This is a genomic window from Marinobacter sp. AC-23 (genome assembly GCF_001858325.1).
In the GTDB taxonomy this organism is placed as follows: domain Bacteria; phylum Pseudomonadota; class Gammaproteobacteria; order Pseudomonadales; family Oleiphilaceae; genus Marinobacter.
This window is the reverse complement of the sequence record NZ_MBPP01000006.1, coordinates 57,672-115,342: the sequence shown is the minus strand read 5'-3', so window position 1 is coordinate 115,342 and position 57,671 is coordinate 57,672. Positions and strand designations below refer to the sequence as shown.

The window sequence follows — 57,671 nt, the reverse complement described above, 5'->3', positions numbered from 1 at the left end:
TTGGCCCCAAAACCCGGGGAACTAATCCAATGGTCTACTGGATCACTGCCTCAAAGCGCCTAAAGTTGGGATAACTAACAACAGAATAACATCAGGCACTACGAGGCAGAAGGTATGGACTACAACTCAGAGTTCCGGAGATCAATAGACAAACCGGAAGAGTTCTGGCGCGAGAAGGCAGGCAGCATTGACTGGATCCAGCCGCCCGAGACCATCTGGCAGGCAACCGATAATGGACATGGCCGATGGTTTCCTGATGCGACGCTCAATACGTCTGACGTAGCCCTGGACGCCAACGTACGAGCCGGACGCGGAGATCAAAAAGCCCTCATCTACGACTCGCCGGTTACAGGTACAAAGTGTAGCTATACCTACACAGAACTAACCGACGAAGTTGCACGCTTCGCCGGCGCCTTGAAAGCACAGGGAATCAGCAAAGGTGACGTGGTCATCATCTACATGCCCATGATTCCGGAAGCGGTCATCGCAATGCTGGGCTGCGCTCGCATTGGTGCAGTTCACTCAGTGGTTTTCGGCGGTTTTGCAGCCCACGAGCTCGCAGTAAGAATCGACGATGCTCAACCCAAAGCCGTCATCACAGCATCCTGCGGTATAGAGGTTGCGAAAGTGATCGAATACAAACCCTTGGTGGACAAAGCCATTGAGCAAGCTTCCCACAAGCCTGATTTCTGCCTGGTTTATCAACGGCCTCAAGTAAAAGCTCAAATGCACAGTGGCCGCGACCACGACTGGGTCGATCTGGTGGCCAATGCCGAGCCGGCTGATCCAGTTCCAGTTAAAGCCACCGACCCGCTTTATGTGCTTTACACCTCAGGCACCACCGGTAAGCCAAAAGGTGTGGTAAGAGACAACGGTGGCCATGCGGTGGCCCTTAAATACAGCATGAAGCTGGTTTATGATGCCCGCCCAGGCGACGTGTTCTGGGCAGCCTCCGACGTGGGTTGGGTCGTAGGCCATAGCTATATTGTGTACGCCCCTTTATTTGCTGGCTGCACAACCATTCTTTATGAAGGCAAACCCGTAAAAACGCCCGACGCTGGCGCCTTTTGGCGAGTTGTTCAGGAACACAGTGTGAACCTGCTGTTTACTGCACCCACAGCCTTCCGCGCGGTGCGCAAGGAAGATCCAGAAGCCGATCAACTCTCACGCTACGATATCAGCTCGCTAAGATGCATCTTTCTTGCGGGTGAGCGCCTGGACCCACCTACTTATGAGTGGCTCAGTGAGCACACCCAGCTCCCCATTATGGATCACTGGTGGCAAACGGAAACTGGCTGGGCCATATGCTGCAATCCGGTTGGCATCGAGACCTTGCCTATCAAGCCTGGGTCGGCAACCGTTCCAGCACCTGGCTATAACGTACAGGTTGTGGATCCACGCGGCAGTCAAATGCCAGCGGGAGAACAAGGCCAGATTGCAGTCAAGCTGCCACTCCCCCCCGGGTGCCTGGTAACAGTCTGGGGTGATGATCAGCGCTTCCAAGACAGTTACCTCACTCTCATACCAGGTTTTTACAGCTCGGGTGATGGCGGTTTTATTGATGAAGATGGCTATGTTTTTGTTATGGGCCGCACAGATGATGTCATTAACGTTGCCGGCCACCGCCTCTCCACCGGTGAGATGGAAGAAGTGGTTGCAGCGCATCCGGCCATTGCCGAGTGCTGCGTGGTAGGTGCTCACGACGACATGAAAGGCCAGGTTCCGCTCGGCCTGGTACTTATAAAAGACGGCGCCACCATTGATCATGACGAGCTCGAAGAAGAGCTGGTTGAAATGGTGCGAGACAAGATTGGCGCCATCGCCTGCTTTCGCCGAGCGCTAGTGGTAGAACGCCTACCCAAGACCCGGTCCGGCAAGATCCTGCGGCGGGTTATCCGTCAAATCGCTGATGGGGAAGAATACGCGGTGCCAAGCACCATTGATGACCCGGCTATCCTTGAAGAAATCAGCGAACAGTTCCACCGCTGAAAGAAGCCGTTCAGACAACGTTGACGACCCCCAAAGTCGGTCTATACTAAATTTGCTGTGGAAAATCTTCAGCGCCCCGTGAGGGGGAATCTCAGAAATACAGGAAAGATCAATGTCAGATACAAAAACAGGCAGCGTAAAGTGGTTTAACGAATCCAAAGGGTTCGGCTTCATTGCTCAGGACGGCGGCGATGACGTCTTTGTGCACTACAGTGCCATCAACTCTGGCGGGTTCCGTACCCTGACCGAAGGTCAGCAAGTACAGTTCACCGTCACACAGGGCCCAAAAGGCCCACAGGCGGAAAACGTAACACCCGTTTAACCTTTGCCCCTCACGGGCATGGAAGAATGCAACAAGCCGGCACCTGTGCCGGCTTGTTGCATTTTGAGCGAAATAAACGAGTAATGGGCTCGCCTTATCAGGCGCTTACCGCACCTTCCTGGCTGCCAACCTTGCCCTCAAACTCACCCGCTGCTTGGGCGACTGCGGAAAACAATGCCTGCAGAGTTGCGGAGGTTGTATCTTCGGCCAAGGCTGCCGCACTGCAATGCTTGCCTCCGGCGGTCAAACGGATACAGGCCAGCGCATTGGCCTGGGTGCCCTCTCCCAACGCAAACTCATCATAGGCTTCTACCGCTATAGCAAACCCAAAGCGCTTCTCCAGCGCAGCAGAAACTGCCTCCACCGCACCAAGGCCATGTCCTTCGAGCCTCGCCGGGGCCGATTCACAACCAAAGGTCACCTCAGCGTAAACGCCATTCTCATCTCTGTGCAGATCATAGCCACGCAGCGCCCAGTCGTCATGAACCTTCAGGTAACGTTGCTCAAACAAGCTATGAATGGCCATTGAATCAATCTCGCCACCATTCGTTTCTGCGGCCTGTTGAACCACCTTGCTGAACTCGATCTGCAGCCAGCGCGGCAAGCTGATGTTGTAGTCTCGCTCGAGGATATAGGCCACCCCGCCTTTACCAGATTGGCTGTTGATACGCACAACCTCTTCGTACCGACGACCCAAATCAAATGGATCTATAGGCAAATACGCGACATTCCATGCATCCCCATCTTTTCTACGCGCCAGGCATTTACGAATGGCGTCCTGATGGCTACCCGAGAACGCGGTGAACACCAGCTCGCCAGCGTACGGATGGCGAGGATGGGTAGAGATTTCAGTACAGGCCTCAACAACCTCCGTAATCTCCGCCATGCCAGACAAATCCAGCGTGGGGTCAATACCCTGGGAATACAGGTTCATAGCCATGGTTACCAAATCCATGTTGCCCGTGCGCTCACCGTTGCCCATCAGCGTACCTTCAACGCGATCTGCCCCGGCCATAACCGCCAACTCCGCCGCTGCCACACCACAGCCCCGGTCATTGTGGGTGTGCACACTGATGCTTATGTAGTCCCGGCGGCGAATGTTGTCACACACCCATTCGATCTGATCTGCGAACACGTTCGGCGTGGACATTTCCACAGTTGCAGGCAAGTTAATAATAACCGGCTGCCCTTCATCTGGGCGCCATACGTCCGATACCGCATCAATAACTTCAACGGCAAAATCCAATTCTGTGCCTGTAAAGCTCTCCGGCGAGTACTGAAAAGTCCACTCCGTTTCTGGATGCTGAGCAGCCAAATCCTTGACCACTTGAGCGCCCCTTACCGCGATGTCCCGGATTCCCGCCCGATCCAGCCCAAACACCTGCTCACGCTGTACCGTCGACGTAGAGTTATAAACGTGAACAATGGCGCGACGGGCACCTTTCAAGGCCTCATAGGTGCGTTCAATCAACGCTGGCCGTGCCTGGGTAAGCACCTGGATTTTCACATCCTCAGGAATTCGGTTTTCTTCAATCAGCTTGCGGCAAAAATCAAAATCCGGCTGGCTAGCTGCGGGAAAGCCGATTTCGATCTCCTTGAACCCCAGTTTTACGAGCAAATCGAACATGCGCTGTTTCTGGGCAACATTCATAGGCTTTACCAGAGCCTGGTTGCCATCGCGAAGATCCACCGCACACCAAGTGGGTGCCTTTTGGATAACCTTGTCTGGCCAGCGGCGATCAGTTTTGGCCACCGGCCGAAAAGCTGCGTATTTGCGATGATCAAAAGCCATGCTTGTGGTTCTCCGTAGCGGTTCGGGGGTTCTATGTTCAGGAATCAAGTTTAACGCCTTTCTGGCGACAGGTGATTGCGAAATAGCTCCTTAAAGCGTACTTTATTGGCTATTCCTGCCATTAACTCAAACGATAAAGCAATTTTATGCTGCCAAATAACGACATTCTCATACAAATAGACAAAATAGACCGGAAGATTCTGGCCCAGATCCAAAAAGACGCGTCCCTGACCAACCAGCAGCTTGCAGAAAAAGTGGGGTTATCCCCCTCCCCCTGCCTGAGACGAGTACGCGCCCTTGAAGATGCGGGCATTATTGTGCGCACGGTAACGGTGCTTGATCACAAAAAGCTCGGCCTCTCACTGACTGCTATCATTCTGATAGGGATGGACCGGCACACACCTGAGCGCTTTGCAGCGTTTGAAGAACAGGTGAGTGAATACCCTGAAGTGCTGGAGTGCTATCTGGTCACAGGGCACGATGCAGATTACATGCTGAAAGTGGTGGTGCCCGATATGGATCAATACCATCACTTTCTGCTCAACCGAATAACCCGGATTCAGGGCGTCAGCGGCGTTCACTCAAGCTTTGTTTTAAAGCGTGTTATTGATAGCACGGCCCTGCCTCTGGGGTATTTGTCGTAACTTCTCGCCCACTGGCCGGATAAAGCTTTCGCCGTCTGTACCTTGTGCGGAAGCTCCGTACAATAAACGCCACTTTATTCTATGAAACACCACTGAACGGAAACCACAATGCGAGCAAGCCGTTATCTGATTGCAACCCAGAAAGAGACGCCTTCTGACGCCGAGGTTATCAGCCACCAGCTGATGTTGCGTGCAGGCATGATCCGGAAACTGGCGGCCGGCCTTTACACATGGCTGCCCATGGGCTTGCGGACCTTGCGCAAGGTAGAGCGGATTGTTCGTGAAGAAATGGATAAAAGCGGCGCGCAGGAATTGCTGATGCCGGCGATTCAACCAGCAGAGCTCTGGGAAGAGTCCGGGCGCTGGACGCAATATGGTGGTGAGCTACTAAGAATGAATGACCGCCACGGCCGTGAGTTCTGTTTTGGCCCCACCCACGAAGAAGTCATTACCGACCTGGTCCGCAATGAGCTGAAAAGCTACAAGGAACTGCCGGCCAGCTTCTATCAGATCCAGACCAAGTTCCGCGACGAGCGTCGTCCCCGCTTCGGGTGATGCGCGCCCGGGAGTTCATCATGAAGGACGCCTACTCCTTTCACGTGAATGCCGAATCCCTGGATGAAACCTATCAGGTTATGCACCGCACCTACTGCGCCATCTTTGACCGCCTGGGCCTGGATTACCGGCCGGTACAAGCCGATTCAGGTGCCATTGGCGGCAGTGCGTCCCATGAATTCCATGTGCTCGCCTCCTCAGGCGAAGACGACATTGTATTCAGCACTGACAGCGATTACGCCGCCAACATCGAAAAGGCCGAAGCCGTTGCCCCATCTGGCGAGCGCGCAGCACCGGCTGAAGAGTTGAAAGAGATTGCAACGCCGGATCAGCGCACCATTGAGGCTATTTCGCAATTTCTGAACATTGATGCCACCCGCACGGTTAAAACTTTGCTGGTTAAAGCAGAAGCGGATGAGGCGAGTGAAGGAAATGAAAAGAACAAGGCCGGCTTGGTTGCCTTGATCTTGCGTGGCGACCATACGTTAAACGAAATTAAAGCAGAAAATTTAGCAGGCGTTGCAGAGCCATTGACCATGGCAACCGATGAAGAAATCGAATCAACCATTGGCTGCAAGCCCGGATCCATTGGCCCGGTAAATCTGAACGTTACCGTTATTGTGGATCGCAGCGCGGCCCACCTTGCCGATTTCGTGTGCGGTGCCAACAAGGAAGGCTACCACCTGACAGGCGTAAACTGGGAACGAGACTTGCCGTTGGGCCGCACTGAAGACATTCGCGATGTTGTAGAAGGCGATGCCAGCCCGGATGGCAAGGGTACGCTGGAAATACGCAGAGGCATTGAAGTTGGCCACATCTTCAAGCTGGGCAACAAATACAGCACCGCCATGAACGCCACGGTACTCGACGAGAACGGTAAAACCGTAATCATGGATATGGGCTGCTACGGAATCGGCGTGTCCCGCATTGTGGCGGCCTCAATTGAGCAGAATCACGATGACAAAGGCATTACCTGGCCGGATGCCATTGCCCCCTTTCAGGTGGCTATTGTTACGCTGAATGCCCACAAAACGCCCGTAGTAGCGGAAGCCGGCGAGAAACTTTACGAGCGGTTAAAGCAGGCGGGCTACGATGTGTTGCTGGACGACCGTAAAGAGCGCCCCGGCGTAAAATTTGCGGATATGGAATTGATCGGAATCCCCCACCGCTTTGTCATTTCAGATCGCGGGCTTGCTGCCGGCACACTGGAGTACAAGGGGCGCAGGGATGCAGACAAGCAGGACATTGCCATCGAAGAGGCTTTGCCGCTTCTGATCAAGGCATCGCCTCGCAAGAGTTTATAAAAGCACTTATTAAGAGATCTGATCCAAGGCCTGTCGCAAGGCCTTGGATCATCGGCCAAGCGGTTAGATGCTCAGTTGTGGCGCTGTGCCGCCTACGATGCCCGGCTCCATCTCCAGCTTTACACCAAAGCGCTCCTTTACCGACTGGCAGATTTCCGAAGCCAGCGCCAAGACATCACGCCCTGTTCCACCAGAATGATTAATCAGCACCAATGCTTGACGGTTATGAACGCCTACGCGGGCATTTCGGTAGCCCTTCCATCCGCTTTGGTCAATCAGCCAAGCTGCAGCAAGCTTTACCTTGCCATTGTATGGATAGCCAACAACGTGTGGGTGCGCAGCCTGAAGTTCACTAAACTGTTCCACAGGCACTACCGGGTTTTTGAAAAAACTACCGGCGTTGGGAATTATCTCCGGATCCGGCAGCTTTCGGCGACGTATCGCCATCACAGCCTCGGCTACTGCTAAAGCATCCAGGTCCTGAGAGACGGCGCTGCCAAGGTAATCTTCAAGATCCCTGTAGCCAAGCTGCAAAGGCTGTGTGCGGGACAACCTGAGCCTTATCTGGGTAATGATGTAGCGGCCGGGCGAGCGCTTGAACAAACTGTCTCTGTAGGCAAAGCCACAATCTGCGTTATCAAGGCAAACAAGCTGGCTGGAATCGCGATCCAGCGCCGTTACGGAGACCAAAGTATCGCCAAGCTCAACGCCGTATGCGCCTATATTCTGAACCGGCGCAGCACCGGCTGTGCCTGGAATAAGCGCCAGATTCTCAATACCCCGGTAACCGGCTCCGGCGGCATAAAGCACTGCTTCGTGCCAGTTTTCGCCAGCCCCCAAAACCAGTGTGGCGCCTGAGTCGTCAACCTTCTCCCAGTATCGCGCTGCTATTCGCATGCGAATCACAAGGCCATCAAAGTCACCCGCAAAAACAAGGTTGCTGCCGCTGCCAAGCACCAATGTTTTTTGCCCGCTCTCTTGCGCCCACGCCAGTGCGCCATGCAAGTCATCCAGGCCTGCAACGTCCATGTAGTGCTTTGCTGTTGCGGATACACTCAGAGTGTTGAGCCTTGATAGCCCAACGTTCTCCTGAAGTTTTGCCTGCAGGCTCACGCCATAACTTCCTGAATACTCCGAAGCAGGCCTGCGCCAGCCTCTTCGATCAAATCAAGCACGTGCTCAAACCCGTCCTCACCTCCGTAATAGGGGTCGGGAACTTCTGCGAATTCAGAGCTGCCATACTCAAGAAACAGTGTGGGTTTCGTGCCACCATTCTGGTGCCAGATGTCTTTTACATCGGCCAAATTCTGGCGATCCATCACCACCACATAGTCGAAGGTGTCCAGGTCTTTCTCGGTAAACTGACGCGCCTTATGCCCGCTGATATCTACCCCTCGCTTCCCTGCAGCTTCCAATGATCGAGAATCAGGCCCTTTACCTATGTGCCAATTGCTGGTTCCACACGAATCGATGTGAATTTGCTCCTGCAACCCAGCCTGTTCTACCAGTTTGCGAAATACACCCTCTGCGGTTGGCGAACGACAAATATTGCCAAGACACACAAAAAGCACACTGGCGTGGTTACTCATGCCCCGTTTTCTCCTGTTTCAATGGATTTGGCCATCCAGGCCCTAACCCGCTGCAAATCCGCTTCCGTGTCAACGCCTGCCGGTGGCGTTCCGGCTGCTACTTCAACATGGATACGAGCACCGTTATACAAAGCTCTAAGCTGTTCCAGGGATTCCGCCTGTTCGGTTGGCGCCGGGGGCCAGGATACAAACTGGGCAAGTACACTAGCGCGGTACCCGTAAATACCAATGTGGCGAAAGTACCCTGAGCCATCCTTAAGAGCAGCCCCCGCATTGGGCGCCGTCAGGTTATCTTTGCCAATATCACTCCAGTAATCCCGTGCCCACGGAATGGGTGCACGACTGAAGTAATGAGCCATACCCTCTACATCAAACACAACCTTCACCACATTGGGGTTGAACACCTGTTCCAGATCATGCAGGCGCTCGCAGAGTGTCGCGATTGCAGCCTCCGGATAACGCTCCAGATTGCCCGCAACCTGGTCGATCAGCTCTGCTGGAATTAAAGGCTCATCACCCTGCACATTCACAACACGGTGATCCGAATCAAGCCCAAGCTTGCGCACAACCTCCTCAAGGCGATCGGTGCCGCTAACATGGTTAGGCGAGGTCATGACAACTTCAGCACCAAATGCCTCACAAGCGGCCTGAATACGTGAATCATCCGTGGCTACAACAATGCGGCTGGCCTGACTTTCTGATGCGCGCTCGCAAACATGCTGAATCATGGGCTTGCCCGCAATATCCAGCAGAGGTTTACCCGGCAAACGGGTAGAGGCATAACGAGCCGGAATCACAACCGTAAAAGACATGGGGTTTCGATCCTGCAGAGAATGTGTTCAGTTTTTGTGAAGGCGCTCGTCGGTGGTAAGCGTGCGGGCCTCAGTAGCCAGCATCACGGGAATACCCTCGCGAATAGGGAAAGCCATGCCATCCTGAAAGCATGTCAGTTCGGTTTTTGCTTCATTCAACTTCAGCTCACCCTTACAAACAGGGCAAGCAAGCATGGCCACGAGTTTTTTATCCATAGTGCAATCTCACTGACAGTTAGGAAGTAGGCGCCTCGGAAATCGCCCGCAATTTTTCAAGAACAGATTCTGACAACGCCCTTGGCAAGGTTGCTTCAACAAAAAGCACCCACGCGTTATCCGGCGCAAAACTGCTGCATTTCACCCCATCTTTGGCAGTCATCACCAGCATGTGACCGGGTTCAGAACCGAGATCTTCAGGGCGAAAACGATGGTGATCCGGGAAAGGTACAGCGATCAATTTTGCACCTAGCTCTTTGAGCGTATCAAAAAAGCGCGTCGGGTTACCTATGCCAGCTATCGCACGAATCTTCTGCCCCTGAAGGCTTTCGGGCGACCGGGTTTCACCGGTTTTCAGGTTAACCAAACGCGTAGGCTGAAGATTCATGGCATACATATGTGAGTGCTTGATGCCCGATAGCGCTTCGGGTGGTACCCGGCCAGCATCGTTGGTAGTGGCTGCCCCGTTAACAATCACATAATCAACCGTGTCTAGCCTGTTGGCGGGCTCTCGCAGAGGCCCAACAGGAATCAACGCACCATTACCTACTCCCCGGGCGCCATCAAACACTGAAAACTCAATATCCCGCGGCAGCCTGTAGTGCTGAAGCCCGTCGTCGCTGATCAGAACATCTCCCAGCGCATGTTCGAGAGCAAACGCTGCCCCACGGCACCTATCCGGATCAACAACCACGGGTGTGCCAGTTGCCTGCGCCAACATAACCGGTTCGTCGCCTGCCAGAGACGGCAATGTATCTTTGGTCACCAATAGTGGGTAATCAGATGCGTTGCCACCATAGCCGCGGCTGAGCACTACGGGGCGCCAGCCGGCAGCTTTTAAGGTATCCACAAGCCAGGCGGTTAAAGGGGATTTGCCGGTGCCTCCGGCTGTGATGTTACCTACAACTACAACCGGCACCGGTAGCTTTTGGGTATGCGTCTTGATCGCTTTGCGTCGCCGTGCTTCAGCAACCGTGCGGTAAAGCCATGAAAGCGGTGTTAACAGAAGCAATGGCCGGCCTTTGCCGTACCAAAGGCGATCTATCAAGGAAATCATGCGTGTTCACTGAACTGCATTTGATGTAACTGAGCATAAGCGCCATTCTTGGCGAGAAGCTCTTCATGGTGCCCGGATTCAACAATGCGGCCATCGTCCATGACCAAAATCCTGTCGGCGCTCTCTATGGTCGAAAGTCTGTGGGCAATAACCAGAGTCGTTCGGCCTTGAATAACGGTTTCCAGGCTTCCTGAATATGCCGTTCAGACTCAGTATCCAACGCCGAGGTAGCCTCATCCAGAATCAGTATGGGGGCATCTTTGAGCAAGGCCCTGGCAATCGCCAGGCGCTGCCGCTGCCCGCCTGAAAGCATGACACCGTTATCACCAATCATGGTGTCCAATCCCTCAGGCATGCGGTCGATAAACTCCAGTGCGTGCGCTTTGCCTGCTGCCTCACGTATTTCTTCCCGGCTGTACTCCCGAAGCGCACCGTAGGCGATATTGGCCGCAATCGAATCGTTAAACAGCACAACGCTTTGAGTAACCAGTGCAATCTGGGCTCGCAACGCTTTTAGCGAAAAGTCCTTGAGTGAGTGTCCATCAATCCGGATATCGCCACCCGTGTACTCGTAAAATCTAGGTAACAAGCTCACCATGGTTGACTTACCACTGCCTGAACGCCCTACCAAGGCCACGCTCTGGCCTGCGGGAATATCAACGGTGATGCCTTCCAATACATTGTCGAGCTGGTCGCGGTAGCGAAACGATACCTGATCAAATTCAATGTTGCCTTCTACACGCTCAGGTGTATAGGATCCGGGATCTTGCTCTGGGGGCTCGTCTATGGTTTTGAATACATCGTGCGCGGCCGCTACACCCTTCTGGATCTTGGCGTGAACCGATGTCACCTGGCGAATCGGCTTGGCCATGGTGGTAGCGGCAGTAATAAACGCAACCAGCTGACCCGTGGTCATACCGCCTCGTATCTCCGGCGCCAGCATGGTCCAAACGAGCGCTGCGATAGCAATCGCAACCAGAGTCTGAATGACGGGAACACTAATGGCTTGAGTAGAGGCCATTTTCAGACTTTGCTTTAAGTTTCTATCATTAACCTTTTGAAAACGCTTCTTTTCGTATTCTTCACCACCAAACGTCCGTACAACCCGATACCCAATAATTGCCTCGGAAGCCACATGAGTTATGTCGCCCATTGAGCCTTGTATACGCTGGCTAATCTTGCGGAACCGCTTGCTGGCGTAGCTCACAACTGCTCCGATCAACGGCCCAACAGCCAGAAAGATCAGAGTCAGCTTCCAGTTGGTGTACAACATAAAACCAAGCAAGCCAACAATCGTAAGGCCTTCCCTGAGGGTAATTGTTACAGCGTTCGTGGTCGCTTCCGCGACCTGTTCAACGTTAAAAGTCAGTTTGGAGACCAGCCTACCGGCTGCGTTTTCATCAAAGTAGCGGGACGGGAGTGCCATCAATCGGTTGAACACATCGTTGCGGAGCGAGTTAATAACCTGTCGTCCAACATAGCTAATGAAGTACTGGCTCAGAAATGTTCCTATACCACGGAACGTGAACATACCTACAATTAACGCAGTCAGCAGTATCCGGTTTTGCTGGGTGGGGTTTTCAATGGCCGCTATCACATATTCCATGGCTGCGGCCATTCCCGTGGACGCTGCCGCATAAATAACGTTACCTAAAACCGCAAGAGAAAACGCCAGCCAAAAAGGTTTTACATAGGCCAGAAGGCGCTTGTATGTCTCCCAGCTTTCGCCCGGCTGAACCTGTTTGATGTCTGGTTTCGGCCCTGCTTGACTCACTGGCTTTCGCCCTCACGTTCTGTAGTAATGCTTAGCCCGGAAAAGCCCAGACGTCCTGCAACATCCATAGCCCGAACCACGTACTCATGGGGTGTGCGAGCGTCTGCAGTGATAACGAACGGTAGGGTCTTGTCACCCTCGGCAAGCTCGCCTACACCACGCTCAAGCGTCTCACGGCGATTATTCACGAGAGCTTTGCCGTTCAATATGTACTGACCCTCAGCGCTGATCACAACATCGACCTGCTTCACCTCAGAGGCAGACGCTGGCTCGCCACTGGCTTCTGGCAGCTCCACTTGCAAATGACTTTCTCGGGTAAACGTCGTTGAGACCATAAAGAAAATCAGCAACAGGAAAACCACATCGATCAGCGGCGTTAGGTCTACCCCAACTTCCTGACTTCTCTGGCGTGTGAACTTCACAGCGTTCAGGCCCCTTCCACGTCGATTTCGCGGTCACCGTGTACAACTTCAACCAGCTTGATGGCTTCCTGTTCCATGCCCACAACCAGCTCGTCGACCCGGCGAATAAAATACCGGTGACAAATCAGCGCCGGGATAGCAACACTCAGGCCTGAAGCGGTGGTAATCAATGCCTCGGAGATGCCCCCGGCAAGGTTGGCTGCATCGCCCACGCCTGCAAGCTGGATTTCGGCAAATACCTTGATCATGCCAATCACGGTACCCAAAAGTCCCAGCAACGGCGTTATGGTCGCGATGGTACCCAACGGATTCAAAAAGCGCTCGAGTTCGTGAATGGCCTGGCTAGCCTCGTGTTCAATGCTCTCCTTCATAATCTCACGGCCATGTTTGGCATTCATGAGACCGCCAGCAAGTACGCGGCCCAACGGCGATGAGCTCTGTAATGCCTTGAGCTTGCGGGCGTTAAGTTCTTTTTTCTTGATCCAACGCCAAAGCTCATTAATAGTCTGAGGTGGAGCAACACGTGACGCTCGAAGAGTCCAAAAACGTTCCAGAACAATTGCAAGCGCCAGAATGGAACATGCAACAATTGGCACCATCAGAATGCCACCAGCTTTCAACAGCTCAAACACGCTTGATCTCCCTGATTGTTAACAAGCCGCGCTACTTTAGCATAGCTGCAGGTCGAGGCCACACCCGCATTGTCACGGTATTTTACACTGATCTCTGGCCAGCCCCGGGCCGTTGATCCAGAAGGGCGCGCTATCACGTGCCTCTTGGATTTCCAGGGCGTCAGCCGTCAACGCCATAATCAAGGCGCCCGAACAGGCGGTATTGCGTGCTTCAGCACCAGCGCGCTGGTAGCGCCCGGTTACATCTTTGTGAGGATGGCCATACCTGTGCCGGTATCCCGCGGTGTAGATCACCAAATCCGGGCTAAGCCCGCTAACCCAGGCTTCAGAGGATGAGGTTTTACTGCCATGGTGCGGTGCCACAATAACGCGTTTACGAGGCTTGTTTTCCGGCAACCGGCTCCCGGCATGCTTTAAGTAACGGGCTTCAATGGGGGTACTGATGTCACCAGGTAATATCCACTCTACCCCGCTACCTTCCTGCCAGGCCGTAAGAACACAGGATGCATCATTGCCTTCAAAATCCCCTGCCGCCTTCCAGTAAGACAGCAACACCTCACCACCCAGCGTTTCGTCGCCTGCGCAGCCAAGAATATTCACCTGGCTACCCGGCGCCAGCCTGGCACGGATAACAGCCGGCTCGCCCGTAACAATTCGACCTACATCAAATTCAGCAAGAAGCAGATCAATCCCGCCGGAGTGGTCACTGTCGGCATGACTTATAACCAGTGTGTCGATACGTTTGACGCCTAATGCACGGAGATTAGGCAGCAGAACCGATTCGGCCGAGGAAAAAACACCTTTCACTTCTGGCCCGGAGTCGTAGAGCACTACCTCCTTGCCGGCCCGCAACAAGACCGAGAGCCCTTGGCCAACATCCCACACCCGGACTTCTGGTTGAACAGTTCTCGGATTTTCTGCCGCGCCCGGAAAGCTCGCGGCCGCGGCCCAAACCAGCACAAGTGCAACTCCGGCAATGCGAAACGTCCGGATGGGTACCGTCGCAATCAGCAGTGTCAACACGGCAAACCCCACAATCTCTGCTGCGTTTCCATCAAGGCCAGGCCAGCTTATCTCGGCTACCCACACAAGAAAGCTCCACAAACACCCAAGCACCGCATCAAGCAACGGGACAATCGCCACTGACAATACCGGAAACAAAGCAACCAGAAGCCCGCCGACAATAAGAGCCGGCATCACAACCAGCGAAACCCAAGGGATAGCAAAAAGATTGGCAAGCAGGCCCGCAACGGGCTGACCTTGCCCAGCTAACTCAAGAATCGGCCAAAGCCCCGCAAATACAGTTCCCTGGGCGAGAACCAGGCCGGCCAACCAGCCCGTGCCTCGCAAACGACCGGCAAACACAAAAATCAGCACGGAAACCGCACCAAACGACAGCCAGAAACCCTGATCCAGTGGCGCAAAGGGATCAAGCAAGAGAACCAGCCCAAGAGCAATCGCAAGAGAATGCCAAATAGGCATTTGCCAAGCTTTCAAGACAAACCAGCTGCCGACAGCAACCATAATCAGCGCTCTTCGGGTCGGCACCGTAAATCCCGCTGCGAGTGCGTAGAGCAGGCAACACAGCAGCACCACAAGAAAAACCGCCAAACGCACGGAGCGTTCACTCATACGATAGGAAGATACCGCCAGCAAAAGCCGACGCGCAATAACCCCCGCCCCCAGAGCGACCAAGCCCAAATGAAGACCCGAGATAGCCACCAGGTGAATGGTCCCTGTTGCTTTAAAAACATCCCAATGCTCCGCAGACAGGTGTCCGCGGTTGCCAATCAGCAAAGAAGCAATCAAGGGGTGATGGCGGGCACCGGCGAACTGCTTGTCAACCCACCTTGCAAGTCGGGCGTGCATACGGTGGTACTGGCACGCTAGAGCACAGAACACGGATGTATCCGCAATTGCACTGCGAACGCTACCTGTTGCGCGATAACCTTTGCGGAATAGCCAGTCCTCGTAGCGAAAGCCTTCAGGGTTCAGGGTGCCATGAGGCCTTTTTAGCACCACTTCGAGGCGCAACCGATGGCCCGGGAGGTCTCCCTCGGGCTGGCCATACCAAGCTAGTCGTAGTTTTTCTGGCAGAGTATTGTCAGCTTTAGATGTGAGGGAATTCCCGTACCAGCGGGTTACACAAAAGCTGAATCGGATACTGGCAAAACTACCAGCCACCGGAAGGTTACAGACGTACCCGGAAACCTGAACGTTTTGGCCCTCAAGGTCGGCGGGGAGCTTCTGATCAAGGCGTTCATGGGCCCAAAACCCCGCCCAAGCCATGCCCGATGCAAAACCGATTGTAATAAACCAAAAGGACTTGGGTAGCCTTTGGCGTATCGGAAAAAACCACAATAAAACAGGAAGTGTGGCGCCGAGCAGCCACACTGGAGGTGGCAACACCGCCAGCCTATAAAGTAAGATGACGCCGCAGGCAAAAGCAAAGATGCCAAGCACTGCGCGAAACACTGCAGAAAATCCTGCAGGGGCCCGCCAACTATGTCGGTCGGTGCCATTGAAAGAGTTTTCGGACAATCCTTGTCCTCCCGATGATTTCATCCCTCGGCGACTTCCTTTGCGCCGGAGTTTTAGTCTACTTGAAGGTAGAGCTTCCTAATGCCAAAGAAGTTCATAAAACGCTATCTGCCATCACCTGAGAAGGTGCAAGCGATGCAATCGCTTGGATTTCTTGGCGATATCTTGAATGAACCCAACCTATGGCACATCAATCGTCACAGTGTCGCTCGGGCATTTCTGATCGGTGTATTTTTTTGCTTCATACCCATGCCGTTCCAGATGCTGGCCGCAGGCTTTTTTGCCATCTGGTTTAACGCCAACCTGCCATTATCTGCAGTACTGGTCTGGATCAGCAACCCGATCACCATGCCTCCCATTTTTTATTTCAATTACAAGGTCGGCGCCTGGGCACTTAACCGACCGGTACTGAGCTTCGACCTGCAACTCTCGTGGTCGTGGCTCAGCGAGCGCTTGCTGGATATCGGCATTCCGTTGTATCTGGGCTCGCTAATTGTCGCCACAATTTCCGCGTGCATAGCCTACCTGGCAATACAATTCATCTGGCGTCGGAAAATCCGCACGGAATGGCAACTGCGCCGCAAGGCCCGCAAGGACCTGCGGCGCTCCCGCGATCAGGCTTCCTGAACCAGGCGGCCCTGCTCTAGCCTCAAAACCCGCCCCAAGCTTCGCGCCATCTTCATATCATGGGTAACCATAACAAACGCGATCCCTAACTGGTCCCGCAAAGACTCAATAAGTGCCCGAACGCCCTCCCCCGTATGTTCATCCAGGTTTCCCGTGGGCTCGTCCATCAACACGCAGTCCGGTTCGTTAACCAGTGCTCGGGCGATGGCAACACGCTGGCGCTCGCCACCGGACAACTCGCCGGGCTTGTGCTCCAGGCGCTCCGCAAGCCCCACCCGTTGCAATATTGATTGCGCTCGCGAGCGCGCATCTTTAACCGCCATACCACCGAGGGCACAAGGCATCATGACATTCTCAAGTGCGGTAAATTCTGGCAACAGGTGGTGAAACTGGTACACAAAGCCCAGATGACGATTGCGGAAGCGCGCACGCCCCGCCTCGGATAAACGATGTATGTCCTTTCCACATATTGAAATCTGCCCGGTTGACGGCTTGTCCAGCCCACCAAGAAGGTTCAGCAGTGTTGTTTTACCCGCGCCACTGCTCCCCACAATAGCTACCGTTTCACCCGCCGTAACCTCCAGCGAAATATCGGAGAAGATCGTCAGTGTTTCCGGTCCCTGGGTGTAGGTTCGGGTAACCTGTCGACAGTCGATTACCAGAGGAACATCCTTCATGACACCACTTTCCTTATTCATAACGAAGAGCCTCCGCGGGATCCACTCGCGACGCTCTCCACGCCGGGTAAATAGTCGCCAGCAAACTCATGGCAAGGCCTGCGCCGCTTATTATGGCTACATCTTGCCATTGCAGCTGGGAGGGTAAGTAGCTGATGAAATATACATCTGCACTCAAAAACTTTTGCCCAAGCGCGCCCTCTAGCCATGAAATAAATGCACTGATATTGAGCGCACCCAGAACACCAAGGGTGGTGCCAATAAGCGTTCCGAAAACGCCGATAACCGCACCCTGAACGATGAAAATTCTCATAATGCGTGCAGGCGTTGCGCCCATGGTACGCAGAATCGCGATATCCGCTGTTTTATCCGTCACTACCATTACCAACGTGGACACAATATTGAAGGCGGCGACCGCCACAATAAACATCAGAAGCAGGCCGATCATGGTTTTTTCCATTCGGATTGCCTGAAACAAATTACCGTGAGTACGGGTCCAGTCCGAAATATAGTAGCGACCTGGCAAGCCCTTGGCGGCCTCCTCTGCGACCTTGGGCGCCGCAAACAAGTCATCTACCAGCAGGCGCACGCCCTCGGCTTTCCCACCCGTGCGCATGAGCTTGGACGCATCATCCATGTGAATGAGGGTGTAATTACCATCCAGCTCCGCGCCTACACTGAAAATGCCTTTTACTGTAAAACGTTTCAGGCGAGGCAACACGCCGGCGGGCGTCACAGAAGCCTCCGGCAGCACCACGGTTACCTTATCGCCTAACTGTAAACGCAAGCTGGCGGCCATGGTACGGCCCACGATGATGCCAAACTCCCCCGAGACCAAGTCGTCCAGCTTGCCTTCAATCATGTGATTTTCGATGATTGAAACCGAACGCTCTTCCTCAGGCAGTATTCCATTGAGCATAACGCCGCGCACCTCACCGCCACCGGTGACCATGCCTTGCCCCTGAATAAACGGAGCGGCGGCCAACACCCTGGGGTGTTTCTGCACTTGAGCATCAACGGACTCCCAGTCATCCAGCGGTCCGCTGCCCTGGATAATGGCGTGGGGTACCATGCCCAGGATTCTCTGTTTGAGCTCACGGTCAAAGCCGTTCATTACGGACAACACGATAATCAGCACGGCAACGCCAAGCATTAACCCGATCATGGACGTGAGAGAAATAAACGAAATAAAATGGTTACGCCTTTTGGCTGCGGTATAACGCAAGCCGATATAAAACGATAAGGGTCTGAACATGGAGGGGTGCCTGTCGCTACCTTCAGGTCGGTCGTGGTCTGGAATTCCCGCCAGCGCTTTCAGCGCAACGGGAAACTGCTAAACTTTAACTACTGGCTAACATCTTTAATTAGCGGAGCCCTGAATGCACACCCAAGACACACCGCCCGAAGCTGCAGACTATCTGTCTGAACGTCGGGAGTTTTTCCGCATCGAAGACCGGATTGGCCTGGATATCCGTAAGCTTCCGCCGTTTGGCGAGCTCGACGACAATCCCTTTAAAGACGATCACCTGGAGACCCTGAAAGCTGAATTCAGGCGACTCGATCAAGACATCAAATCTCAGCTCGCCAGCCTTGCGGATCAGGACCGCCTACTTACAGGCGTGGTAAAGTCCTTAAACGGCAAGCTGGACTCGCTTGCGCGCATTATGGCCTTTCAGCAAAATCCCTTGCAACCGGGCGACTGGCAAGACGTTACCCTTAGTGAAGGCGGCTTGGCCTTTTCCACAAGCCTGCAAGCATGGCAGACTGGCGACCGGCTTGCTATTCGTATGACCCTGCCACCAGAACTTTTCCAACCCCGGGCCGTTGCACAGGTGCTAGACGTGCAGGCTGACGCAACAGGCGGTGCAAGGGTTCATACCGGTTTTATTCGGATACATGATGGCGACCGCCAGCAAATCGCCCGACATGTGATGCGGTGGCAGATTCGCCAACGGCAAAACGAGTAGACTGGCGAAAACATGTGACTTTTGCCTGTAATTCTCGGATATTACGTTTTATCCATGTCTTCGGAGTAGATACCGAAGCCCCGCATTAATGGAGATCCATCAATGACAATGAAGCGAGCCCTGACTGGCACACTGGCAGCGGCAGTATTTTTCACCCTGGCTCCCGCTTCGGGTGTGTTTGCCGAGGATCTTCGTGTACCGGTAGGGAGCCAGGCAGACAGAAGCCAACAAAACATGCCCCGGACGGGAATGACACAAGCGTCCGTACGGGCCGCATGGGGTCAGCCGAATTCAATCGATTCTGCGGTTGGGCAGCCTCCCATCAGCCAATGGCACTATGGCAAGTTTGTGGTCTATTTCGAACAAGATCGGGTTATCCACTCGGTACTGACACACCAGCGCTGAGACCATCAAATCAGACATTCTCTGCCCGGCCGTTCCGGGTACACAACCTGACGACACGCCGCCCTTTGGTTAGAATGGCGGCTTTTGCACTTTTAAGGTGATTGTAAAGTGACATTCCGACGCATGTTGCCAGCTGAGTGGGCACCCCAAAGCGCCGTTGTGCTTACCTGGCCACACCCAGGTACCGACTGGGCAGGGATAATTGACGAGGTAGAGCCGGTATTTCTTGAAATTGCCCGCTCGGTTCTCCGTTTTGAACATCTGGTTGTAAGCTGTGAACACGTGATTCGCTTGCAGGATCTTGAGCGCGAGCTTAATGCCTGGGCCGACCAGAAGGGCCTGCCAGGGCGCGTGCACGCGGTACCCGCACCGGCAAACGATACCTGGGCCCGCGACCACGGCCCGATTACCGTATTTACCGATGAAGAGCCCACGCTACTGGATTTTCGTTTTAACGCCTGGGGCGGCAAATTCCCCTGGGAAAAAGACGATGCCCTCAACCGTCATCTTGCCAATTTCGGAGTATTTGGAACCACGCCCATGCAGGCAGTGGACTTTGTACTGGAAGGCGGCTCCATTGAATCCGACGGCGAAGGTACGTTGCTTGCGACCAGCGAGTGTCTGCTAACCCCCACACGCAATGCGTCTATGGATCGCGGTGCCATCGAGCAGTTGCTGTCTGAAATGCTCGGCACAGACCGCATCCTCTGGCTTAACCACGGATATTTAGCAGGTGATGACACCGACAGCCACATTGACACGCTGGCTCGGTTTTGTGCCCCGGATCATATTTGCTACGTATCCTGCCCAGATGTGGCAGATGAGCACTACAGTGCCCTGGCCGCCATGGAAGAAGACCTTAAGGAGTTCCGTCAGCGTGATGGCTCACCCTACAAGCTGACCCCACTGCCCTGGCCAGACTCAATATTTGGCGATGACGGCGAACGACTCCCCGCCACCTACGCCAACTTTTTGATCATCAATAGTGCTGTACTGATGCCCGTTTATGGTGTGCGTCAGGATGAACAGGCCATTGGTGTGATCAGTGAGATTTTCCCCGATCGGGAAATTATCCCTATCAACTGCCGGTCGCTGGTGACGCAACATGGCAGCCTGCACTGCGTTACCATGCAGATTCCGGAGGGAGTCGTTTCCATATGAGCCAAAACTCAGACCAGCTTACAGTCGCAGCCATCCAACAAGCCTGCAGTCAAGATAAGGCTGCCAGCCTGGCAACCACTGAAATGCTGGTTCGTGAAGCCAACGCGGGCGGGGCGCAGCTGATTATCCTTCAGGAGCTCCACGCTACCCAATACTTCTGCCAGACCGAGGACACCAGCGTCTTCGATTTGGCCGAGCCCATCCCCGGCCCTACCAGCGAACGGCTTTCTGATTTGGCCCGGGAGCTGGGCGTGGTTATTGTTGGCTCCATTTTTGAGCGACGTATGAACGGTGTTTATCACAATACCGCCGTGGTCTTCGAAAGCGACGGCTCCATTGCGGGCCTGTACCGAAAAATGCACATTCCGGACGACCCAGGCTTTTATGAAAAGTTCTATTTCACGCCCGGTGATGCGCAGTTCAACGATGGCCGAAATGGGTTCTCACCCATCGAACCTCGGTTGGTAAGCTGGGAGTCCTCGTATGCTGGGATCAATGGTACCCGGAAGCCGCGCGTCTGATGGCACTGGCCGGCGCTGAAATACTGATATACCCCACCGCCATCGGCTGGGACACTACCGATGACCCGGCCGAACAAGCTCGCCAACTGGAAGCCTGGGTAACGGTTCAGCGTGGCCACGCCGTGGCCAACAACCTACCAGTAGTGGCGCCCAACCGGGTGGGCACTGAGCCAGACCCCTCTGGGCAATCAAGCGGCATTCATTTCTGGGGCAATAGTTTTATCTGCGGCCCCCAAGGTGAATTTCTGGCTCGGGCAGACGACACCACCGAGTGCATCCTGAGCGTGACCATTGATCGCCGTCGCAGTGAATCGATTCGTCGCATCTGGCCATATTTCAGAGACCGACGCATCGACGCCTATGGCGATATTCTAAAAAGAGTGAGGGACTAATCCCAGCATGAAAAAACTGGTGGATACCGTTGTTACCGAGCTCAACCAAATCCTCCTTGGCAAGGAGCATCAGGTTCGTCTGGCCCTTTGCGGCCTGCTCGCCAAAGGCCACCTGCTGATCGAAGACATCCCCGGCATGGGCAAAACCACCTTATCTCACGCCTTAGCCAAATCCATGGGTCTTAGTTACCAGCGCATTCAGTTCACCAACGATCTGTTGCCCGCCGACGTATTGGGTTATTCCATGTACGACAAACAGGCAGGTAGCCTGGTGTTCCACCCGGGGCCAATATTTGCTCAGGTTGTGCTGGCAGATGAGATAAACCGAGCGTCACCAAGAACCCAAAGCGCCTTGCTTGAAGCTATGGAAGAGCGCCAAGTGTCTATTGAAGGCGAGACACGCCCGTTACCGCATCCCTTCTTCGTGATCGCCACACAGAACCCAACCGAACAGGGTGGCACCTACCCGCTACCAGAATCCCAGCTCGATCGGTTTCTAATGCGTATACGGCTTGGCTACCCAGACCCCAGAGCGGAGCGTGAACTGCTGGAAGGCGAAGACCGCCGTGCAATGACAGATCGGCTAGGCACACTGCTTTCCGAGGCTGATCTGGAAACACTGCAAGATGAAGTCGCTCGTGTAAGCGCCAGCTCTGCACTGCTGGATTACATTCAACGCTTGCTGGAACAAAGCCGCCGCATGCCCGGACTGCTTTACGGATTATCCCCCAGGGCCGGCATTGGCTTGCTCAGAGCCACAAAAGCCTGGGCTCTGATGCAAGGTCGCCGACACGCTCTACCCGACGATGTCCAGGCAGTCTTTCCAGCCATTGCTGAACACCGACTTGAGCAGGGCGAATCCGGGAAAAGTACAGAGCGCGTGCGGCAGCTGCTAACCACCGTTTCAGTGTTGGAATAGACGAACCAGATAGAAAAGCTTAATCAGTGGAATTGGGCAAAACAACTGGCAGCCCGCTGCATTCGTGGTAGCCTTTCCACCTTCCTCGCATTGCTGGCTCTGAAAGAGCCTGACACGTACCGTTTTAGTGAGAGACACTCATGAGCGAAAGCAAACATTCCCGGTTGATCATCCTTGGCTCTGGCCCCGCGGGGTACACGGCGGCTGTCTACGCAGCCAGGGCAAACCTGAACCCAACACTGATCACCGGCATTGAGGTCGGTGGACAGCTCACCACTACCACCGACGTGGACAACTGGCCCGGCGACAACGACGGCGTTCAGGGCCCGGAGCTCATGCAACGCATGCTCAAGCACGCCGAGCGGTTTGAGACCAGCATCGTGTACGACACGATCAACGAAGCCGACCTGCAGAGCCGCCCTTTTCGCCTCAAAGGCGACGGTGGTGAATACACTTGCGACGCCTGATCATCGCTACTGGCGCATCTGCCATGTATCTGGGCCTGGAATCCGAAGAGCGCTTTAAAGGCCAGGGCGTATCGGCCTGCGCAACCTGCGACGGCTTCTTCTACAAAAAACAGAAAGTTGCCGTGATCGGTGGCGGAAACACCGCCGTTGAAGAAGCCCTGTACCTCTCCAACATAGCCGCAGAAGTCACCCTGGTTCACCGTCGTGACAGCTTGCGTGCAGAGAAGATCCTGCAGGATAAGCTCTTCGAAAAAGCCAAAAACGGCAACGTTAAAATCGTCTGGGATCACACCCTCGACGAAGTATTGGGCGATGGCACCGGCGTAACCGGCATGCGCATCAAAAGCATGAAAGACGAATCCACACAGGATTTTGACCTGGCAGGCGTCTTCATCGCTATCGGTCACAAGCCCAATACCGACCTCTTCGACGGCCAGCTGAACATGGAAAACGGCTACATCAAGATTCAGTCTGGCTTGGAAGGCATGGCAACCCAAGCCAGTATTCCAGGCGTATTCGCCGCCGGCGACGTAGCCGACCACGTTTACCGCCAAGCCGTGACATCAGCGGGCTTTGGTTGCATGGCTGCATTGGATGCTGAGAAGTTTCTGGATCAACAGGATTAATACAGACACAAAGCAGGCAGGATGACCTCACTACCCTGGCTAGACCCTGACGAACTCTGGTTCCCCCCAGCCGAAGAAGCCCTCGACGACCCCGATGGCCTTCTCGCGCTGGGCGGCGACCTCTCCACCGAACGCCTGATCCTCGCGTATCGCAGCGGAATATTCCCCTGGTACAGCGACGACCAACCCATACTCTGGTGGTCGCCAGACCCTAGATGCGTGCTCTTTCCCGAAGACATCCACATATCCCGAAGCCTGCGCAAAACACTCAACCAGCGCCGCTTCAACGTAACCACCGACCAACCTTCGGCCGAATCATTCGCCTGTGCGCCTCCACCCGCAGTGAAGGCACCTGGATAACCGACGACATGATCGCCAGTTACTCCGCATTGCACCGCCAGGGCGTTGCTCATTCCATCGAAGTGTGGAACCAAAACGGCGAACTGGCAGGCGGCATGTATGGGCTCGCCATAGGGCAGTGTTTTTTCGGCGAATCCATGTTTTCCCTGGAAACCAACGCATCCAAAGTGCTGATGGTTCATCTGGCCCGTCAATTACAAGACTGGGGCTACCAAATAATGGACTGCCAGGTAGAGAGCGACCATCTTTTAAGCATGGGCGCACACACCCTGGCCAGACGCGAATTTTTATCTATAATCGATACATACGCAGACCGAAAACCGAATCAGCCAGACTGGACACTCCACTGGCAATGGCACGGGCCGGAGGCATGAATGAGTAGTCTCAGAACCCTGGTGTTTTTCGCAACACCTGCCCACGACTGCAGCTACCTCCCTGATCGCGAAGCGACAACCATGTTTGTCGACCCGCGAGCCAACATCGACAAAAAGCTGTACAGCCAACTCACATCACTAGGCTTTCGCCGCAGTGGGTCGCATTATTATCGACCCCATTGCGAAGCCTGTAACGCCTGCATTCCCGTACGGCTAAACGTAAATAGCTTTCGCCCGGATCGCAGTCAGCGCCGGGTCATGAAGAAGAACAGCGACCTTGAATGTGTGCTGGTTCCCGCAGCCTTCAGTGAACGCTATTACCAGCTTTACGCCAACTACGTAGAGCTAAGACACAAAGATGGCGACATGTACCCGCCCTCACGGGAACAGTTCACGTCGTTTCTCGTAGAGGGCGCGACAGACTCGTTGTTTCTGGAAATTCATGAACATGGAGAATTGGTGGCACTGGCCGCTGTAGATGCTTTGGAGGATGGGCTGTCAGCCATATACACAGTGTTTGACCCTGCCCTGGAACACAGAAGCCTGGGCACCTTCGCTGTTCTTTGGCAAATCCAGGAAGCCCGCCGACGCAAACTTCCATACCTCTATCTAGGCTACTGGATAAAGCAGTGCCAAAAAATGAATTACAAAACCCGCTTCAAGCCCATAGAAGCATTGCAGGACGGCCAGTGGCGAGTACTGGAAGCTCCCTAGTGCCTTTTTCAGCCCAATACACAGCAACCAGGCGCTTTTTAATGAGTGTTTGCATACACACTTTGCCAAACGCCGAAAAATCAGGCAGAATTGCGCAATTTAAAATTACGGAAAGCATTCCCAATAGAGGTTTTTACTGAATGGCGAAGACAGATGCTATTGAAATGGAAGGCGTTATTCTTGATACCCTTCCAAACACCATGTTCCGGGTTGAGCTGAGCAACGGCCACGTTGTTACTGCTCACATCTCCGGCAAGATGCGTAAAAACTATATCCGCATCCTGACAGGTGACAAGGTCAAGGTTGAGTTAACGCCTTACGATCTGAGCAAAGGCCGGATTGTGTACCGCGCCCGCTAAAGCAACGGCGACATCGAAGAAGCATAAAAAAACCGCTGCATCACTGCAGCGGTTTTTTTGTTGGTGACTACTTCCAGCCTGCCAGCCGCTTTAAACGGCTTCTGCAGGCTCATCTTCATAGTCGAACACCAACTCATCATCCTTGAGATGGATGAACACATCGCCGCCTTTCTCAGACAAGCTGCCGAACAGGATCTGCTCAGCGAGAGGACGCTTGATTTTATCCTGAATCAGGCGTGACATTGGGCGTGCACCCATGGTCACATCATAGCCCTTGTCCGCGAGCCAGGATTTAACCTCGTCGTCCACATGCAACACCACATGCTTCTCATCCAGTTGCGCCTGCAACTCGGTCAGGAACTTGTCCACCACAAAGGTGATGGTTTCCTTCTTCAGATCACCGAACTGGATAATGCTGTCCAGACGGTTCCGGAACTCAGGCGTAAACGTTTTACTGATGATTTCCATACCATCACTGCTGTGATCCTGCTCACTGAAGCCAATCGAGCGACGGGCCATGCTTTCAGCGCCCGCGTTCGTGGTCATGACCAGGATCACATGGCGGAAGTCAGCCTTGCGCCCGTTGTTATCAGTCAAGGTGCCGTGGTCCATCACCTGCAGAAGCAAGTTGAAGACTTCCGGATGCGCCTTTTCGATCTCATCGAGCAACAGCACGCAATGTGGGTGCTTGTTAACAGATTCTGTTAACAGACCACCCTGGTCGTAACCCACATAACCCGGGGGCGCGCCAATGAGGCGGGAGACCGTATGGCGCTCCATGTACTCCGACATATCGAACCGAACCAGCTCAACACCGAGCGCCTTAGCCAACTGCTTGGTTACCTCTGTTTTACCAACACCCGTAGGCCCAGCAAACAAGAAGGAACCTTCTGGCTTTTCTGGCGCTTTCAGGCCAGCACGAGCCAGCTTGATTGCCGTAGATAAAGACTCAATTGCGGGATCCTGCCCAAACACCACCATCTTGAGATCACGCTCCAGATTACGCAGCAGATCTTTGTCGCTGGTGGACACGTTCTTGGGTGGAATGCGGGCAATTTTGGCAACCACATCTTCGATTTCTGGCACACCAACCGTGTCCAGGCGCTTGCCCTCCGGCATCAAGCGCTGCCGCGCACCAGCTTCATCGATCACGTCGATGGCCTTGTCCGGAAGATGGCGATCGGTAATGTATCGATCTGCCAACTCCGCAGCAACACGCAGCGCCTGATCGGTATATTTCAGATCGTGGTGCTTTTCAAAGTTCGGCTTCAGGCCTTTGAGTATCTGATAGGTGTCCTCGACACTCGGCTCATTCACGTCAATCTTCTGGAAGCGTCGGGCCAACGCACTGTCCTTCTCAAAGATACCCCGGAACTCCTGATACGTGGTTGAGCCAATGCAACGGATCTCACCAGAGCCCAGCATGGGCTTTAGCAGATTCGAGGCATCCATCACGCCACCAGAGGCAGACCCTGCACCAATGATGGTGTGAATCTCATCAATGAACAGAATCGCGTGCTTTTCTTTTTTCAGGTCTGAAAGCAGCCCCTTAAGACGCTTTTCGAAATCACCACGGTACTTGGTTCCGGCGAGCAGCGCGCCAAGATCCAGTGAATACACCACGCCGTCGGAAATGATATCTGGCACCTGGCCATCAACAATGCGTTTGGCCAGCCCCTCTGCAATGGCGGTCTTGCCGACACCAGCCTCGCCCACCAACAACGGGTTATTCTTGCGCCGGCGCACCAGGATCTGTACCACCCGCTCAACCTCATGTTCGCGGCCGATTAGCGGGTCAATGCGTCCTTGGCGAGCCTGCTCATTCAAATTGGTTGCGTAAGTTTCCAGCGGCTTGGACTGCCCGCCCTCTTCGCCAGCCTCCTCGTGCGAGGTCTGATCGCTGCCGTCCTGATCTTCTGCGCCTTGAACACGGGAAATCCCATGAGACACAAAGTTGACGACATCAATGCGTGCAACGCTCTGTTTCTTGAGCACATACACAGCCTGGCTTTCCTGCTCACTGAAAATAGCAACCAGCACATTGGCTCCGGTTACTTCTTTCTTTCCAGAGGATTGCACATGAAACACAGCGCGCTGCAACACTCTCTGAAATCCAAGTGTTGGTTGGGTTTCGCGCTCATCATCGCTACCAGGAATCAATGGAGTTGTAGAGTCCACAAATTCAACCAGCTCATCATGAAGCTGCTTGAGATCTGCACCACAGGCCTTGAGAACCCCCACTGCAGACTCATTTTCCAGCAGAGCCAGCAATAAATGCTCTACGGTCATGAATTCATGGCGCTTGTCGCGGGCACTTTTGAAGGCCGTATTCAGCGTAATTTCAAGATCTTTGCTCAGCATGGGCCACCCCAACATGTATCAGTCCGCACATTCAATCTCGCAAAGGAGCGGATGGTCGCATTCCGAGGAATACTGGTTCACCTGTGCCGCCTTTGTTTCCGCGATGTCCCGGGTATAAACCCCGCATACCGCCTTACCTTGGGTATGGACGAGCAGCATCACCTGTGTCGCCTTTTCTTCATTCATTCCGAAAAATGTCATTAACACTTCCACAACAAAATCCATGGGCGTGTAATCATCATTCAACAACATAACCCGAAATTGCGACGGGCGTTTCAGGGCAGGTTTTTCGGGAGCAACGCTGAGGTCGTCGTGACGCCCCGGTTGTTCATCCTCCCCCTGATTTAATACTAGTAGAGAATTTTCGATAGTCCGCATCATTCTTTACCGCTTATCGGCGCCTTTCATTAATGTGGTTGTCTGGCCCCGGGTTTTCAAGTCCGACTACGTCCCGGGGATGAGATAATTACTAATACGATCATGATACCGCTTCCAGACTGCGTTCAACCACACATTACCGTAATAGAAGCTATTGACTCGACTCCGGGTTTCGCCGAAAGTTAACCTGCCATGTTAAATAATGTAAATACATGAGCAATCTTTGTAACCGAGACCGGCAAAATGCAGCTTCAAAGCCGATCAGTGAAGTAAACAATAACAAGTGACAGCAAAAGAACAGGGGAGTTCATCATGCCAAGGGGTAAGGTAAAGTGGTTCAACAATGCCAAGGGGTACGGCTTCATCATAGAAGATGGCTGTAGTGACGATCTGTTTGCCCACTTTTCGTCAATTCATATGGACGGCTACAAAACGTTGAAAGCGGGCCAGGCAGTTAATTTTGATAAAAAACCCAGCGATAAAGGCGTGCATGCCGTCAATATCGTGCCCGAGGAGCAGGCTGGCGGGCAGGCCGAAACTCAAACGGGTGCGTCAGAAACCTCGGAAGACACGACCGAAAACGCAGAAGAGGATCGCGGAGGCTATCCTCCCCGCGCTGCGAACGCCTGAGACACCGCCCAGGCAGGCCGTCCACAAGCTAAGCCCTCCTGCCGGATTCATCCGGCAGGCTTCAGCCTGTGCATCCTTGCACGGGAGCGGGGCTATTTTTTGCTTTCAAACGCTATTTTTTCTACGTACCCTTCGCTGACCTTACTTCTCCTACTCTGGAGCCGCCTCCATGGCTGAACTCATCCTGTTTAATAAGCCTTTTCAAGTCCTCAGCCAGTTTACGGATGAATCCACAACCGCCGGACAGGCACCCCGTTCAACATTGGCTGAGTGGATTCCTATTCCTGATGCCTACCCTGCCGGGCGACTGGATTACGATTCCGAAGGCCTTCTTTTGCTCACCAGCGACGGCCCTTTGCAGCATCGCATTGCATCGCCTGCCCTGAAAATGGCCAAAACCTATTGGGTTCAAGTTGAAGGCGACGTGTCTGCGGGCGCCATAGAGGCGCTTGGTGCCGGCGTAACCCTCAAGGATGGCCGCACCCGCCCAGCAAAAGTCCGCCGGATGAAAGAGCCTAAACTGTGGCCCAGAGTTCCAGCGGTGCGCCGGCGCGATACAGTGCCCACTAGCTGGATTGAACTGACTATCACTGAAGGTCGAAACAGACAAGTGCGGCGGATGACGGCTGCCGTTGGGTTTCCAACACTGCGATTGATCCGCTATCGTATTGGTGACTGGACGCTAGACGGCCTTGAGCCGGGCAAATACCGGAAATTCGTCATCAATTTACCTAAAACCACCCAACCCGGTAAGCGACCGACGCGAGCCCAGCCCGCCAAGGCGCCACGGAGAACCCAAGGATCATGACCTGGACACCCCATGCCACGGTAGCTGTGGTGGTTGAAGATGCACACGGCCGATTCCTGATGGTTGAGGAGCGCAGCAGCGGAAGAATTGTGTTCAACCAACCTGCAGGACACGTTGAAGAAGACGAGGCCATTCTAGACGCCGTAAGGCGCGAGGCACTGGAAGAAACCGGATGGGATGTCGAGCCGGAGCACTTTTTGGGGCTGTACACCTATAAGGCACCCGCGAACGGCGTAACCTATTATCGTTTTTGCTTCATAGGAAAGGCCCGCCATCGCATAACCGACAAGCTAGATACCGGCATTATTGCAGCACACTGGTTATCGCTGGAAGATATCCGTCAGCTGGGCGACAAACTCCGCAGCCCGCTGGTTGTAAAAAGCATAGAGGATTACCGAAGTGGCCGCTGTTATCCACTGGATGTAATTGCAGACTCGCAGACGTAACCGGCACAAAATGGTAGACTCCCGCGTTTTGCACCGGTGCTCAGAGCTGTCATGACAAATCCATCGCCTACTGCCCCCACTTTAGAAAACACACGCGTGATCGTTGGCATGTCCGGCGGTGTCGACTCTTCAGTTGCTGCCTGGCTACTCAAGGATCAGGGATATCAGGTCGAAGGCCTGTTCATGAAGAACTGGGATGAAGATGACGGCACCGAATACTGCACCGCCATGACCGATCTGGCTGATGCTCAGGATGTTGCGGATGCCATCGGCATCAAGCTCCATACCGCCAGCTTCGCCGCTGAGTATTGGGATCGCGTCTTTGAGCATTTCCTTTCTGAATACCAGGCTGGGCGTACTCCCAACCCGGACATTCTGTGCAACAAAGAGGTCAAATTCCGCGCCTTTCTCGACTATGCCATTACATTGGGCGCTGATTACATCGCCACCGGGCATTACACCCGCCAACGCCCGCTTGCGGATGGTTCGGGCAAAGCCCTTTTATTGAAAGGCCTGGATGGGAATAAAGACCAGAGCTACTTTTTGCACGCCGTGTCAGGTGATCGCATAGCCCGCACTTTGTTCCCCGTAGGTGAACTGGAAAAGCCAGAAGTACGCCGGATTGCCGAGGAACAGGGGTTTGTTACCCACGACAAAAAAGACTCCACCGGCATCTGCTTTATTGGTGAACGCAAATTCAGCGACTTCCTGAAACAGTATCTACCGGCCCAGCCGGGCGATATACAAACCCCGGAAGGCCAAACAATCGGCCGGCACCAGGGATTGATGTATCACACCATCGGCCAACGCCAAGGCTTGGGGATTGGCGGGCTCACCAACTTTGGGGACGACCCCTGGTACGTGGCCGAAAAAGATTTGACGCGTAACGTGCTGACAGCCGTTCAGGGCAAGCATCACCCACTGCTTTTCTCTCGCGGCCTGTTGTCCGACCCGGTGGACTGGGTGGCGGGCGAACCGCCGGCACAATCTTTTCGCTGTAAAGCTAAAACCCGCTACCGCCAGCCGGATCAGGATTGCGAAGTGTCTGTTATCGAGGGCGGCGTGAAAGTGGTTTTTGATGACGCCCAAAGGGCCGTGACACCTGGGCAATCTGTGGTTTTTTATGACAAGGACATTTGCCTGGGAGGCGGCGTGATCACTGAAACCTGGCGTGACAACGAAGCACTTCCCGATCGCCTTGCCAGAGCTGGCGCACCGGAGGCACCCCTGTGAGTAAATCACTCCACGACCAGACACTGGCGCTGGCGGGCGTCTTCCAGGCAGCCAATCTTGTGCAACAAATCGCCAACAATGGCAGCTGCAACGAATCCAGCCTGGAAACCTGCTTGCGCTCATTGTTCGCCAGCGACCCTGCCAGCACGCTGGACGTTTATGGCGGCGAACTTGCCGACATTCGTGAGGGCCTGATAACACTCTCTACGGTTATGAGCGAACAAAAAAAACAGCAGGATATCGAGGTGCTGCGCTACGTTCTAAACCTGATTCAGCTGGAATCCAAGCTTAACCAGAACAAGGACATGCTAGAGGTGATTGGCAGCCGTATCGATCAGGCAAGGCATACCGCCAGCCACTTTGGTTATGTCCACTCAAACCTCGTCAGTAACCTGGCCTCGGTCTATGCGGACACCATTAGCACGTTCCGGCTACGCATTCAGGTAAGTGGCAACCCCTCACTGTTGCAGCGCGATGAGAATGCCGCCAAAGTGCGCGCCCTTCTACTCGCAGGCATACGTTCGGCGGTGCTCTGGAGACAAACGGGCGGGCGCCGCTGGCAACTGGTGTTGTCGCGCCGCAAGGTGGTTCAGCATGCCAGGGAGCTCGCGGAACAGGCGAACCGCCCATTCGATAACTGACCTAACACCACTGATTCACCGGTTACGCTGGTGTATTATGGAACATCCCTTTTTCTGAACCGATTCTTTGATCATTTGAGAGGTTTTCGATGGAACTCAACGCCCTGACCGCCATTTCCCCGGTCGATGGACGCTATGGCAATAAAGTCAGCGTTTTCCGTGATATTTTCAGTGAGTATGGCCTGATCAGGAACCGTGTGACGGTCGAAATCCGATGGCTGCAGCAATTGGCGGCACATCCCGGCGTTATTGAAGTGCCAACCTTTAGCTCAGAGGCGAACTCGTTTCTTGATAAAATGATCACGGAATTCGGTCTTCAAGATGCTCAGCGCATCAAGGAAATTGAGCGCACCACTAACCACGATGTCAAAGCCGTTGAATACTTTATCAAAGAAAAAATCGCGGGAGTTCCGGAACTTCACGCGGTAACCGAATTTGTTCACTTTGCGTGCACCTCTGAGGACATCAACAACCTCTCCCACGCGTTAATGCTTCGCGAAGGCCTGGATAACGGCCTGCTGCCAACAATGACCCGAGTGGCCGACAAACTGGAGGCACTTTCGCAGGCGCACGCAGAACAGCCAATGCTGTCCCGCACCCACGGCCAAACGGCCTCGCCAACCACTGTTGGCAAAGAGTTCGCTAACGTGGTGTACCGCCTGCAGAGGCAAATCAAGCAAATTCGCAGTATTGAGATACTTGGCAAGATTAACGGTGCAGTAGGCAACTACAACGCCCACATCTCGGCCTATCCCAATATAGATTGGGCCGCCAACGCCAAAGCATTTATTGAAAACCTTGGCCTCGACTTTAACCCATACACCACGCAGATCGAGCCCCACGATTACATCGCTGAGCTTTACGATGCCGTTGCCCGCTTCAACACCATTCTGATCGACCTGGACCGGGATATCTGGGGTTATATTTCCTTAGGCTATTTCAAGCAGAAAACCATTGAAGGCGAAGTGGGCTCCTCTACCATGCCCCATAAGGTCAACCCCATCGATTTTGAAAACTCGGAAGGCAATCTGGCATAGCCAACGCCTTGCTAGGGCACCTGTCTGCCAAGCTGCCCATTTCACGCTGGCAGCGCGATTTGACCGACTCCACCGTACTGCGCAACTTGGGTGTTGGTTTTGCCCATAGCTTGATCGCCTACGAAGCCACGCTCAAAGGGTTAAGCAAATTGGAAATCAACCCGGCGCGTCTCGACGAAGACCTCGACAAGGCCTGGGAAGTGCTTGCCGAGCCGATCCAAACGGTCATGCGCAGATACAGCATCGAGAAGCCTTACGAAAAGCTCAAAGCTCTGACCCGCGGCAAAGCCATGACACCAGAAGTGATCAGAAGCTTTGTTGAAAGCCTTGAGATGCCAGACAGCGCAAAAGCAGAGCTGATGGCCCTGACTCCGGGCAATTACATTGGTAACGCCGTTGACCAGGCCCGCAACATTTGAATCAAGGAAGCACAACGATGGATATGCTTGGCGGACGTTCGCCTTCGGACTTTCTGAAAGACTACTGGCAGAAAAAACCGCTGGTCATTCGCCAGGCATTTCCCGGCTTTCAGAGCCCTGTCGATGCAGACGAGTTGGCGGGACTTGCCTGCGAAGAAGGTGTGGAATCGCGTATCGTTATCGAAAACGATGACGGAAAGCCTTGGCAATTACACAACGGCCCTTTCTCTGAAGAGCGTTTTAGCCAGCTTCCCGAACAAAACTGGACGTTGCTCGTTCAGGGTCTTGACCACTGGGTTCCAGAAGTAGCGGATCTTCTTGAACACTTCCGCTTCGTGCCCAACTGGCGCCTTGACGACATTATGGCCAGCTATGCGCCAAGGGCGGCAGCGTAGGCCCTCACTACGACCAATATGATGTATTCCTGCTGCAGGCGCAGGGGCACAGGCGCTGGACGTTTGGTGGTCGGTGCGATCAAACCTCGCCCAGGGTAGAAGGCACACCTTTGCGCATACTCAGTAGCTGGGAAGGCGAAGAAACGGTCACGCTTGCCCCTGGCGATATGCTGTACCTGCCGCCCGGCGTTGGCCATCACGGCATCGCCGAAGACGATTGCATTACCCTGTCAGTGGCTTCCGTGCGCCAACTATCGACGACTTGCTTACCGGGTTTACGGATTTCCTTTGCAACCAGTCAGACGCCGCCAATCACTTGAATGATCCGGATTTGAAGGTCCAAGACAATCCGGGCACCATCGAACCAGGTGTTATTGACCGCCTTCAGGCCGTACTGGCAGAAAAGCTTGAAGACAAACGCTCGCTGGCTTTGTGGTTTGGCCAGTACGCAACCGCACCCAAGAGCATAGACGTGGTTGTGGCGGCAGATGAGCCAGCCTCTGAAGAGGATTTTTCCGAAGCTCTCCGGGCTGGCGAGCAATTACGCTGGAACGAAGGCTCGCGTTTTGCTTACCATGAAGAAGGTGACGAAACCGCTCTTTTTGCAGACGGTGAGCAGTTTTTGCTTAAAGGTGACGCGCGCCCACTGGCGCCTTTGCTGTGCGCGGGTGCCCGAATCGACATGAGCGCGCTGGCGCCGTTTGCCGGAGACCCTGCCCTGCTCGGCCTGCTTACAACGCTTTATAACCAGGGTTCTGTGTATTTCGAGTGATGCCATGACAATCAAGATTCGAAAATACAGCTGGCAGCTTGCCCCAGGGCATATCCGCAGCATTCGCCAAAAAGTCTTTGTTGATGAGCAGAAGGTTCCACCAGAGCTGGAATGGGACGACACTGACGAAATTGCCGATCATTTTCTCGCGGTTCTACCCGATAACACACCTGTAGGCGTGGCCCGGCTGTTTTCAACTCTGGGGGAAACCGGTCACATTGGGCGCATGGCCATACTGCCGGAATTCCGCGGCCAGGGTATCGGAGAGGCGCTGCTGCAGCATCTGATCACGGAATCCGCCGGTCAGTACCAAGAGCTGAAACTTTCCGCCCAGCAACACGCCATTGCGTTCTACCAGCGCGCCGGATTTCATGTCTGCTCCGATCCTTACGATGATGCCGGCATCCCTCACCTGGACATGCGCTGCCTGGCCCCGGCTCTGCTTGACACGCAAACTGGCTCCGGGCGTCCCCGCCCCTTGCTGCTGGGCGCGGACACACACGCCTGGCTTTTCGATAACGAAAGCAGTCTTCTTGACCTCATGGACTCTATGGTCGGCCAGGCAGGCCAGCGCTTATGGCTGTATGACCGGATACTGGATCACGACCTCTACGATCGCCACAGGTTCCGGGAGTTGGTATCTGAACTTGCGCGCCGCCACAGGCTTAGTGAAATTCGCCTGCTGATCCACGATGACCAGCCCCTTGTAAAGCGCCGACATCAATTGGTTGAATTGATGCGAAGGCTGCCTAGTCGTATTGAATTGAGGCTGGTCAATACCGACCACCTCTATGAAGATAGGCCTTTCATGCTCGCAGACCGGCAAGGCGTGGTGTTCCGGCATGACTTCACCCGGCCTTCAGGATTTGCCGGGTTCGCCGACAGTGGTCGGGTGAAACTGCTGTCGGAAAAATTTCAGCGCATGTGGGATGCCGGGCGCAGCTCGCTTGAATTGCGCGAACTACCGCTCTAACGGCTTTGCCTAAGGGACATCCGCAGACTCGAAACGCGCCCCAAAGGGCGCAAACTCCTCATCCACCTCTTCCGCCACATCTGAAATCAACCTACGAAGCCATTGATGATCAGAGTTGTGCTGTAAAAGTGGGCTCCATGCCATTTTCAACTCAAAAGGCGGAATATCGAAGGGCGGGATCTTTACCACCAGGTTAGGGTTATCTTTTTGCAACCAAGCAGCCCGGGACGGCAGCGTCGCAATAAGATCGTGCTGCTCCGCCAACAGCATGGCCGACTGATAATGGCGGGTAAACACGGAAATCTGGCGTTTACTCCCCATCCTGGACAAAGCTTCATCAACCCAGCCAAGCCTCTGGACGTCTTTTGGGTTTACCCCAACGCCCACACCGAAACCGGTTTTGCTTACCCAGATATGGCTTGCATCCAGGTAGGTATCCAGAGTGAAAGGCTCTTTCAATATCGGATTGCGGGCGTTCATCAAGCAAGCAAAATACTCGATCCAGAGGGTTTTTTGATGGAATGACTGGGGGATTTTATCGAAGCGGTTAATCGCCATATCAAGACGCCCCTGCTCCACATCCAGAAAACTCACATCGCTGGGGGTCAGCACATCCAGGGTTACATGTGGGGCCTCCTGCCGGATCCGGCGCAGCACCCTGGGCATCAGGCACGATTCGGCATAGTCACTGGCCATAATGCGAAACACCCGCTGGCTGTCCAGCGCTGCAAAGGGGGTCTTTTCCTGAACCGCTTGCTCAATGTTTGAAAGAATACTCCGCACCAGCGGCTGCAGCTCACGGGCACGTTCTGTAGCAGTCATCCCTTCACTGGTTCTTACCAGCAACGGGTCACTGAACAGATCCCGCAACCGGCGCAGGCTGTTGCTCATGGCCGGCTGCGTAATACCAAGATGGTTTGCAGCCTTGGTGACGTTTCGCTCCCTCAGTAAAACATCAAGATAAACAAGCAGATTGAGATCAATGCGAGAAATGTCCATGCACAGCTCCAGAACACAATAGAAACCATTAACCGGGCACGTCTCACGCGCCACATTCACCAATCTAATATACATCATGAAATTAATTCATTAAATAAATATATAAAACGAACTTTCACATTTGATTTCAGCTTCAACGCCGTATTTCTGCTAATCTTTCTGATACTTGCCGGACATCCCGGTGTATCGAGCCAGAATTCTTTAGCAGGCATGACTTGCCCAAAAGCCGGAGTCATTACACAAAAATGAATACCATTACTATTGTTCTGGCCTTGGCGGCCATTGTTGTGATTTCGATTGTCGTTCTTGTCATCAGCCAAATGCGCGAAAAGGCCAAGATTGAACGTGTTCGCAAAATCACGGCACTGGAGGATAGCTACAAGCGCTGCAACCTTTTGCTGTCTGAACTTCCAGGGCAGTACCTGACAGGCGATTTGAAGCTACTGCTACTCCGGCGAATGGAGGATGTTTGCAACGATTTAACCAGCCTTAAATCCAGCCTGCCTATTGCGCAGTGGCGGGAGTCCGCCTTGCAACTGAAAACTCAGATTCAGGAAAACCGGGATGAGGCGCGACCGGTCAGAATCGATTCAGCAGAAAAAGCCACCTACACTAAAGAGCTGCTTCAAAATTTGTTCAAACTGATTGAAGCCATGCACAAAAGCGGGCGCATCGATGGGGCGACCGCCAAAAAAAATCTTAAGTATATTTTGTTTTTGGTGCATAAAACCCACGCTGACTTACACGTTTTCCAGGCCCGCGATCACATCCGGAAAGACGAGATACGCAAGGCTATTCACGCCTATCACCTAGCCAGCACAGAGATGGGTAAATCCAAAGACAATCCGCTGGCAATGAAAGCAGTTAAAAGTTTCCGAATCCGCATAAAGGAGCTGGAGGCTTTGGGTGCAGGCGGTGAGAACACCGGTTCTGCAGAATCCGAATCACAACTGGACAAACAGTGGGATAATTTTCTTCACGATGAAGAGTGGAAGAAAAAGGCCGACTACGACGACTGAATATACGAGCCGGGTAGCACCCCTGCCCGTGAACAAGGACTGTGACATCCGTGACCAAAGGCTTCAAACACCGGCTTTCTTACCGACTCACCCGCGATACTGTGCTGATCGCCATGGTGTTGGGATTTATCCTTAACGTTGCACAAATCACCCTGGATTATTTCGCCGCCCAACGCTCCATGGACGAAGACATCCAAGCGCTGATGGAAGTCAGCCATAACCCCGCCTCCCAGATCGCTTACAACATTGATGTGCGCCTGGCAGAAGAGCTGCTCGATGGGCTTCTCCGCCACCCCGCTACCATTGACGCCAGAATTGTCGATAGCGAAAACAGCACCATGGCCGCCGCCAGCACGAGCAGCCCAGTTTCCCCCTATCGCTGGATCAGCGATGAACTGTTTGGCTCTAGCCGGGTTTTCAGCCGAGAACTGCGTGTTTCACAGCTCAACAATCTGCCCTTGGGGCAACTTGTGGTTACCATCGACACTTACCACTACGGTTTGCAGTTTTTGGAGCGCGCAAGCTACACGCTGATCAGTGGACTTTTGAAAAGCCTTATTCTTTCTGCTTCGCTGCTTGGCATTTTCTACTTGATACTCACACGACCGATGCTCAGCGTTATCAACGCGCTAGGCCAAGTTAAAGCCAGCTCCCCAGAAAAGATCCGCCTACCGGTACCTCCAGGCCACCAGCAAGATGAAATAGGCACAATGGTGGAGATTGTCAACCAGCACTTAACAAGGATAGATTCCACTCTGGCCCAGCTCCGCAAGGCGGAAAATGCGTTGAAGAACTATTCGACCGAACTGGAACAAGAGGTCGAAAGCCGAACCCGGGAAATATCCGACAAGAACCACGCACTACAACGGGGCAACCGGGCACTGGTAAAAGCGAAAGAAGATGCCATGCGCAGAGCCAAAGCCAGAGCTAATTTTCTGGCCAGCATGAGCCACGAAATACGCACCCCACTTAACGGTGTGCTCGGCATGCTAGGGCTCGCACTGGAAAGCGAGCAGGATTCTACCAAGCAACACCGCCTTCAAATTGCTTTGTCGGCCGGGGAAAGCCTGCTCGGTATACTTAATGACATACTGGATATTTCCAAGGTTGAGGCCGGCAAGCTCAACCTCGAGAACATTCCGTTCGATATAAGCAGCCTGATTGAGGAGTGCGCAACTCTGCACACCCAACAGGCCCGCAATAAAGGCGTCGAACTCATTGCAGAGACAGACCCAAGCTTCCCAAGCCAATTCTTAGGCGACCCAACTCGTATCCGCCAAATTTTGAACAACCTGCTCAGCAATGCCATCAAGTTTACCAATTCCGGCAACGTGCGAATCAGCGCCCACTATTCCGAAGGCACTCTAACCATTGAGGTGGTCGACACGGGCATTGGTATGAGCAAAGAGGGCCTGCGCCGGATATTTTCCCCCTTCTCTCAAGCCGACACGCAAACCACGCGCCTTTATGGTGGTACAGGGCTAGGACTAACGCTTTGCCGCCAGCTGATTGAGCGTATGCAGGGTGAAATAAAGGTCAATTCCAAAGAGCAAGTAGGTACTCGGTTTACCGTCACCCTGCCGCTACCTGTATACAGCAGCCTGGCCACAGACAACACGGGAAAGCTTGCTGAAACTACCGAACTGCCCAAAACTGTCATAAAGCCACAACGACCACTCCGGATACTTTTGGTCGAAGACAACGAAGTAAACCAGATGGTCGCTAGCATGCTATTGAAAAAAATGGGGCATCAATCAGACACCGCGGAAAATGGCCTGCTGGCAATCGAAGCGCTGAAACAACAGCATTACGACCTGGTGCTCATGGATTGCCAGATGCCGGTAATGGATGGTTACGAAACGACTCGCAAAATCCGCGAGAACCCTGAATGGCATGACTTACCAGTGATAGCCGTTACTGCCAACGTGATGCAAGGCGATCGGGACGACTGCTTCGCCTGTGGCATGAACGACTACATCACCAAGCCTTACAACCGCGACCAACTAAGTGCTGCGATTACACGCTGGACTGCTTACTCTGAGCCTCAATAGCCTGAAGCACCTCATTTAGCTCATTTCGCAATGCCAACAGCCGGTCTGGGGCAAGATCCAGGCCGCACAGGAGTTTCTGTGGTACCTGGGCGGCTCGCTTTTTCAAATCGGCACCCTGCCCGGTCAGCGTTATGGTCACAACCCGCTCATCATCTGCACTGCGCTCCCTGCGGACAAGCCCCCGTAGAGCGAGGCGCTTGAGTAGCGGCGTCAAGGTGCCCGAATCCAGACGCAGGCGCACGCCAAGATCCGACACACGGGTTGCGTGACCGATCTGGCTCGCTCCCAAAGTACAAGCATCACCAGATACTGCGGGTATGTCAGTTCCAGTTCAGCAAGCAGCGGGCGATACCGGGCGGTAATCGCCCGGTTAGCCGCATACAGGCTGAAACAGATCTGGTTGTCCAGTGCGAGTAAATCGTTCAAAACTGCACCCTACAAAAGTTTTTCAATGTCTGCCTTGATGTCTTCAGGCTTGGTAGTGGGCGGGTAACGACGCACAACCTCTCCATCACGGCCTATCAAAAACTTGGTGAAGTTCCATTTTACTTTCTCCGACCCCAGAAGCCCCTTTGCCTCGCCCTTCAGAAATTGGAACAGAGGGTGAGCGTTCTCGCCGTTGACATCCACTTTCGAAAACATGGGGAAATCCACGCCATAATTCATGCTGCAAAACTGGCTGATGGCCTCGTCATCTGCAGGATCCTGGTTCATAAACTGATTGCAGGGAAACCCAAGCACTTCCAACCCCTGCTCCCCGAGATCTTTGTGCAAAGACTGTAGCCCCTCAAACTGGGGCGTAAAGCCGCACTTGCTGGCCGTATTCACAATCAGCAGCACTTGGCCTGATAGTCAGCCATCTTTTTGTCATTACCTTTAATGTCTCGAGCAGTGAAGTCATAAATAGAGTGTGTGGCCACGGGGCGCTCCTTGGTAAACCATGAATACCTATGTAAAACAGGATGAATCAGTACACTGCAAAATTAAGTTGTGCACAATTAACTTGAGAATATACACTTTAACACGCCGACGCAATTGTTTTATAGCGCGTGAATTAACCAAATATAGCGCTAACTTGCCATAATTGATCACAATTACCCTGTTGCCGTTGCCCTCGCCTCCGCTAGAATAGTCGTTTGCCTCAATGGCAGGCGCCTGTTTTACGTTTAATGACTAAGGAAGCCCGGGTCTTATGCAGAACTACTACAAATCCGCCAAGCTGGATAACGTGTGTTACGAAATACGTGGCGTAGTCATGCGCGAGGCGCGGCGTCTGGAAGAAGAAGGCCATCGTGTACTCAAACTCAACATCGGTAACCCGGCCGCGTTTGAGCTGGATGTGCCCGAAGAGATCCAGCAAGACGTGATCTACAACATGCAACAGGCCCAAGGCTATGTAGAGTCCAAGGGACTGTTTTCGGCTCGCAAGGCGGTCATGCACTACTGCCAGCAGCGGGGCATCGACAAGGTCGATATTGACGATATATATCTGGGCAATGGCGTCAGCGAACTGATCGTGATGTCTATGCAGGCGATGCTCAATACCGGTGACGAAGTGCTCATCCCTGCACCCGACTATCCGCTTTGGACGGCTGCTGTCACCCTTTCAAGCGGCAAGCCCGTGCACTATCACTGTGACGAGGAGCAAAACTGGTTCCCGGACATCGATGACATTCGTAAAAAAATCACGCGCCGCACCCGTGCGATTGTGCTGATTAACCCCAACAACCCTACGGGCGCCGTCTATAGCCAGGAATTACTGGAGCAGGTTATTGAGCTGGCCCGCAAGCACAATCTGATTATCCTGTCCGATGAGATTTACGACAAGATACTCTATGACGGCACACAGCATGTACCCACGGCATCACTCGCCGACGATGTGCTCTTTTTCACCTATAACGGTCTTTCAAAGAACTACCGTGCTGCAGGCTATCGTTCAGGCTGGATGATAATCAGCGGCGCCAAGCATCTCGCTAAAGATCTGATTGTAGGCATAGACATGCTGTCTAATATGCGCCTGTGCGCCAACGTACCTGCGCAACTGGCCATACAAACGGCACTGGGCGGTTACCAATCCATCAATGATCTGGTAGCCCCGGGCGGCCGACTGTACGAGCAGCGCGAAACTGCCTGGCGAATGCTGAATGACATCCCTGGCGTAAGTTGCGTGAAGCCCCAGGGTGCGCTGTACCTGTTCCCCAAGCTGGATCCAAAAAAATTCCCAGTCGTAAATGATGAAAAACTGGTGCTGGACCTATTGCTTCAAGAAAAAATCCTGCTAGTTCAGGGCTCTGCATTCAATGTGGATGACAAACAGCATCTGCGGGTGGTTTTCCTTCCCCGCAAAGACACACTAGAAGATGCCATGGGTAGGCTGGGCAACTTCCTGACCAGCTACCGCCAATAAAAGCACAGGGAAAAGGATTGACTCATGGCTGACATCCACATTGAAGAGTTCTACAAAGACGCAGCCATAGCCTTGGCTCAGCTTTACAATGCCTTTCCAAGGCGAGTTAACCTGTTTGTAGAAGATATTGCCGGCCCGGACGAAACGGATGAATTCGGCTTGCACAGCAAGCGCCACATGGCATGTTTCGGCGCACTTCTATGGCTGGCTGAGGAAGGTTTTTTACGTTACGTGGATACAATCCGGCAGGAGGCTCTTGATCAGGCGGTTCTCACTCAAGAAGCGTTTACTCGCCTGAGTTCACCCGCACCAGACGCTCTGGTTGAAGCGCTCAGAGGGCCAGAAACCACTACACCCCCCTCTTTGCCGCCGTCTTTACTGGAAGATCTATCCAGCCACATCCATCTGGTGCGCACTGCCCTGAAAAGCCGGGACTCTGCTCGTATTGGTCACGCTGTCAGGGCTACTCTTTTTACCGACGACAAAGCACCAGCGCGTTAACTGGCGTCAGATTTTCAGCTTGAAGCCGATAGCTCGAAAGCTGTCTTGCAGGGATTTACTCGTGCCTTTGAGCTGCACTTTCAAACTGGAGCATTCTCGTCGCACCGGATAATCCCGGCGCAAGCGGTCAAACTCTACACCCTGTTCAGCTTTGGGCATCCTCATGACATAACGCAAGCGAGCGTCGTCCTGTCTTGGGTCGTAGCAGGCCCGCAACGCAATTTGGACAGCGGCTCGCTCATCAGCTGCACTGGTAAACGATACTTTACTCAACGCTGGCTCCGGAAGGAACTGCCCAGCCTGCTTGCGTGTTGGCAGGCCCATGAACTTGCTCATGGCCTGATAAACAATCTCGGTACCCTTCATCTTCCCTTCAAGGCTATAGCCTGCGATGTGCGGCGTAGCAGCCAAACCCTGTTTACCAGTTCGGGGCTAATGCTTGGCTCCTGCTCCCACACGTCAAGCGCTAACAGCGGCGCATTGGCTTGACCCAACCGCTCCTGAAGTGCTGTACCGTCGATTACTTCGCCTCGCCCGGCGTTAATCAAAAGCTGTTCAGACGTCAGCTTCGCAAGCTCTCGCTCGCCGATCATGTGAAAGGTGGGATGTGCAAAATCGCGAGTCAGAGGCGTATGGAATGAGACCACGTCACACGCAAGCGCCTCATCCAGATCAACAAACGTATCGGCTGTGTCTAACTCACGTTCAGCCCTGGGCGGGTCACAAAGTTTGACTCTGAAACCCAGACGAGTAAGTTTTTCTGCCAGCCCGCTACCTACACTCCCAACCCCAACGATACCTACACTGAGTCGCGACCAGTCACCCAGTACGCAGCGCTCCGCATACAAGGACAATACTGCCAGCACGTACTCGACAACACTATTGGCATTGCAGCCTGGCGCGGCGGAGAAATAGATACCATTTTCCTCGAGCCAGCCAAATCGATGTGATCAGTGCCAATTGTTGACGTTCCAACAAAGCGTACACGGCTGCCTTCAAGCAGAGAGCGATCTACCCGCGTTACCGACCGAACCAGCAGCACATCAGCATCACGAACATCGTCTGCATTCATGGTGCGGCCAGACACACGACGGATCTCACCAAAGTCGCCAAAAAAAGCGTCCAGCAGCGGGATGTTCTCATCTGCGACGATTAACATATTAGCTGTCAGCCTTATCAGTTCCGGCGTGGGCGGGAGTTACGACCAACTGGCCTCCGGCCACCTTGGCCTTGGGCTGGACGCCTACCGCGCTTGCGGGTAATGGGAGGATTATCCATTTCAGCCATTAGCGCTTCATCCGGCACCGTAGTTTTAAGTTTTTGGCCGATATATGCTTCAATGGCCGGAAGGCCGAATGAATCATCCTCGCCCGCAAAACTGACAGATACGCCGGTTTTGCCCGCCCGACCGGTTCGTCCTATGCGATGCACATAATCTTCGGCGCTGTCTGGCAGGTTGTAATTGAATACATGGGTAACGCCATCAACATGGATGCCACGCCCTGCAACATCAGTGGCCACCAGCACCTGAATGCTACCAGCTTTGAATTGGTCCAACGTTTTCAGGCGCTTGGCCTGGGCGATCTCGCCCGACATAAGAGCCACTTTAACACCCTGATTACGCAAATCCTCTTCAAGATCCCGGCACTGATCACGGCGATTGGCAAACACCAACGCCTTGTCAACTTCGGGACGCTTTAGATAGTTCACCAACACCGGCAGTTTTTCATCGTCACCTACCAGATAAACGGCCTGCTCAACCCGCTCAGCGGTTTTCTGCTCGGGCTCTATCTCTACAAACTCGGCATTGTTGGTCCACATGGATGCCAGGTTCAGAACGTCCTGATTGAAGGTGGCGCTGAACAGCAGTGTTTGACGCTCATCCTTAGGGGTGCATTTGCGGATAATGCGCTTCACATCCGGTATGAAGCCCATATCCAACATTCGATCCGCCTCATCCAGAATGAGGATATCGAGCTGGTCAAGGAACACATCCTGGGAGCCTAAAAAGTCAATCAACCGACCTGGGGTGGCGACCAGAATATCAACAACTCCGTTGTGTAGCTGTTCACGTTGCTTATCGTAGTGCATGCCGCCGACCACGGTTACGACATTGTGGCCAGTATGCTTGCACAACTCTTCAGCATCCTTGGCAATTTGCATGGCCAGTTCGCGGGTGGGAGCCAATGCAAGAACCCGAGGCTCAGACGCAAAACGGTCGCCTTCGGGTATGGGCGTTTCCAGCAAGCTTTGTATGGCGGTAATAAGAAACGCCGCGGTTTTCCCGGTACCGGTCTGGGCCTGGCCAATAAGATCTTCACACGCCAGCGTCCAAGGCAAAGTTTCAGCCTGTATGGGTGTGCAATATTCGAAACCAATGGCAGCAATGGCGTCCAGCAGGCGCTTATCCAGATTCAGTTCGCTGAATCTCAGATCGCCTGTGTGCTTTGGGTCAGATGTCATGGAGTCTCAGTTTGCCTCATAATGTTCTTTTCAGAATATAACGGAACCACGCGCCCAGCGTCATCGCGCCAGGCTTTACTGAAGGTATCGCCGGTTCCATAAAACGATTTCAGCGTATCAAAAAAGGATTGTGCCCGCTTCGGCAAGCCTCTAGCCAGGTAGTCCTCTGCCTGTGCCAGTACTTTGCGACGGAATCCATCGTCGTCTGAAGCACCGTCTCCAGCCAGGTTGTCCACGCTAATATGAAAACGTGAACCTGCGGCGACAGAAAAAAGCCACTCAATAGCCTGGGGCTTTACCTCAACCTGCTCAAACGCTCGCTGCTGCTCGGGTGTGCGCCCGTCGGGGCAGTACCAGTATCCATAGTCGTGAAGTGTGCGCCTATACTCACCCGCCACGCACCAATGGCTTATTTCGTGCAGAGCACTGGCATAATAGCCATGGGCGAAAACGATCTGTGCAGGTTTTTTGGCGCTGCCTGCAGGCAGGTATTCAGGTTCTTCGCCGCCTTTAACCAGCATTGTCCGGAATGTTCCCCGAAACAGGTCATTAAACAGCATGATAAGATCATTTGGACTGTGATTCATTGGGACGCTATTGTGCGACTTTAACGCGCCCAATGCCAGAGGGAACTTTTGCATTGCCTTTGTGTCCATTGGCTGGCTCATCGTTATCGAACCACGAGCTCATCCGGCATGGCCGGCTATCGCCTTATGTCTTTAATCAACCGGGGAATTGCGCATTTCATGACAGCCCTACCCAGCATTTTTGGCCGCATTGAGCGCCTTACCAAACCACTCAGACTACTGCTTGCATGTGCCGTGCTACTTACAGCACCGAATGCAGTCTGGGCATTTGGCGATAACAACTCTCTTTTTGGGAGCCAGAGCAGCCAATTCCTCCAAGTGGATGAGGCGCTTCCGTTTAGCCACACCACAGACGCAAATACGGTTGTGCTGACCTGGGATATAACCCCCGGACATTACCTCTATCGCGATCGCATCAGCATCAAGGCACTGGATGACGGCGCCACCGCCGGCGCGCTGGAGTATTCCAGCCCTGGTACCGAAACCGAGGACGAGTACTTTGGCAAAACCACTGTTTTCTACGACCCTGTAGAGGCGACGGTTCCGATAACTTTGCCAGCCAATATGCGAGAAGCCCGCTTCGAAGTAACTTATCAAGGCTGTGCAGAAGCCGGGCTATGCTACCCACCCCAAACTCGCGAAGTGTTGTTTTACCAAAGCCAGGATCCTGGCTCTGGCCAAGGAGCTGGCAACCAAAGCAACGCCACACAAACCGGAGCAACATCACAGGCAGACACCAGCTCAGCAACCGGGCTGGCTGGATTTCTGTCGGAACAGTCGACCCTGGTTATCGCGGGCGTCTTTTTCTTGCTTGGCCTGGGGCTAACCTTTACGCCCTGCGTGCTACCCATGGTTCCAATCATTTCTTCGTTGGTATCTGGCCAAAACACCCGTACAACTGGCCACGCACTGTTGCTTGCAAGCAGTTATGTACTTGGAATGGCCCTCACCTATGCTGGGGCTGGCGTACTGACAGGGCTATTGGGTGCAAGCTTCAACTTACAGGCACAGCTTCAGTCGCCATGGGTGCTCGGTGTATTTTCCCTGCTATTTGTGGTGTTTTCACTGTCGATGTTTGGCCTGTTTGAGATCCAGCTTCCACGCTTTATCCGCGAACCACTGAATGACGCCAGTCAGCGACTGACCGGCGGCCGGGTGATCAGTATTTTCGGTATCGGCGCCCTTTCCGCTTTAATCGTATCGCCATGCGTCTCTGCCCCGCTTGCGGGCAGCCTGTTGTACATATCCACCACACAGGATGCCGTGATTGGCGGAATCGCTCTGTTTGCGCTTGGGCTAGGCATGGGTGTCCCCCTTATTTTGGTAGCTGTGGGCGGACGCAAGGTTTTGCCAACCAGTGGGCATTGGATGACCACCGTTAAGCATTTTTACGGCGTAATGCTGATCGCAGTAGCATCTGGCTGATTGAGCGATTGGTTCCTGGCTGGATTGGCCTCACTCTCTGGGGCATGTTGGCGGCGATAACCGGCGTTCAGCTCGGGGCCTTCGACGCGGCAAAAGCCGGCTGGGAGCGGACCAGAAAAGGCCTGGGGTTGATCTTTTTCGCATACGGCCTGGCACTGCTGGCTGGAGCGATCACTGGCGCCAACAATCCACTAGCGCCCCTGGACCCTTTCTTGGCCAAAGCAACCTCAACTGGAGCACCGGGAAGCTCGGCCGGGTATAACGCCAGCCATGCAGACTTTATCCGAGTGGAGACCCCTGCGGAAATTGAAACCATGCTCTTGCAGGCCCAGCAACAGGGGCGCCCGGTTATGCTGGACTTCTATGCAGACTGGTGTATTTCCTGCAAAGTCATGGAGCGCAATGTGTTCAGTGATGCAGATGTGGTGCGCTCGCTCCAACCCTTCACGCTGCTGCAGCTTGATATGACGGATAATACTCCCGCTCAGCAAGCGATGCTCGACGAACTAGGCTTATTCGGGCCGCCCGCCATTTTGTTCTACGACAGCAGCGGTAACGAAATGGCATTACAGAGGGTTCTAGGCGAAATGAACCTGAGTCAATTCATGGACCACATTCAAGGCCTGACACCGGCCATCTGACTATGTTCGTATCATGAGCGCCCGGAAAGCCCATGGTCAGTCGCCGCGACGTATAAGGTAAATAAAATGGTCGTCCCGCTCTACCTGACTGATCAGCTCGTGCCCCAGGAACTGGCAGAACCTGGGTATGTCACGGGTTGTTGAGGGGTCTGTAGCGACAACCCTCAGAATCTTTCCCGGCGCAACATCGTTAATACGATTGTGCAGCATCATCACGGGCTCGGGGCAAAACAAGCCGGAGGTATCCAGCTCGGCGTCACACTCAACTGTCATCAGCCATCTCCTTCAGTTTGATCTGTTTTTTCAGAAATACGTGCTAAATTACTGGTTATATCATTAAAAAATGTCTGGAGATTTTTATGATCCGGGTTCTGATTGAACGCCATATAGCCGAATCCCTTGAAACTGCCTACGAGGAACGCTCCCGCAAGGTGCTGCAACGCGCCGTCGCAGCGCCGGGGTTCGTTTCTGGAGAAACTCTGGTTGCCAGCAACGATCCCAATCACCGAATTACCCTTGCCAATTGGCGCTCCGAAGCCGACTGGAATCGTTGGTACCTTTCCGACGACCGCCGCGACCTGATGGCAGAGTTGGTTCCCATGATGGACACTAACGAGACCATCACCGTACTTAAACAAAGTGGCATTTGACCTAAGTGCATTGAGCTTGTGACGGCTCGCAAAATTTTAAAGTGTTTAACAGCATAGATTATGTACGTTCGCTACACTCCGGGCTCTAACAGTTTCGGACAATACAATGTCACTTTTTGCGCGCCTGTTTTGTCTCCTGACTTGCTGTGCATTGCCAGTACTGGCACTCGCACAGGCAACAGTCCCCGCTTCGGGGTGTCCAGTGCTCGATGCCAACGACCCCCAAGCGCGCAACTCGCTTTTGTACTACGTATGCTATTACCAGTCATCTCCGGGCGACCCGGCTCATGGTGCGATTCAACCGGCTGAATTACCGAGCAACATGGAATGGACTCCTTCCCGTGGGCACGAACTGGTCTTCAGCCAAACCCACTCGGTTTACTGGGTGCGGCTGAATGTCCAAAATAGTGGCAAAGAGCGCCAGCTATGGTACCTCAACCTTAACTACCCTCTGCTGGATGAAGTGACATTCTGGCAAGGCGACGGCCCCCGTGACGTTCTCGTAACCGGTGACCAGCACCGCTTTCAAGCAAGAGCGGTAGATTACAGGTACTTCCTTCTGCCTATCCATCTTAATAGCGGCGAAAGCCGCTCTATTACCCTTCGCATACGCAGCAGTGGCGCCTTGAACATTCCACTTCAACTGGAAACCCCCGCGGAGGTAATAGCTCAGAGCAATCATTTGGCCATTAGTCACGGTCTGTTTTACGGCGCAATTTTAGTGCTCGCTATTTTCAATCTCCTCCTGTTTGCCAGCTCCGGAACCTTCTATTACCTGCACAACGCCTTCTATATGGGAACCATGGGGCTTTTTCTTTTTGCCATGGGCGGTTTTGCCAACCAATACTTCTGGCCCGAGCACCCGGCATTCGCGAACACCTTTATTCCGCTGTCACTCATACTGTGCGGTTTGTCCATGACACTGTTCGGGCGCTCATTTTTTGAAGTCGAACGACACACTCGTGCTGACAAAACACTCAAGGCCATTACCTGGCTCTGCGTAGGGGTTATTGGATTGACCTTGGTGCTCCCCTACAATCAGGCCATTTTACTCAACACTCTTCTAGGACTGATTATAATATTTATCCTTTCCGTTATCGCTGTAAGCCGGTGGCGCGAAGGCTACCAACCGGCGAAGTGGTATGTTCTGGCGTGGGTGATCATGGCAGCCGGGGCGCTGATTTATGCTGCGGCGGCCTTTGGCTATCTAACGGACTTCATGGCCCGGGAATCCTTGATGCTAATGGCTATAGGCGGCCAAGTCATTCTGCTTAACTACGCCATGGTTCAGCGCTGGCGCCTTATGAACAACAAGTTGCTTGAGGTGGAGCAGGAAGCCCGGACGGATTTGGAATACAAAGTGCATGAACGTACGGCTCAGTTGCGCTCTACCATGCGGGAATTGGAAAACGCCAATCGAAAACTCGCTACCCTTAGCCTCAATGACCCACTAACCGGCCTATATAACCGGCGCCATATGGATAACATTCTGCCCGAACTGTGTGCTGAAGCACGCAGAACTGGCCAACCTCTATCGCTAGGTCTAGTGGATGTTGATCACTTCAAGGCCATAAATGATACCTGGGGCCACGGTTTTGGCGACATCTGCCTACAAACGATCGCCGACATCGTGTCCCGACATGCAAAACGCCCACGGGACGTTGCTATTCGGTTTGGCGGCGAAGAATTTGCACTATTGCTCCCCGGCACTGACATGAAAGGTGCGCAAAAAGTATGCGAAGCCCTGCTGGAAGACCTTCGCGCCACAGTGGTTAACGCCCCAGACGGCGCCACGGCGAAGCTTACTATGAGCGCGGGCATCGCCTTGATGCAACCAAACGAAGATCAGCAGGCGTTTTTTGAGCGCGCAGACAGCGCACTGTATAAAGCGAAAGCTCGGGGGCGCAATCAAACGGCTATAGCTGAGAGCTAGTGCAATTACTTTCGGCTCGATGCAACGTTTTTTGTTCTTGGTCAAGTTTGGCAAGTTCAACTTGAGCAGCTATGAAGCTATCATAGGACATCTGCTGCAACGCTTCGAAAGAGCGCTATGCTGCTGATTCGGGCACATTTGATGGATATCAGGAGTTGATCCGCGTCATTGCAAACAGCTAATGCTTTCTCCATACTTGCGCCCGCATATTTCCCCACTTTGAACCCATTGGTAAGGCTATGAGCACACAAAATCCGAACCTGACATACAACTATAAGGTGGTAAGGCAGTTCGCCATCATGACAGTGGTATGGGGTGTTGTAGGCATGGCGCTGGGCGTGTTGATTGCAGCACAACTAGTCTGGCCATCCCTCAACCTCGACCTGCCCTTTACCCACTTTGGTCGCCTAAGACCTTTGCATACCAACGCTGTCATTTTTGGCTTTGGCGGTAGCGCCCTGTTTGCTACGTCCTATTACGTAGTTCAACGAACCTGCCAAACACGCCTGATTTCAGACAAGTTGGCTGCCTTTACCTTCTGGGGCTGGACGGCTGTCATCGTTGCAGCAGCCATTACCCTGCCAATGGGTTTCACCAGTACCAAAGAATACGCTGAGCTAGAGTGGCCCATCGATATTCTGATCGCAGTGGTATGGATCACCTATGGTGTTGTATTTTTCGGCACGATTACCAAGCGGAGCACACCGCACATATACGTTGCCAACTGGTTCTATGGCGGCTTTATACTCACCATCGGCGTGCTGCATATTTTCAATAATATGGCGTTACCGGTTAGTGCTTTCAAGTCCTACTCGGCCTATGCCGGTGTAACCGACGCAATGATGCAGTGGTGGTACGGCCATAACGCGGTAGGCTTCTTCCTCACAGCAGGCTTCCTTGGCATGATGTACTACTTCGTGCCCAAGCAGGCGAATCGCCCGGTTTACTCTTATCGCCTATCCATCGTTCACTTCTGGGCGTTGATTGCAACTTACGTTTGGGCGGGTGGCCACCACCTGCACTATTCGGCCCTACCCGATTGGGCCCAGACAGCCAGCATGGTGATGTCCCTGATTCTACTCGCACCCTCCTGGGGCGGCATGATCAATGGCATGATGACCCTGTCGGGTGCTTGGCACAAACTCCGTACAGACCCTATCCTGCGCTTCCTGGTGGTTTCCCTGTCGTTCTACGGCATGTCCACTTTTGAGGGCCCGATGATGTCCATTAAAACCGTCAACGCACTGTCCCACAACACGGACTGGACTATTGGCCACGTACATTCCGGCGCTCTGGGCTGGGTTGCGATGATTAGTATCGGCGCGATTTATCACATGATCCCGAAGCTGTGGGGTCTGAAAGAAATGTACAGCGTTAGTATGATCAACGTGCACTTCTGGCTCGCAACGATTGGTACCGTGCTTTATATCGTAGCCATGTGGGTGAACGGCATAATGCAGGGCCTGATGTGGCGCGCAGTAAACGAAGACGGCAGTCTTACCTACAGCTTCGTTGAATCCCTTGAGGCATCTTACCCGGGTTATTTTGTGCGCTTCCTCGGTGGCGTCATATTCCTCAGCGGCATGCTGTTCATGGCCTATAACGTCTACATGACCGTGCGCCAGAAAGAAGCGGTTGCCCAGGACAATGCGGCAGTTCAGGCGGCGTAACGGAGAGAGAGCAAATGAAACACGATATTGTCGAAAAAAATATCGGTCTGATGATAGTGCTTATCATCCTGACCATAAGCGGTGGCTTTCTTGCGGAGGTCGTTCCACTCTTTTTCCTGAAATCGGTCAATGAACCCATCGAAGGCCTTGAACCTTTGTCGGCACTGGAGTTAGAAGGTCGTGATATCTACATCCGCGAAGGATGTCACGTATGTCATACACAACAGATCCGCCCTTTTCGCGCAGAAACTGAGCGTTACGGGCACTATTCCGTAGCCGGCGAGTTCGTTTACGACCGCCCGTTCCTTTGGGGCTCCAAACGCACGGGGCCAGACCTGGCCCGTGTTGGTGGTCGGTACTCAGATGCCTGGCAACGCCAGCACCTGTTCAACCCACGCAGCGTCGTTCCCGAATCAAACATGCCTGCCTTCCCATGGCTGTTTGAGGACAAAGTGAACCACAAAGGGACTGAGGCCAAACTCTCAGCCATGAAAACGCTGGGTGTCCCCTACACCGAAGATCAGATTGCCAGTGCGGCGGATGATCTGGATGGCAAGTTTGAAATCGAAGCCCTGGTCGCATACCTGCAACAGCTGGGCACCGTACTTTCAGACAAACGGTGATTTGATGGATATTAACGAGTTACGCGGCGTTCACACGCTTATTTTGATAGCGGTGTTCATTGGCATCATCTGGTGGGCGTTTAGCGCCAACCGCAAAAAAGCCAACGACGAAGCAGCCAACCTGCCGTTCGCAGATGACGAGGTGGAAAAGCGTACTCTTGAGCAGGAAAAAACGGAGAAAAAACAATGAGTACCTTCTGGAGCATCTGGGTCAGTGTGATCGTGCTCGGTACAGTCTTTGGTTGCTGGTGGCTGTTGCTTGCCACTCGTAAGAGCCAGACAACCGATGCAGAAACCGAACGCACTACGGGCCACTCTTTTGACGGAATAGAAGAGTATGACAACCCCCTGCCCAAGTGGTGGTTTTACCTGTATGTAGCGACTTGTATTTTTGCCCTTGGTTACCTGGCTCTGTACCCGGGCTTGGGTAACTACAAAGGTCTGTTAAACTGGACATCGACCAACCAGTGGGAAGCGGAAGTTGCAGCTGCTGATGAAAAATACGGCGAAATCTACGCTCAGTACGGCCAGACCCCTGTGCCTGAATTGGCAACGAACGACGACGCACTGAAGATTGGTCAGCGCCTGTTCGCCAATAACTGCTCTGTGTGCCACGGCTCTGCGGCTCGCGGTCAGGTTGGCTTCCCCAACCTGACCGATGACGACTGGCTTTGGGGTGGATCTCCGGATGCCATCCTGGAAACCTTGCACAACGGTCGCAAGGGCAACATGCCTGCCAAAGGCGTTATGCCTAACATGACCAATGAACAGGTCGATCAGGTCGTAAACTATGTACTGAGTTTCAGTGGTCGTGAGAAAGATGCGGCGGCAGCGAAGCTGGTAAAGCCGTATTCGCCCAGGGCTGCGTTGCCTGCCACGGCCCAGACGCTAAGGGCATGCAAGCCATGGGTGCACCGAATCTGACCGACAACGTCTGGCTCTATGGTTCTACCTACAAATGGATCAAGGAGACCGTGGTTAACGGTCGACAAAACGAGATGCCAGCCCAAGGTGGCCGTCTCTCGGAAGATCAGATCCAGATTTTGGCTGCGTACGTTTACAGCCTGTCTAACTGACGTTCCAGCCGGGCCATTTGGCCCGGCAAGGTCTGTTCAACCCTGTGTCTGCGTGCGGGCACAGGCTTGAAAAGATCTGCAATAGCCGCAATGCATTCCGCGCTTTATGACTCCACCTGGAGGTATTCATGAGTAATCAAATTCCTGTCACGCAGGTCGATCCCTCCACGGAGCCCCCGGGCGAGAAAAAAACGAAAACAGTTGAACTCTATGCCAGCAGGAAAAAAATCTACGCCAAAGAAGTAACGGGACTGTTCCAACGTATTCGAACTGTCAGCCTACTGCTTCTTATGGGCATGTATTTTTTGTTCGTCTGGCTGACACTGGACGGCGCTCCATTAATCCACTTTGATCTGCCGGCCAGGGAGTTTCACCTTTACGGCGCCACCTTCTACCCCAAGGATTTCTTTCTGCTCTCGGGCATGCTGATTATCTGTGCCTTTGGTCTGTTCTTCATTACCACACTGTTTGGTCGAGTATGGTGTGGTTATACCTGCCCTCAAACCGTGTGGACATTCATTTTCATGTGGGTGGAAGAGCGCATTGAGGGCAGCCGTAACAAGCGAATGAAGTTAGACAAGGCACCGAACTCCACCGAGAAAGTGCTAAAAAAATTGGCCAAACACACGGCCTGGCTCATCATTGCCTTGCTGACCGGGCTCACATTCGTTGGATACTTCTACCCGATTCGGGATTTGCTTACCGATATTCTCACTTTTCAGGCTAACGGCTGGTCTTATTTTTGGGTGGCTTTCTTCACCGCAGCAACCTATTTAAACGCGGGATGGATGCGAGAGCAGGTATGCCTGTATATGTGCCCGTATGCACGCTTTCAGTCTGTGATGTTTGATCCGAATACCCGTATCGTTTCCTATGACCCCAATCGCGGCGAGCCGCGCGGTGGTCGCAAAAAAGAAGTGAAGCCTGATGAAGTGGGACTGGGCGACTGCATAGACTGTGGGCAATGTGTACATGTTTGCCCTACTGGTATCGATATTCGTGATGGTCTGCAGTATGAGTGCATTGGTTGTGCACTTTGTATTGATGCGTGCGACGAAATCATGGACAAAATGAACTATCCTCGCGGGCTAATTCGTTACACCACCGAGAACGAACTGGAAGGCAAACCGTCAAAGTTGCTGCGGCCACGAACATTTGGATATGGCCTCGTATTAACGGCCATGATATCCGCCATTATTTTCGTAATAGCAACGCGTGTGCCTGCCCAGCTGGATATTCTTCGGGACCGAGGTGCTCTGTACAGCTTCAACGGTGAGGGGCGAATCGAAAACTCGTATACCTTGAAAATCGTCAATATGTCGGAGGTGCCGCAGACCTTTACCTTTTCTGTTGAAGGCATGGAAGATATTCGCATCCTGACTGAGGTCCAAGTAACCGTAAACAGCGGTGAAAACCGCTCACTGCCTACCGTCGTGGATGTACCTCCCGAGTCTATCCCGCAATCAAACAATGAAATTATCTTCCATGCACAGTCTGAAACGGACGCTTCGCTGAAGCTGGAAACCGAAAGCCGATTTGTCGGCCCAACCCAGTGATCTTTTTTAGGGTCACCGTTGGCAATCTGCACACAGATGAGACTGCGTATTATGAATGAAGACGTACCCGTAGCACCCTGGTATCGGCAGCCTTGGTTCTGGTTTTTGACCATAGCTCCTCTAGCCGCGATTACCGTTAGTATGTGTATGCTCGTTGTTGCTGTGAACATGGACGACACAATGGTTTCTGATGACTATTCAAAGGAAGGCCGAGGGATCAACCTGGAGATAGCCCGTGACCAGAATGCAGCAGACTTAGGCCTAAACGCGGATATGGCATTTGAAGGTCGAGCTATCCTACTAACAGTTAACACTGAACAGGGTCCGGCAGAGTTCCCCTACCTGGTGCTCAACCTGTTCCACCCAACGTTAGCCCAGAACGACCGCACTATTCAGTTCAGAAGCGATGGCAACGGTCATTACACCGGAACCCTGCTAGATGACATCGATGGGCGCTGGTATTACGATCTCCGGGGGCCAGACAACCAATGGCGGCTCAAGGGTGAGGCCTGGTTGCCCACAGACAGCAAACTTCACATGAGTTCGAAAGGCTCTGCGCAAGGGTGAAACCCCAGGATTGCTTCCATTGCGGTGAACCGGCTGCCGGGGAGCCGCCAATTACCTTTCAGATTGACGGGGATACCCGGTTTTTCTGCTGCGAAGGCTGCAAAGCGGTGTGCAACATCATACACACCGAGGGCCTTACCGGATTTTATCAGCTACGTACCGAAGCTGCTGTTACGCCCCGAGCACTATCTGGAGGTGAGCTGGACAGGCTCCGGGAGCTAGATCACCCTCTGGTCCAGCAAGCTTTTGTTTCACCGGTTAAAGGCGGCCAGGAAGCTCAGCTGCTAATTGGCGGCATTACTTGTGCTGCGTGTATCTGGCTGCTTGAAAACCACTTAAAAAAGCAACCCGGAGTGACCTCCTTTTCCGTAAACCACACAACACAACGTGCAAGGCTTGTTTGGGCCCAGGACAAAGCCGGGCTTAGCAGCCTACTGATTGCCATTCATGAGCTCGGTTACACCGCCCGCCCTTATCAATCAGATGAAGTAGAAGATCAGCTGAAAGCCGAAAACCGCTCCATGCTGATTCGCCTGGCTGTTGCAGGCATTGGCACCTTCCAAAGCATGATGCTGGCGTTCCCTCTTTATCTGGAACTGATCAGTGGTCTGACTCCCGAGTTTGTGGCTTTTTTCCGTTGGTTTAGCTTGCTGGTAGCCACGCCGGTTGTGCTATACAGCGCGGGACCATTTTTCCGAAACGCTCTGCGCGATATCAAAACTCGCCACCTCACCATGGATGTCCCCGTTGCCATTGCGATTGGTCTTGCCTTTGTGGCCAGTGCCTGGGTAACGGTTACAGGAGGCGAAGAAGTCTATTTTGAGTCCGTATGCATGTTCACATTTTTTCTTTTGCTTGGGCGCTATATAGAAGTTCAAGCCAGATATCGTGCAGGGCTAACTGGCAATGCCTTGGCCGGGTTTCACCCTACGGTGGCCACACGAGTCACCGGAGAACACACGGACATCATACCGGCCCATCAAGTAAGGCCCGGCGATGTCGTTCGAATCCGGCCCGGGGAAACCCTGCCCGTTGATGGCGTCATTCTCCGTGGCCAATCTACCCTCAACGAATCGGCCCTTACCGGTGAGTACCTACCAGAAACCCGGGTACCCGGTGATATTGTTCACGCGGGGAGTATTAACGGTGAGAACCCACTAGACGTTCAGGTTGAAAAGTCCGGCGCGCAAACTCGGCTTTCTGGAATTCTGCGAATACTGGACCGCGTTCAGTCAGAAAAACCGCGGGTGGCCCGAATGGCCGATCGCATTGCGGGCAAGTTTGTCGGGCGGGTGTTGATCCTTGCCCCTGTGGTTTGGATCGGATGGTGGCTTGCAGGCGCGGATAATGCTTTCGACATTACGCTTTCGGTACTTGTGGTGACCTGCCCTTGCGCGCTATCTCTTGCTACCCCCACGGCGATCACCTCGGCCACGGTAAAGCTGCGGCGCTTGGGTTTTCTGCCGACACGGGGCCATGCTTTGGAGTCTATGAACACCATCGATACAGTAGTGTTTGATAAAACAGGTACCCTGACCCGGGGCGAACTGAGCCTGATCGACACCCGTATTGTTGGCAGCAAAGACAAAGACATCTGCCTACGGCTGGCCAGTGGCCTAGAGCAACATTCAGAGCACCCGATTGCGCGGGTGTTCCATGGCCGTCCGGCGGCAGCCGTTAATAATGTAAACAACCATCTGGGCGGCGGACTATCTGGCACATTCGGTGACCAGTCCTTTTTCATTGGCCACAAAGACTTCGTTTCGCAGTTCACCCAAGCTGCAAAACCCGAATCTGAATTACACTCTGGCATGGAAATCTGGCTCGCCTCAGAGTACGAGTGGTTGGCTTGCTTCCGACTCGACGATCAACCCAGAGACGATGCCGCGCAGGCTGTCAAAGCGCTTCAAGATGCAGGCATCCGCACAATCCTTCTTAGTGGTGACCGCTCCGGCCATGTGCGCCAAATTGCAGACATACTGGGCATTGATGAAGCGATCGGCCAGGCTTCCCCGGAACAAAAACTGAACGTTCTGAACAGGCTAAGGTCTGAAGGTCACCAGGTAATGATGGTGGGGGACGGCCTTAACGACCTGCCCTCCATGGCGGGCGCCGGTATCTCGGTTGCCATGGGCACTGCGGCAGACCTCACCCAACTAAAAGCCGACGCAGTATTGCTTAACGGCCAACTC

General features: G+C 53.6%; 45 protein-coding genes and 13 pseudogenes (2 of these 58 cut by a window edge). 37 read left to right on the top strand and 21 right to left on the bottom strand.

What is annotated here, in order from left to right:
• The 3 genes and pseudogenes from xseA to BCA33_RS04035 form a co-directional block, all read left to right on the top strand.
• Nucleotides 1–25, top strand: a pseudogene (xseA, locus tag BCA33_RS04045) (exodeoxyribonuclease VII large subunit); it begins 1,351 nt to the left of the window's first position.
• A gap of 89 nt (nt 26–114) precedes the next feature.
• Nucleotides 115–1,989 (top strand): propionyl-CoA synthetase, encoded by a 1,875-nt coding sequence (locus BCA33_RS04040; RefSeq protein ID WP_071263605.1) that lies wholly within the window; start codon nt 115–117, stop codon nt 1,987–1,989.
• A gap of 112 nt (nt 1,990–2,101) precedes the next feature.
• On the top strand, nt 2,102–2,311 hold the full coding sequence (locus BCA33_RS04035) for a cold-shock protein (RefSeq protein ID WP_071263603.1): 210 nt from the start codon (nt 2,102–2,104) through the stop codon (nt 2,309–2,311).
• 97 nt (nt 2,312–2,408) lie between these two features.
• Here BCA33_RS04035 and BCA33_RS04030 read toward each other — a convergent pair whose 3' ends face one another.
• Entirely contained in the window at nt 2,409–4,103 is a 1,695-nt protein-coding gene (locus tag BCA33_RS04030; protein WP_071263601.1) for a 2-isopropylmalate synthase, read from the bottom strand.
• A 146-nt stretch (nt 4,104–4,249) separates the two neighbouring features.
• Between BCA33_RS04030 and BCA33_RS04025 the strand changes: the two genes are divergently transcribed.
• Complete coding sequence (locus BCA33_RS04025) at nt 4,250–4,747, top strand: Lrp/AsnC family transcriptional regulator (protein ID WP_071263599.1); 498 nt, start codon at nt 4,250–4,252, stop codon at nt 4,745–4,747.
• A gap of 108 nt (nt 4,748–4,855) precedes the next feature.
• Nucleotides 4,856–6,606: pseudogene (locus tag BCA33_RS04020) on the top strand (proline--tRNA ligase).
• 63 nt (nt 6,607–6,669) lie between these two features.
• Here the strand turns inward: BCA33_RS04020 and murB are convergent.
• The 9 genes and pseudogenes from murB to BCA33_RS03975 form a co-directional block, all read right to left on the bottom strand.
• Entirely contained in the window at nt 6,670–7,719 is a 1,050-nt protein-coding gene (murB, locus tag BCA33_RS04015; protein WP_071263598.1) for a UDP-N-acetylmuramate dehydrogenase, read from the bottom strand.
• On the bottom strand, nt 7,716–8,195 hold the full coding sequence (locus BCA33_RS04010) for a low molecular weight protein-tyrosine-phosphatase (RefSeq protein WP_071263596.1): 480 nt from the start codon (nt 8,193–8,195) through the stop codon (nt 7,716–7,718). Before BCA33_RS04010 ends, murB begins: the two co-directional genes overlap by 4 nt.
• The gene (kdsB, locus tag BCA33_RS04005; RefSeq protein WP_071263595.1) at nt 8,192–9,007 is read right to left on the bottom strand and encodes a 3-deoxy-manno-octulosonate cytidylyltransferase; all 816 of its coding nucleotides are present in this window, start codon (nt 9,005–9,007) and stop codon (nt 8,192–8,194) included. The genes BCA33_RS04010 and kdsB overlap by 4 nt, the downstream gene beginning before the upstream one ends.
• A gap of 27 nt (nt 9,008–9,034) precedes the next feature.
• Entirely contained in the window at nt 9,035–9,223 is a 189-nt protein-coding gene (locus tag BCA33_RS04000) for a Trm112 family protein (protein ID WP_071263593.1), read from the bottom strand.
• A gap of 19 nt (nt 9,224–9,242) precedes the next feature.
• Nucleotides 9,243–10,280 carry a tetraacyldisaccharide 4'-kinase gene (gene lpxK, locus BCA33_RS03995; protein ID WP_071263591.1) on the bottom strand — a complete coding sequence of 346 codons (1,038 nt, stop codon included), beginning with the start codon at nt 10,278–10,280 and terminating at the stop codon, nt 9,243–9,245.
• Nucleotides 10,277–12,027: pseudogene (msbA, locus tag BCA33_RS03990) on the bottom strand (lipid A export permease/ATP-binding protein MsbA). The gene lpxK and the pseudogene msbA overlap by 4 nt, the downstream one beginning before the upstream one ends.
• A gap of 23 nt (nt 12,028–12,050) precedes the next feature.
• Complete coding sequence (locus tag BCA33_RS03985; RefSeq protein ID WP_071263589.1) at nt 12,051–12,476, bottom strand: biopolymer transporter ExbD; 426 nt, start codon at nt 12,474–12,476, stop codon at nt 12,051–12,053.
• A 5-nt stretch (nt 12,477–12,481) separates the two neighbouring features.
• Nucleotides 12,482–13,108, bottom strand: coding sequence for a MotA/TolQ/ExbB proton channel family protein (locus tag BCA33_RS03980; RefSeq protein ID WP_071263588.1), 627 nt, complete (start codon nt 13,106–13,108; stop codon nt 12,482–12,484).
• 72 nt (nt 13,109–13,180) lie between these two features.
• Nucleotides 13,181–15,649, bottom strand: a complete 2,469-nt coding sequence (locus BCA33_RS03975; RefSeq protein WP_071263586.1) for a DNA internalization-related competence protein ComEC/Rec2 — start codon at nt 15,647–15,649, stop codon at nt 13,181–13,183.
• 81 nt (nt 15,650–15,730) lie between these two features.
• Here BCA33_RS03975 and BCA33_RS03970 point away from each other — a divergent pair, with 81 nt between their 5' ends.
• Complete coding sequence (locus BCA33_RS03970; protein WP_071263585.1) at nt 15,731–16,276, top strand: DUF2062 domain-containing protein; 546 nt, start codon at nt 15,731–15,733, stop codon at nt 16,274–16,276.
• Here BCA33_RS03970 and lolD read toward each other — a convergent pair.
• A complete protein-coding gene (lolD, locus tag BCA33_RS03965) occupies nt 16,264–16,974 on the bottom strand; it encodes a lipoprotein-releasing ABC transporter ATP-binding protein LolD (RefSeq protein ID WP_175469694.1) in 711 nt (236 codons plus the stop codon). The genes BCA33_RS03970 and lolD overlap by 13 nt on opposite strands.
• Nucleotides 16,967–18,208 (bottom strand): lipoprotein-releasing ABC transporter permease subunit, encoded by a 1,242-nt coding sequence (locus BCA33_RS03960; RefSeq protein WP_071263582.1) that lies wholly within the window; start codon nt 18,206–18,208, stop codon nt 16,967–16,969. Before BCA33_RS03960 ends, lolD begins: the two co-directional genes overlap by 8 nt.
• A gap of 124 nt (nt 18,209–18,332) precedes the next feature.
• On the opposite strand from BCA33_RS03960, the gene BCA33_RS03955 reads away from it, so the two are divergent.
• From BCA33_RS03955 to infA, 9 genes and pseudogenes are all read left to right on the top strand, one after another.
• Entirely contained in the window at nt 18,333–18,920 is a 588-nt protein-coding gene (locus BCA33_RS03955; protein WP_071263580.1) for a PilZ domain-containing protein, read from the top strand.
• 102 nt (nt 18,921–19,022) lie between these two features.
• Nucleotides 19,023–19,325: a hypothetical protein gene (locus BCA33_RS03950; protein WP_139172890.1), complete on the top strand. Its 303-nt coding sequence runs from the start codon at nt 19,023–19,025 to the stop codon at nt 19,323–19,325.
• A 123-nt stretch (nt 19,326–19,448) separates the two neighbouring features.
• Nucleotides 19,449–20,486, top strand: a complete 1,038-nt coding sequence (locus tag BCA33_RS03945) for an agmatine/peptidylarginine deiminase (RefSeq protein ID WP_083394626.1) — start codon at nt 19,449–19,451, stop codon at nt 20,484–20,486.
• Nucleotides 20,483–21,399 (top strand): annotated as a pseudogene (locus tag BCA33_RS22660) (carbon-nitrogen hydrolase). Before BCA33_RS03945 ends, BCA33_RS22660 begins: the two are co-directional and overlap by 4 nt.
• 7 nt (nt 21,400–21,406) lie before the next feature.
• Nucleotides 21,407–22,318: a MoxR family ATPase gene (locus BCA33_RS03935; protein WP_071263578.1), complete on the top strand. Its 912-nt coding sequence runs from the start codon at nt 21,407–21,409 to the stop codon at nt 22,316–22,318.
• A gap of 140 nt (nt 22,319–22,458) precedes the next feature.
• Nucleotides 22,459–23,411 (top strand): annotated as a pseudogene (trxB, locus tag BCA33_RS03930) (thioredoxin-disulfide reductase).
• Between the two features lie 21 nt (nt 23,412–23,432).
• Nucleotides 23,433–24,145 (top strand): annotated as a pseudogene (gene aat, locus BCA33_RS03925) (leucyl/phenylalanyl-tRNA--protein transferase).
• Complete coding sequence (locus tag BCA33_RS03920; RefSeq protein ID WP_071263577.1) at nt 24,146–24,859, top strand: arginyltransferase; 714 nt, start codon at nt 24,146–24,148, stop codon at nt 24,857–24,859. It begins immediately after the preceding pseudogene.
• A 140-nt stretch (nt 24,860–24,999) separates the two neighbouring features.
• Nucleotides 25,000–25,218: a translation initiation factor IF-1 gene (infA, locus tag BCA33_RS03915; RefSeq protein WP_071263575.1), complete on the top strand. Its 219-nt coding sequence runs from the start codon at nt 25,000–25,002 to the stop codon at nt 25,216–25,218.
• A 90-nt stretch (nt 25,219–25,308) separates the two neighbouring features.
• Here infA and clpA read toward each other — a convergent pair whose 3' ends face one another.
• Together clpA and clpS are read right to left on the bottom strand one after the other, a co-directional pair.
• Entirely contained in the window at nt 25,309–27,579 is a 2,271-nt protein-coding gene (clpA, locus tag BCA33_RS03910; RefSeq protein WP_071263687.1) for an ATP-dependent Clp protease ATP-binding subunit ClpA, read from the bottom strand.
• 18 nt (nt 27,580–27,597) lie between these two features.
• Complete coding sequence (gene clpS / locus BCA33_RS03905) at nt 27,598–27,957, bottom strand: ATP-dependent Clp protease adapter ClpS (protein WP_071263685.1); 360 nt, start codon at nt 27,955–27,957, stop codon at nt 27,598–27,600.
• 312 nt (nt 27,958–28,269) lie between these two features.
• On the opposite strand from clpS, the gene BCA33_RS22515 reads away from it, so the two are divergent.
• The 8 genes and pseudogenes from BCA33_RS22515 (at nt 28,270) to BCA33_RS03865 (ending at nt 35,311) form a co-directional block, all read left to right on the top strand.
• Nucleotides 28,270–28,587, top strand: coding sequence for a cold shock domain-containing protein (locus tag BCA33_RS22515; RefSeq protein ID WP_071263573.1), 318 nt, complete (start codon nt 28,270–28,272; stop codon nt 28,585–28,587).
• Between the two features lie 169 nt (nt 28,588–28,756).
• Entirely contained in the window at nt 28,757–29,395 is a 639-nt protein-coding gene (locus BCA33_RS03895) for a pseudouridine synthase (protein WP_071263572.1), read from the top strand.
• A complete protein-coding gene (locus tag BCA33_RS03890; RefSeq protein WP_071263571.1) occupies nt 29,392–29,841 on the top strand; it encodes an NUDIX hydrolase in 450 nt (149 codons plus the stop codon). The genes BCA33_RS03895 and BCA33_RS03890 overlap by 4 nt, the downstream gene beginning before the upstream one ends.
• A gap of 51 nt (nt 29,842–29,892) precedes the next feature.
• Nucleotides 29,893–31,074 carry a tRNA 2-thiouridine(34) synthase MnmA gene (gene mnmA, locus BCA33_RS03885; RefSeq protein ID WP_071263570.1) on the top strand — a complete coding sequence of 394 codons (1,182 nt, stop codon included), beginning with the start codon at nt 29,893–29,895 and terminating at the stop codon, nt 31,072–31,074.
• Nucleotides 31,071–31,715 (top strand): high frequency lysogenization protein HflD, encoded by a 645-nt coding sequence (gene hflD, locus BCA33_RS03880; protein WP_071263569.1) that lies wholly within the window; start codon nt 31,071–31,073, stop codon nt 31,713–31,715. Before mnmA ends, hflD begins: the two co-directional genes overlap by 4 nt.
• An 89-nt stretch (nt 31,716–31,804) precedes the next feature.
• Nucleotides 31,805–33,171 (top strand): annotated as a pseudogene (gene purB, locus BCA33_RS03875) (adenylosuccinate lyase).
• Nucleotides 33,172–33,188: 17 nt separating this feature from the next.
• A pseudogene (locus BCA33_RS03870) lies at nt 33,189–34,338 on the top strand (cupin domain-containing protein).
• Between the two features lie 4 nt (nt 34,339–34,342).
• Nucleotides 34,343–35,311: a GNAT family N-acetyltransferase gene (locus tag BCA33_RS03865; protein WP_071263568.1), complete on the top strand. Its 969-nt coding sequence runs from the start codon at nt 34,343–34,345 to the stop codon at nt 35,309–35,311.
• A gap of 9 nt (nt 35,312–35,320) precedes the next feature.
• Here BCA33_RS03865 and BCA33_RS03860 read toward each other — a convergent pair whose 3' ends face one another.
• Nucleotides 35,321–36,310, bottom strand: a complete 990-nt coding sequence (locus tag BCA33_RS03860; RefSeq protein ID WP_071263567.1) for a LysR family transcriptional regulator — start codon at nt 36,308–36,310, stop codon at nt 35,321–35,323.
• A gap of 245 nt (nt 36,311–36,555) precedes the next feature.
• Between BCA33_RS03860 and BCA33_RS03855 the strand changes: the two genes are divergently transcribed.
• Complete coding sequence (locus tag BCA33_RS03855) at nt 36,556–37,329, top strand: hypothetical protein (RefSeq protein ID WP_071263565.1); 774 nt, start codon at nt 36,556–36,558, stop codon at nt 37,327–37,329.
• Nucleotides 37,330–37,379: 50 nt separating this feature from the next.
• On the top strand, nt 37,380–39,380 hold the full coding sequence (locus tag BCA33_RS03850) for an ATP-binding protein (protein WP_071263564.1): 2,001 nt from the start codon (nt 37,380–37,382) through the stop codon (nt 39,378–39,380).
• Here the strand turns inward: BCA33_RS03850 and BCA33_RS03845 are convergent.
• Together BCA33_RS03845 and BCA33_RS03840 are read right to left on the bottom strand one after the other, a co-directional pair.
• Nucleotides 39,346–39,806, bottom strand: a pseudogene (locus BCA33_RS03845) (MarR family winged helix-turn-helix transcriptional regulator). The gene BCA33_RS03850 and the pseudogene BCA33_RS03845 overlap by 35 nt on opposite strands.
• Nucleotides 39,807–39,815: 9 nt before the next feature.
• Nucleotides 39,816–40,240 (bottom strand): annotated as a pseudogene (locus tag BCA33_RS03840) (glutathione peroxidase).
• A 332-nt stretch (nt 40,241–40,572) separates the two neighbouring features.
• Here BCA33_RS03840 and BCA33_RS03835 point away from each other — a divergent pair.
• Both BCA33_RS03835 and BCA33_RS03830 read left to right on the top strand, forming a co-directional pair.
• Nucleotides 40,573–41,787: a pyridoxal phosphate-dependent aminotransferase gene (locus tag BCA33_RS03835; protein WP_071263562.1), complete on the top strand. Its 1,215-nt coding sequence runs from the start codon at nt 40,573–40,575 to the stop codon at nt 41,785–41,787.
• A gap of 24 nt (nt 41,788–41,811) precedes the next feature.
• Nucleotides 41,812–42,288: a hypothetical protein gene (locus BCA33_RS03830; protein ID WP_071263560.1), complete on the top strand. Its 477-nt coding sequence runs from the start codon at nt 41,812–41,814 to the stop codon at nt 42,286–42,288.
• A 6-nt stretch (nt 42,289–42,294) separates the two neighbouring features.
• Here BCA33_RS03830 and pdxB read toward each other — a convergent pair.
• The 3 genes and pseudogenes from pdxB to BCA33_RS03815 form a co-directional block, all read right to left on the bottom strand.
• Nucleotides 42,295–43,447 (bottom strand): annotated as a pseudogene (gene pdxB, locus BCA33_RS03825) (4-phosphoerythronate dehydrogenase PdxB).
• A gap of 17 nt (nt 43,448–43,464) precedes the next feature.
• Nucleotides 43,465–44,751, bottom strand: coding sequence for a DEAD/DEAH box helicase (locus BCA33_RS03820; protein ID WP_071263558.1), 1,287 nt, complete (start codon nt 44,749–44,751; stop codon nt 43,465–43,467).
• Complete coding sequence (locus BCA33_RS03815) at nt 44,748–45,311, bottom strand: elongation factor P hydroxylase (protein WP_302848212.1); 564 nt, start codon at nt 45,309–45,311, stop codon at nt 44,748–44,750. Before BCA33_RS03815 ends, BCA33_RS03820 begins: the two co-directional genes overlap by 4 nt.
• A 186-nt stretch (nt 45,312–45,497) precedes the next feature.
• Here BCA33_RS03815 and dsbD point away from each other — a divergent pair.
• Nucleotides 45,498–47,404 (top strand): annotated as a pseudogene (gene dsbD / locus BCA33_RS03810) (protein-disulfide reductase DsbD).
• Between the two features lie 36 nt (nt 47,405–47,440).
• Here dsbD and tusA read toward each other — a convergent pair.
• A complete protein-coding gene (gene tusA, locus BCA33_RS03805; RefSeq protein WP_071263557.1) occupies nt 47,441–47,677 on the bottom strand; it encodes a sulfurtransferase TusA in 237 nt (78 codons plus the stop codon).
• A gap of 86 nt (nt 47,678–47,763) precedes the next feature.
• On the opposite strand from tusA, the gene BCA33_RS03800 reads away from it, so the two are divergent.
• The 9 genes and pseudogenes from BCA33_RS03800 to BCA33_RS03760 all read left to right on the top strand — a co-directional run.
• Complete coding sequence (locus BCA33_RS03800) at nt 47,764–48,054, top strand: antibiotic biosynthesis monooxygenase (RefSeq protein WP_071263556.1); 291 nt, start codon at nt 47,764–47,766, stop codon at nt 48,052–48,054.
• 202 nt (nt 48,055–48,256) lie between these two features.
• Nucleotides 48,257–49,987: a GGDEF domain-containing protein gene (locus BCA33_RS03795; protein ID WP_254774168.1), complete on the top strand. Its 1,731-nt coding sequence runs from the start codon at nt 48,257–48,259 to the stop codon at nt 49,985–49,987.
• Nucleotides 49,988–50,226: 239 nt separating this feature from the next.
• Nucleotides 50,227–51,657, top strand: a complete 1,431-nt coding sequence (gene ccoN / locus BCA33_RS03790; RefSeq protein WP_071263554.1) for a cytochrome-c oxidase, cbb3-type subunit I — start codon at nt 50,227–50,229, stop codon at nt 51,655–51,657.
• A gap of 14 nt (nt 51,658–51,671) precedes the next feature.
• Nucleotides 51,672–52,280: a cytochrome-c oxidase, cbb3-type subunit II gene (ccoO, locus tag BCA33_RS03785; protein WP_071263553.1), complete on the top strand. Its 609-nt coding sequence runs from the start codon at nt 51,672–51,674 to the stop codon at nt 52,278–52,280.
• Between the two features lie 4 nt (nt 52,281–52,284).
• Nucleotides 52,285–52,470, top strand: coding sequence for a CcoQ/FixQ family Cbb3-type cytochrome c oxidase assembly chaperone (locus BCA33_RS03780; protein ID WP_071263552.1), 186 nt, complete (start codon nt 52,285–52,287; stop codon nt 52,468–52,470).
• Nucleotides 52,467–53,356, top strand: a pseudogene (ccoP, locus tag BCA33_RS03775) (cytochrome-c oxidase, cbb3-type subunit III). Before BCA33_RS03780 ends, ccoP begins: the two are co-directional and overlap by 4 nt.
• 128 nt (nt 53,357–53,484) lie before the next feature.
• A complete protein-coding gene (gene ccoG, locus BCA33_RS03770; RefSeq protein ID WP_071263551.1) occupies nt 53,485–54,912 on the top strand; it encodes a cytochrome c oxidase accessory protein CcoG in 1,428 nt (475 codons plus the stop codon).
• A gap of 36 nt (nt 54,913–54,948) precedes the next feature.
• Nucleotides 54,949–55,479, top strand: coding sequence for a FixH family protein (locus BCA33_RS03765; protein WP_368087212.1), 531 nt, complete (start codon nt 54,949–54,951; stop codon nt 55,477–55,479).
• On the top strand, nt 55,476–57,671 hold the 5' portion of the coding sequence (locus BCA33_RS03760) for a heavy metal translocating P-type ATPase (RefSeq protein ID WP_071263549.1). It continues 255 nt past the right edge of the window; the window shows 2,196 of its 2,451 coding nt (coding positions 1–2,196); it begins with the start codon at nt 55,476–55,478; the stop codon falls past the right edge of the window. The genes BCA33_RS03765 and BCA33_RS03760 overlap by 4 nt, the downstream gene beginning before the upstream one ends.

Excerpts from the sequence above, each read along its gene's own strand:
- BCA33_RS03860 (WP_071263567.1), bottom strand. The coding sequence starts at position 36,310 with ATGGACATTTCTCGCATTGATCTCAATCTGCTTGTTTATCTTGATGTT.
- BCA33_RS04030 (WP_071263601.1), bottom strand. The coding sequence starts at position 4,103 with ATGGCTTTTGATCATCGCAAATACGCAGCTTTTCGGCCGGTGGCCAAA.
- lolD (WP_175469694.1), bottom strand. The coding sequence starts at position 16,974 with ATGAATAAGGAAAGTGGTGTCATGAAGGATGTTCCTCTGGTAATCGAC.
- BCA33_RS04040 (WP_071263605.1), top strand. The coding sequence starts at position 115 with ATGGACTACAACTCAGAGTTCCGGAGATCAATAGACAAACCGGAAGAG.
- BCA33_RS03970 (WP_071263585.1), top strand. The coding sequence starts at position 15,731 with ATGCCAAAGAAGTTCATAAAACGCTATCTGCCATCACCTGAGAAGGTG.
- BCA33_RS03865 (WP_071263568.1), top strand. The coding sequence starts at position 34,343 with ATGACAATCAAGATTCGAAAATACAGCTGGCAGCTTGCCCCAGGGCAT.
- infA (WP_071263575.1), top strand. The coding sequence starts at position 25,000 with ATGGCGAAGACAGATGCTATTGAAATGGAAGGCGTTATTCTTGATACC.
- BCA33_RS03960 (WP_071263582.1), bottom strand. The coding sequence starts at position 18,208 with ATGTTCAGACCCTTATCGTTTTATATCGGCTTGCGTTATACCGCAGCC.
- clpA (WP_071263687.1), bottom strand. The coding sequence starts at position 27,579 with ATGCTGAGCAAAGATCTTGAAATTACGCTGAATACGGCCTTCAAAAGT.
- BCA33_RS03830 (WP_071263560.1), top strand. The coding sequence starts at position 41,812 with ATGGCTGACATCCACATTGAAGAGTTCTACAAAGACGCAGCCATAGCC.
- clpS (WP_071263685.1), bottom strand. The coding sequence starts at position 27,957 with ATGCGGACTATCGAAAATTCTCTACTAGTATTAAATCAGGGGGAGGAT.
- BCA33_RS04000 (WP_071263593.1), bottom strand. The coding sequence starts at position 9,223 with ATGGATAAAAAACTCGTGGCCATGCTTGCTTGCCCTGTTTGTAAGGGT.
- BCA33_RS03820 (WP_071263558.1), bottom strand. The coding sequence starts at position 44,751 with ATGACATCTGACCCAAAGCACACAGGCGATCTGAGATTCAGCGAACTG.
- ccoO (WP_071263553.1), top strand. The coding sequence starts at position 51,672 with ATGAAACACGATATTGTCGAAAAAAATATCGGTCTGATGATAGTGCTT.
- BCA33_RS03780 (WP_071263552.1), top strand. The coding sequence starts at position 52,285 with ATGGATATTAACGAGTTACGCGGCGTTCACACGCTTATTTTGATAGCG.
- BCA33_RS03935 (WP_071263578.1), top strand. The coding sequence starts at position 21,407 with ATGAAAAAACTGGTGGATACCGTTGTTACCGAGCTCAACCAAATCCTC.
- ccoN (WP_071263554.1), top strand. The coding sequence starts at position 50,227 with ATGAGCACACAAAATCCGAACCTGACATACAACTATAAGGTGGTAAGG.
- BCA33_RS03950 (WP_139172890.1), top strand. The coding sequence starts at position 19,023 with ATGACAATGAAGCGAGCCCTGACTGGCACACTGGCAGCGGCAGTATTT.
- BCA33_RS03945 (WP_083394626.1), top strand. The coding sequence starts at position 19,449 with ATGTTGCCAGCTGAGTGGGCACCCCAAAGCGCCGTTGTGCTTACCTGG.
- BCA33_RS03835 (WP_071263562.1), top strand. The coding sequence starts at position 40,573 with ATGCAGAACTACTACAAATCCGCCAAGCTGGATAACGTGTGTTACGAA.
- BCA33_RS03855 (WP_071263565.1), top strand. The coding sequence starts at position 36,556 with ATGAATACCATTACTATTGTTCTGGCCTTGGCGGCCATTGTTGTGATT.
- BCA33_RS04035 (WP_071263603.1), top strand. The coding sequence starts at position 2,102 with ATGTCAGATACAAAAACAGGCAGCGTAAAGTGGTTTAACGAATCCAAA.
- BCA33_RS03890 (WP_071263571.1), top strand. The coding sequence starts at position 29,392 with ATGACCTGGACACCCCATGCCACGGTAGCTGTGGTGGTTGAAGATGCA.
- BCA33_RS03895 (WP_071263572.1), top strand. The coding sequence starts at position 28,757 with ATGGCTGAACTCATCCTGTTTAATAAGCCTTTTCAAGTCCTCAGCCAG.
- BCA33_RS03920 (WP_071263577.1), top strand. The coding sequence starts at position 24,146 with ATGAGTAGTCTCAGAACCCTGGTGTTTTTCGCAACACCTGCCCACGAC.
- BCA33_RS22515 (WP_071263573.1), top strand. The coding sequence starts at position 28,270 with ATGCCAAGGGGTAAGGTAAAGTGGTTCAACAATGCCAAGGGGTACGGC.
- kdsB (WP_071263595.1), bottom strand. The coding sequence starts at position 9,007 with ATGTCTTTTACGGTTGTGATTCCGGCTCGTTATGCCTCTACCCGTTTG.
- BCA33_RS03815 (WP_302848212.1), bottom strand. The coding sequence starts at position 45,311 with ATGCTGTTTAATGACCTGTTTCGGGGAACATTCCGGACAATGCTGGTT.
- mnmA (WP_071263570.1), top strand. The coding sequence starts at position 29,893 with ATGACAAATCCATCGCCTACTGCCCCCACTTTAGAAAACACACGCGTG.
- BCA33_RS03765 (WP_368087212.1), top strand. The coding sequence starts at position 54,949 with ATGAGACTGCGTATTATGAATGAAGACGTACCCGTAGCACCCTGGTAT.
- BCA33_RS04025 (WP_071263599.1), top strand. The coding sequence starts at position 4,250 with ATGCTGCCAAATAACGACATTCTCATACAAATAGACAAAATAGACCGG.
- lpxK (WP_071263591.1), bottom strand. The coding sequence starts at position 10,280 with ATGATTTCCTTGATAGATCGCCTTTGGTACGGCAAAGGCCGGCCATTG.
- ccoG (WP_071263551.1), top strand. The coding sequence starts at position 53,485 with ATGAGTAATCAAATTCCTGTCACGCAGGTCGATCCCTCCACGGAGCCC.
- BCA33_RS03800 (WP_071263556.1), top strand. The coding sequence starts at position 47,764 with ATGATCCGGGTTCTGATTGAACGCCATATAGCCGAATCCCTTGAAACT.
- BCA33_RS04010 (WP_071263596.1), bottom strand. The coding sequence starts at position 8,195 with ATGAGTAACCACGCCAGTGTGCTTTTTGTGTGTCTTGGCAATATTTGT.
- tusA (WP_071263557.1), bottom strand. The coding sequence starts at position 47,677 with ATGACAGTTGAGTGTGACGCCGAGCTGGATACCTCCGGCTTGTTTTGC.
- BCA33_RS03955 (WP_071263580.1), top strand. The coding sequence starts at position 18,333 with ATGCACACCCAAGACACACCGCCCGAAGCTGCAGACTATCTGTCTGAA.